The following is a 47,456-nucleotide window of genomic DNA, read 5'->3' as shown; positions in this document are numbered from 1 at the left end:
GAAGCCTCGCATCGCGGCTGGGGCAAGTCGGTGGTCATCGGCGTTGCCGGCGCCGGCCAGGAGATCTCGACGCGGCCGTTCCAGCTGGTCACCGGCCGCACCTGGATGGGCACCGCCTTCGGCGGCGCGCGCGGCCGCACCGATGTGCCGAAGATCGTCGACTGGTACATGGACGGCAAGATCCAGATCGACCCTATGATCACCCANACGCTCAAGCTCGAGGACATCAACAAGGGTTTCGATCTCATGCATGCCGGGGAGAGCATTCGCAGCGTCGTGGTTTACTGACCGGCTCACACGACACGCCCGCGTCGAAGGCTCTGTGTTCCCAAAATACCGTGCCTCCCCGACATCGGGCGTTAGGCCGGCGGCGCGACTGACATTCCGGATGTCCGCGCCGCCGGTCGGTTCGACCCCACCTGATCCGCCCGGGTTGCCGCGATCAATGTCGATGCCGTAGACACCGGCCCATTGGTGTTTGAAATCCGTGGAGAGGGAATATGCCGGAACCCATGAAGACCATCTCCCAGGCAAAATCCCATGGCGGAGTGCAGGGCATCTATTCGCACCTGTCGACGAGTTGCTGCTGCGACATGACATTTGCCGTTTTCGTGCCTCCACAGGCCCGGGAAACGCCTTGCCCCGTGGTGTGGTATTTGTCGGGACTGACCTGCACCCATCAAAATGTCATGGACAAAGGCGAATACAGGCGCATGGCCGCCGAACTTGGCCTGATCGTCGTCTGTCCAGACACCAGTCCGCGCGGCGCCGACATCCCTGATGACAAGGACAATTGGCAGTTTGGCGGCGGCGCCGGCTTTTATCTTGATGCAACGCAGGAGCCTTATGCGAAGAACTACCGGATGTATTCCTACCTCGTCGAGGAACTACCCACGCTGATCGCCGCTAATTTTCCGGCAGACATGTCGCGCCAAGCCATAACGGGCCATTCGATGGGCGGACACGGCGCGCTGACGATTGCTTTGAAAAACCCGCAGCGGTTCAGGAGTTGCTCGGCATTTGCGCCGATCGTGCAGCCAAGCGCTGCCGGCTGGTCAAGTCCGGCTTTCGAAAAATATCTCGGCACGGATGAGGCCTCGTGGCGGGCCTACGACGCTACTTCGCTTGTTGAAGACGGGCGCCGCTTCCCGGAATTTCTCGTCGATCAGGGAACATCGGACGGGTTCCTGAATGACGGGCTGAGACCCTGGCTTTTGGAGGCGGCCTGCGCCAAAGCCGGCATTCCGCTGACGTTGCGCATGCAAGACGGATACGACCATTCGTATTTCTTCATTTCGACATTCATGGACGACCATTTGAGATGGCATGCGGAACGGCTTGCTTAGGTCGAGGTCCGAGCGATGCAATCGGATTAATCCTCGTCCAAGCGAGGAACGCGTTACTCTTTCTCGTGTCTACCGGGGCGAGGAACACGATGGCGCCGCATTGAAATTGTTGAACAATTTCAACCGGAAGCGCTACCAACGCGTATAAATTTTTAGCCATTTCAATGGTTTAACTGGATTTTGGTAGCGGGAGAGGGACTTGAACCCCCGACCCCAGGATTATGATTCCCGTGCTCTAACCAACTGAGCTACCCCGCCAGGGCGGCGAAAGGCCCGAAATCCGCCTCAAATCGAAAGGCATGTCGGGGGCGTTCGCCAAGGTCGCGCGGATATAAGGTTGGGAGGGCGAGCCTGTCAAGCTTCGAAGCAACCGGCTTGCCGGCTTATCGTCATTATCGAAAAGCTTTGCCGCGGCGACATTTGGTTGTCGCCGCCGGGGTTGAGTTCGAAGGGGCACGTCGCTATGTCTCGGCCACGAGTTTTTAGAGTTTGAAACAGATGAAGCCGCGCATAGCAGTCCTCGGTTGCGGATACTGGGGCAGCAACCACATCCGCACTCTCAAGGCGCTCGGCGCGCTGCACGCGGTCTCCGATACCAACCGGGCCCGCGCGGAAGGCTTTGCCAGCGAGCAGGACTGCCTGGCGATCGAGCCGGACCAGCTGTTCGTCCGCGACGATATCGACGCCATCGTCATGGCGCTGCCGCCGCAGTTCCATGCCGACCTTGCGGTACGTGCCGTCGAGAACGGCAAGGACGTGCTGGTGGAAAAGCCGATCGCGCTGACGGTGGCGGATGCCGAGCGTGCGGTGCAGGCGGCCAAGGACAATGGCCGCGTCTTCATGGTCGGCCATGTCCTGCGGTTCCACCCCGCCTTCGAGACGCTGAAGGGGCTGATCGACAAGGGCGAGCTTGGCGAAGTCCGCTACATCCACTCTCACCGGCTCGGCCTCGGCAAGTTCCACACAGAGAACGACGCGCTGTGGGACCTGGCGCCGCACGATCTGTCGATGATCCTGGCGATCACCGGCACAGAGCCGATCGAGGTGCGCGGCGAGGGGGCCGCCCTGCTCGACAATCTCAGCGACTTCGCGCATCTGCACATGCGCTTCCCCAACGGCCTGCGCAGCCATCTCTTCACCTCGCGTCTCAATCCCTATCGCGAGCGGCGGCTGACCGTGGTCGGCACCAAGGCAATGGCGGTGTTCGACGACGTCGAGCCATGGGAACGCAAGCTGGCCGTCTACCGCCACGCGGTGTGGCAGGACAGCGGCCAATGGGCCTTCACCACCAATGAGCCGTCCTATGTCGCGGTTGCCCAGGGCATGCCGCTGACGCGCGAGCTGGAGCATTTCATCCAGTGCATCGAGACGCGTGCCGAACCGCGTACCAGCGGCGAGGAAGCGATCCGGGTGCTGCGCATCCTGACCGCCGGCACGGTCACCCACACCAAGTCGAATTCCTGAAGCGCGGATTATTCGGCAGGAAACTTATTCGGCAAGAATCTTATTCCGCGGGAATCTTATTCCGCGGGAATCTGGGCCGGCCGGGCGGCAAGCCGGGTCAGCATGGCCTCGGCCTCGGCGCCACGCTCCGATCGCTCGATGAAGCCGCCGCCGAACACGCGGGCTTCGTTGCCGTCATCGGAGTAGAGCACGCAGGCCTGGCCCGGCGCGATGCCGGACTCGCCGTCTACCAGTTCCACCCATGTGGCACCGGCACGATGATGCAGCACGGCCGGGCGCGGCGGCCGCGTCGAGCGGACCTTGGCGAACAGTTCCAGGCCGCCGGCAGGGACGTCTGTGAGCGGTCCGTCGCCCAGCCAGTTCATATTGCGCAGATAGATCTTGTGCGTCTCCAGCGCCTCGCGCGGGCCAACCACGACGCGAGCCCGGTCGGCATCGAGATGGACGACGTAAAGCGGCTCGCCGGAAGCGATGCCGATGCCACGGCGCTGGCCGATCGTGTAGCGCAGGATGCCCTCATGGCGGCCGAGCACGCGGCCGTCGATGTGGACGATGTCGCCCGGATTGGCCGCAGTTGGCTTCAGCTTGGCGATGATGTCGGAATACTTGCCCTGCGGCACGAAGCAGATGTCCTGGCTGTCCTGCTTGGCGGCAACCGCCAGCCCCATCTCCTCGGCGATGGCGCGAACCTGAGGCTTCGACAGGCCGCCGAGGGGAAAGCGCAGATAATCGATCTGCGCCTGCGTGGTGGCGAACAGGAAGTAGCTCTGGTCACGGTCGGCGTCGACCGGACGGTAGAGCGCGCGCTGGGCGCCATTGGCGCCGGAACGGATGTAGTGGCCGGTGGCCAGCGCGTCGGCGCCGAGCTCCTTGGCGGTGGCCAGGAGGTCGGCGAACTTCACCGTCTGGTTGCAGGAAACGCACGGGATCGGCGTCTCGCCGGCGACGTAGCTTTCGGCGAAGGGATCGATGACCGCCTTGCGGAAGCGTTCCTCGTAGTCGAGCACATAATGGGGGATGCCGAGCGTCTCGGAGACACGGCGGGCATCGTCGATGTCCTGCCCCGCGCAGCATGAGCCGGCCCGGTGCGTCGCCGCGCCGTGGTCGTAGAGCTGCAAGGTGACGCCGACGACGTCGTAGCCCTCGCGTTTCAGCAGGCCGGCGACGACCGATGAATCGACACCGCCCGACATGGCGACGACGATGCGGGTGTTTTCGGGACGTCCGGGAAGATCGAGACTGTTCATGATGCTTTCGTTCTGCGCGGCGCCTCAATGCCAATGTCGAGAATATAGGTCAAGCTTTACCGGCGCGCCAGCGTGCAGGGCGATTCACCGTTTGTGGCCGATCTTCGCCAAGGGATGCATTTTCCCCCGGCAAATCAGGGTTTGCGGGCAGATGTTTCAAATGCCGGCGAAAAGACTAACGCGGCGTTCATGATCCTTACCTAGTCATTAGGGTCTGCTTAGGCAATTTTTAAAGCTGTGGCGGTAACGTGGCGGGGATTGGGTCTTTGAGTTTTTTGTAGAGAGTACGATGACCGATCTGGTTAGACCGAGAGTCAAATATGTTATCGGGCCTGACGGCAGCCCTCTTACGATTGCCGATCTGCCGCCGACCAATACACGTCGCTGGGTTATCCGGCGTAAGGCGGAAGTGGTTGCGGCCGTGCGCGGCGGGCTTTTGAGCCTGGACGAGGCATGCCAACGCTACAAGCTCACCACCGAGGAATTCCTGTCCTGGCAGGCGTCGATCGACGAATACGGCCTTGCCGGGCTGCGCACGACACGCATCCAGCAATACCGGCACTGACCATTGCGAATTTAGATGAAGGGCGCGGCTAACCCCGCGCCCTTCTGTTTTTCACGGTCACCGTTCCGCTCAGAGCGACAGCACAACCTTGCCGATCGGCTTGGTGGCAAGGAAGGCGTGAGCGGCCCCCGCCTGGTCCAGTGGGAAGCTCTTCGCCACATGGACGGTGAGCTTGTGGGCATCGATCAACCGAGCCAGTTCCAGCAGGCCCTCCCTGTCGGGCACGACCGACATACGCTCGACCCGAATATTGCGCGCACTGGCCTGCGCCCTGGTGTCGTTGCTGACATCGAGCAATGATACCAGCACGCCGCCACGTTTGAGCACCTTCAGTGAGCGTTGGGCGTGGTCGCCGCCCATTGGATCCAGCACCAGATCGATGTCGCGAACCTGGTCGGTGAAATCGCCCTTGGTGTAGTCGATGACCTCGTCGGCGCCGAGGTTGCGGACGAAATCGAGCTTGGCCGGACTGGCCGTGGCGACGACGTGGGCCCCGTGCGCCTTGGCGATCTGCACCGCCAGATGACCGACGCCGCCGGCTCCCGCATGCACCAATACGCGCTGCCCCGATTTCAGCCCGCCGTGGCGAACAAGCCCTTGCCAGGCGGTGAGGCCGGCCAGCGGCAAGGCGCCTGCCTCGAGGTGGCCCGCGCCCTTCGGCTTCAGTGTGATTTGATCGGCAGGTACGGCAACCAACTCGGCATAGGCGGCGGCCTGCTTGGGAAAGCGCGGCATCCCGAACACCTCGTCGCCGATCTTGAAGCCGGTGACGCCGGCGCCGAGTGCTTCGACAGTTCCCGAGATATCCCACCCCAGGATGAAGGGCGGCTCGCCGAGCAAGGGGTAGTAGCCGGCACGGACGGCGCCATCGACCGGATTGATGCCCGCGGCCTTGACACCGACCAGCACTTCGCCGGCCTCTGGCGTGGGATCGGGCTGATCGGCGATGACAAGGACGTCGGGTCCGCCGACGGAATTCTGGATAGCGGCACGCATTGAGATATCTCCTGCTCGGTTGATGCCACTATCATTTGGATAGTAATAGTCCCTTGTCTAGTATGTACCTTTCTGATACATACGCACCTCATGGATAGTGAAGATGATTGCGGTTTCGGCTATGACGCGTTCCGGCGAACGTGTCCTTCGCACACGGTGCTGGAGATGCTGGCCAGCAAATGGGTCTATCTGGTGGTTTGTGCGCTGCGCAAAGGCCGGCTGCGCAATGGCGAGCTTGCCCGGAAGCTTGACGGCATCACGCCGAAGATGCTGACCCAGACGCTGCGCGTGCTCGAGCGCGACGGATTGGTACGGCGCGAGATCTTTCCGGTCATTCCGCCGCGCGTCGAATATGAATTGACCGAGCTCGGTCAGAACCTGGCGGGACTGCTTACCCTGATCAGGTCATGGGCGGAGCAGCATGCGCCGGATATCAAGGATGCCCGTGCAAGGGCAATTGCCGAGAATGAAGGGGATTGGGCCGCGTAGGGCGGTTTTCATTCTTCTGGGCGTATTCCCGCCGGGCCGCAAGCCGCGACAATGCGCCAGCCCGATGGCGAGCGTTGACGTCGCCAGGGGCAGGGTTTTAGCCGATCATGGCGCTGCGGCCACCGACTTCGGCTTCGCGGATCTTCGTGTCGCGCGATTCCAGCATTTCCGCTTTGGAAAGCTCCGCTTCAGCTTCGCCGAGTAATGATTCGGCGGCACTTCGCTGCTGGGCGAGGTCGCTTTGGGAATTCCTGAGATTGTCGCGGCGCAGGCGAGCCGCCTTGGCGAAGGTCGGATAGGCGAAATGGTTGATGTCGGTGATGCCGGCCTTCTTTTCCTCGGCGGTAATCTGAAGCTCCAGCTCGACGGCCATGCGTTCGAACTCGGCGATCATCATGTCGAGCTGCAGCAGCTGCCGCCGCTTCTCATTCACCTGAAACTGTTTCAGCCGAACGAGGTTTTCACGTGACTTCATGATTCGGTACTCCCGGAAACGCACACCCGCACTTATCGTCCAAACCACCTGGAAACGCCCAGGCCGCACCCGTGTCCACCGGCTTTCCCCCAACTATGGGAAACAAAACCCTAAAGTTTTTTGCCGGCGGTAACCATTCGTTTACGGGCATTGTTAATCATACGGGTCAGGACTTAAGGCCGGGTAAAAATTCCGGCCACCGATGCGGAAGCGACGTCGATGAGTCCCTGGAGTCGCTTAGTCCAGGTTGTTAATGTGTTGCATTAGGAATTTGGTTCTGAGATTCGTTATTAGATTCAAGAGGGTGTAGAAAGAGGTTAAAAAATCTGGTACCGTCATGGACGGGAAATTAGGATTTGTTAACCATTCAATGGCAGCCTCTGCACAAGGCAACCACTGCTCCGGGTCCGGACGGGTCGTGAAATGGTCCGGCAGCAGAAAAGGGGAATAAAATGCGTGTTCTGCTGATAGAAGATGACAGTGCAACCGCACAAAGCATCGAACTGATGCTGAAATCGGAAAGTTTCAACGTCTACACGACCGATCTCGGTGAAGAGGGTGTCGATCTAGGCAAGCTCTACGACTACGATATCATTCTTCTCGACCTCAACCTGCCTGACATGTCAGGCTACGAGGTCTTGAGAACGCTTCGCCTTTCCAAGGTCAAAACACCTATTCTCATCCTCTCCGGCATGGCCGGCATCGAGGACAAGGTGCGCGGCCTCGGCTTCGGCGCAGACGACTACATGACCAAGCCATTCCACAAGGACGAGCTGGTTGCCCGCATTCATGCCATCGTGCGGCGTTCCAAGGGCCACGCCCAGTCGGTCATCACCACCGGCGACCTGGTGGTCAACCTCGATGCCAAGACAGTCGAAGTGGGCGGCCAGCGCGTGCACCTGACCGGCAAGGAATACCAGATGCTGGAGTTGCTCTCGCTACGCAAGGGCACCACGTTGACCAAGGAAATGTTCCTCAACCACCTCTATGGCGGCATGGACGAGCCTGAGCTGAAAATCATCGACGTCTTCATCTGCAAGCTGCGCAAAAAGCTCGACGCGGCATCGGGCGGTCAGAACTACATCGAAACGGTCTGGGGTCGCGGCTATGTGCTGCGCGAACCGGAAGACATTCGCGTCAGCGCCTGAGCGACGAATCGTTCGAATCTTTTCAATAAAAAACCCGGCTTCGGCCGGGTTTTTGCATGATGGGCTGGTAACGGTCTGCTTTTGGGCTTCCGAGCAGAAGACCGTCACGCACTTTTTCTGGAGTTGCTCAAGGATGCCGAATCAGGTGCGCTCTTCAAGGTGCGAAAGCGCTCGAGCAGCTGCGGGCGGTTGAACGGCTTCAAGAGATAGCCCTGGGCGCCGGCTCGCTTGGCCCGCATGATCGAAGCAATATCGAGCTCGACCAGGGAAATCAGGATCTGCGGCCTTATCGGGCTCTCCATGGCGCGGACGCGACGGATGAGATCGACCGCCGGTACGTCGGGCAAGGCGCCATCGACGACGATGATGTCGGGCATGTCGGCGGCGCACATCTCCAGCGCGTCAAGTCCGCTGGCGGCCTCGATGACAATCATTTCGGAGCCGCCCAGGATGCGTTTTGCAACCTTCCTGATAACGCTTGAATCGTCGACGAACATGCAGCGTTTCATTTCCGGGTCCTCTTTGCCTTCTGGCGGTCCGGTAGCGTCGGGGGCATCCAGGACGCACCATAGGCCAATCTGGTAAAGAAGCCGAAAAGGCGTTAGGTAAAATTTTTACAAAGATGGGCAGGTGCCTGCTTTTATTCACGAATGCTTTGGCACCGCCTGAACGACCAGACGCATCTCAAGTCGATGAGCTGGAATTACAGCGTTAAATGAAAAAATACTTCGCTTTATCGGCTGCGCATCAGGCCGCCGAAAGCACGATTTCTTCCGGCGTCGCGTGGATCGATATCGTCATGCCGGCTTCGCGCGCCAGAAGCAGCGTGTAATAGGGCTGCACGGAATGCGCGTCGATCGGCTCCTCCGGCTTGTGGCCGGAATGCAGTTCGAGGAATTTCGGCGGCACCCGCAGCATCGGGCCAGCCGACGTAAGCGCGAAACGCGGTTCGGTCTCAAGGTTTTCCAGCGTCACGGAAAGCTTGCCGCCGCGCGGAATGGCGGCATTGGCGACGAGGATCAGGTTGAGCAGCAGCTTGACCTTGTTCTTGGGCAGCAACGCGCGGGGCCCGTTCCAGGTCAGTTCCGGCTTTTCGTTCTTGAGGAAGGCGATGGCGACCGCTTCGGCATCGCCGGTATCGATCAACATGCCGGCCGAACCGGCGGCACCGAAGGCGATGCGGGCGAACTGAAGGCGGGCCGAAGCGTTGCGGGCGCTCTGGCGGATCAGCTTCATGGCGTCCTCATCGGCGCCGCCTTCATCAAGCAATTCGAGCCCGTTGTTGATCGCGCCGACCGGCGAGATGATATCGTGGCAGACCCGGCTGCACAAAAGCGCTGCCAGATCGGGTGCGGAAAGGGTGAACAGATCGGCCATCGGCGAAAAATCCCTGCAAAATCTCACAACTCATGGCCGGGCGATCGATCGTCGCCTGCCACACGAATCACGCACTCTCTCCTCAGGCTTTCTGAATACACAGCGCCCGTGCGTGCAGCAACAAATCCAAATTGTGGTTGTGGCAAATGGCGTGTGCACGCAGGCTGCCGACCCCAATTGAGCGACCCCAAACAGCCTTCGAACCGCCATGTTCATGTGGGAGCTTAATGGTTGAAAAAGGATTACGGCATAATTTGCCCCTAACAGTTACCCTTAACGGCCGGCTAAAAGAGCCGTACGGGGTGCGAGGCGTCGGCGAAGGTGCTCCCTGACGGAGATTGGAAGCATGTTTTCCCGATACTACGACCGGAGCTTTCTCCGTGTCTTCTCAATGGCGGTCACGCTCCTGGGCGTTCTCGTCTTCTCGACTTCAGCCCTGCGGGCCCAGGAATACACCGCTCAGGAGATTGTCGATTCCGGTCACAAATTTTTTGGCGCCACATCGGGCGGACTCGCCACGGTGATCGAGAAGATTTTTGCCTCCTACGGCCTGCCCAACGGCTATCTGCTGGGCGAAGAGGGCTCCGGTGCGCTGATCGGTGGCCTGACCTATGGCGAAGGCACGCTCTACACCAAGAATGCCGGCGACCACAAAGTGTTCTGGCAAGGCCCGTCGCTCGGCTGGGATTTCGGCGGCGAGGGGTCGCGGGTGATGATGCTGGTCTACAATCTCGATGATGTGGGCAGCCTCTACAACCGCTATGGCGGCGTTGCCGGTTCAGCCTATGTGGTGGCGGGCGTCGGCTTCAACGTACTGAAGAACAACAATGTTCTCCTGGTGCCGATCCGCACCGGCGTCGGTGCTCGGCTCGGCGTCAATCTCGGCTATCTGAAGCTTACCGAGCGGGCCACCTGGAATCCGTTCTAGGCTGAAGTCCTTGACTGTCGTTGTCCAAATCCGGGACCGCTTTTGGGTCGACATGCATTAAACTCGTAGCGTTGCGGCAAACCCTTGCCGCAACGCTGGATTTCCGCCATGTCAACGTGGCACAGTCAAAGCGCTCTATGCGCTTTTGATGCTTGCCGGCCACAACGGGTAGTCACTTGGTCCAGTCGGTCCTGTTCTTCGTCCTCGGCTTTCTCTGCGCTGGCTTTCTGGCGCTCATGGTGGCTCCGGCCATATGGCGTCGTGCGGTCGCGCTTACACGCAAACGCATCGAATCCTCGATCCCTCTGACGCAGACCGAGATCCAGGCGGACAAGGATCGCATCCGCGCCGAATACGCCATGACGACGCGCCGCCTGGAAATCAGCGTCAAGGCGTTGCGTGAGAAGGCGGCCGAACAACTGGTCGAGATCAATCGCGGTCGCGAGGCCATGAAGGGCCTGGCGGTCGAGCGGACTGACAAGAACCAGGCGCTGACCGAGCTGGGCGCGAAGAACGAAGCGCTGCGTCAGCGAGAGGGCGAGTTGCAGCAGCTTTCGGAGCGTCTGAAGGAAACCGAACGCAAGCTGGAAAAGCGCGCCCTTGAGCTGGAAAAGCTGGAGTGCATGTATGACGACGCCAGTTTTTCCTCGAGCAGCCGGCAGATCGAGCTCGTGGCGCGAGAGTCCGAAATGCAGAAACTCGCCAGTGACATTGCGATGCTGCGCGGCCAGCGCAAGGAAGCCGACAGGCGCGGCCAGGAAATCGCGGCCGAAAGCAAGGCCGCGCGGGACGCCCTGAAAGCCGAGAAGAAAAAGACCGCCGAGCTCGACAAGAAGGTCGAACGGCTGCTGGCCACACTTGCCGATCGAGAAGACAAACTCGATCGCCGCGAAAAGGAACTGGCACGCATGCGCGAAAGATCGAAATCCGAGGACAGCGCGCCAGCCTTGCGGCTGGTCGGCAAGGGCGGCGATGTCGCGAGGAGCGATGATTTCGACAAGGCAATCGCCAAGCTCGACAGCGACCGTGAGCAGCTCGAGGCGAGGCTGACGGCGCTGGCGCGCGAGAACAAACGGCTGAAGGCGGATCTCACCGCACTGGCCGCCTCCAAGGCCACTGACAGCAGCTCCGCCTTGCGCGAGCAGATGAACGAGCTGGCGGCGGAGGTCGTCCATCTGACGGCCAAGCTCGAGGGGCCTGGTTCGCCGATCGCCATGGCATTGGCGGTACCGTCGGACGCACGCTCCGGCAACGGTGACCGCAGTCTTGCCGACCGCGTGCGCGCGCTGCAGAAGGCTGACGCGACAAGCTGAGATCAGGTCTCCTTAGAGCATTTCACCGTTTCACGGAAACGGCGAAATGCCCTAACTCTTTGCTTTGAGGCAATTCTGGACGGAAAACCGCTTCACACTTTTCCTAGAATTGCTCTAGCCGAAAAATGATGCAGCGCGATGGCTGAAGCCGCGGCGACATTCAGGCTGTCGAAGCCTTCCGCCATGGTGATCCGCACGTCGTGCAGGCTTGCGAGCAGGTCGTCCGGCAAGCCTTCGCCCTCGGTGCCGAGATAGAGCGCCAGGCGCTCGCTGCGCTGCGCATCGCGGATGTCGGTCTTCCCGCGTGGCGAGAGCGCGAATTGTTCGAAGCCACGTCGGGCGAGCGTCGTTGTGAAGCCGGCGGTATCGGTGAACGATGCGAACGGGATCTTGAGCGCGGCGCCGACCGAAACGCGGATCGCCTTGCGATAGAGCGGGTCGCAGCACGTCGCATCCAGCAAAACCGCGTCAGCGCCAAAGGCGGCGGCGTTGCGGAAGATCGAGCCCACATTGTCATGATTGGCGATGCCGACGAGCACCACGACCAGCGCACGAGGCGGCAAGCCATCGAGCAGGGCTTCAGCCGGCTGCGGCGCTCCCTTGCGGCCCATGGCCAGGATGCCGCGATGCATGTGAAATCCGGCGATTGCGTCCATCACCGCGCTGGTGGCCACATAGACCGGGAGGTCGGCGGGCGCCTTGCTCAGGATCTTGTCGAGACCCGCCAGCCGGTTTTCCAGGACGAGGGCCGATTCGGCGGCAAAGCGTCCAGTTGTGAGCAGCAGGTCGAGCACCACCTTGCCTTCGGCGACGAAGCGGCCTTGCCGGCCGGCGAGGTCACGCTCGCGAATGTCGAGATAGGCAGCGACGCGCGGATCTTGCGGGTCGTCGATGCGAATGGGATCCATGCATTCCTCGCGACCGTCGCATCGGCCCCGAAAATCCGGACCGCTTCCCGGCGCTCACCTTGTTTGGAAAGCACGATGCGACAATTCGGGACAATCAGCCAGCTTTTGCGCCCCAAATGGGCGCATGTCGCTCTGAATCGCCGGCGAGATCGGCGGCTGTGTGGTCAGGTTCCAGCACGGCGCAAGCGGTGCGCCATCTGGGACAGGTCATCCTTGCCGCTGCCGAAAATGCCGTCCAGCATGACAAGCAGTTCTCGCACGGCGTCGGATTTGCAGGAGTAGTAAATCATCTGGCGGTCGCGGCGGGTGTCGACAAGGTCGAGCGCCCGCAACTTGGCGAGATGCTGGGACAGGGCGGATTGGCTGAGCATCACCTTCTCGGCTATGGCTCCCACCGACATTTCACCTTCGGCGAGGTAGCTCATGATCAACAGTCGCTTCTCATTGCCCATCAGCATGAGAAACTCTGCCGCCGATTCGGCGTTCACGATTAGCTTTGTCGAGACCATCGATCCCCCATGCTTCCTGTTCATCCCGACGCCATGGGGGCAATGGCGTCTGATTCCATAAATTCACTTGCCGATCGGCGCTGGCGATTCAGCGTCACTAAAAGGTAGAGCATTTCACCTAAATCTCAAGTGTTGCTTTTGATCCAGCATAATTAAGTCTCAGTCCCGGCGTCGACAATGGCTCGGCCCGCCCTCGCCATATCGACCAGAACGTGCCGCAATTCACCTGCTGCGCCCAGAGGTTGCGGGTAAAAGACCCGGCAAGCATCGTCGCCCGACACCAGATCCATGCCATCGGCATCGAATCCGGCAATACGCCAGCCGTTGCCGGATACTTTGGCGAAATGCTGTGCGTAAACGGCGATCGCGTCGAGATGGTCGGCGTTCATGTGGTCGATGGCCGATTGTTCGCGCGCCGCGAGTTCCTCGACGACCGGTCCGCTGGCGAGCAGATCCGATCGATCGAGCTGATAGGCCTTGCCGAAGCCGCCGTTGAGGCTGGCGCGTTGCGGATCGAGGCGAAAGATCGAAAAGTCACCGAGACCGGCGTAAAGTTTCGCCCTGGCATTGTGATTGAGGTAACGGCGCTCGGTGCGGGCGTGTTCGGCCGATCCGCGCTCGATCCGTGCCGCCTGGCAGACCAGTGTCAGGCGCGGGTGCGCCAGCGGGTCGCCCCTGCCTGGTTCGCCGAGCAACAGGGAACAGCGCGGGTCGGCAAGCAGCGCGCCGGTGTGCGCCGAAAGCATCGACACCAGGATCAGCGGCGCGCCGTCGATGTCGGTGGCCACGCCAACCCTGCTGGCCAGCGGCGAGCCGGCTTGCGGTTCGATCACCGCCAGGGCGCCAAAGCGGGCGCTGCGCAGAAGCGTCTTCGCCAGCCGGATCGCTTCGGCGTCCGTCTCACGGATCACGTCCTTCTTCGGCTCGTCCAAGGCAGCACCGCAGTAAGTTGATCTTTGTTCTCTAGTTATCGGTCAGCAAGCCGGATTTGACAAGGTCGTCGATCTCGGCTTTCGCAAAGCCGAAACGTGCCAGCGTTGTCGACGGCAACAAATCCTCATCGCCGGGCATAGTGGCCAATGTCGGTTGCGAACTCGAGAAACGCGGGGCCGGGGCCGGGCGCTCAAATGCACCTGCCGTCACAGAGGCGTTGCGTGCCCGATTGTGCGGGTGGTGCTTTGCCTCTTGCAGCGACAGAACGGGTGCAACGCAGGCATCGGTTTGCGCGAACAACCGGTCCCAGTCGTCGCGTGGTTTCTGCCGGATCCGATCGGCAATGGCGGCGCGCATCGGCGGCCACAGGGCCTTGTCGTACTGGCCGGATGCAAAGCGCTCGTCGAGCGGCAGCAGCCTGGCGAATTCGGCGAAGAATTGCGGCTCGAGACAGCCGATGGCGATATGACGTCCGTCCGACGTCTCGTAGGTGTCGTAGAACGGGGCGCCGGAATCGAGCAGGTTCGCGCCGCGCTTGTCGCTCCACAAGCCGGCCGCCATCAAGGCGTGCAGGGGCACCGCCAGCATCGAGGCGCCGTCGACCATCGCGGCGTCGATAACTTCACCCTTGCCCGTGCGCGAACGTTGGAACAGGGCGGCCAGCACGCCGGCAATCAGCATCATGGCGCCACCGCCATAGTCTGCAACGAGGTTGAGCGGCGGGACGGGACGACCGCCGGCATGGCCGATGGCGTGCAGCACGCCGCTATAGGCGAGGTAGGTTATGTCGTGGCCGGCGCGGCCGGCGAGCGGGCCGTCCTGGCCGAAGCCGGTCATACGGCCGTAGATCAGCGCCGGGTTACGCGCCAGCACCGTTTCCGGGCCGAGGCCGAGCCGCTCCATGACGCCCGGGCGAAAGCCTTCGAGCAACATGTCCGCCTTTTCGGCAAGGCGCAGCAACAGATCGGTGCCTTCACGGCGCTTCAGGTCGAGGCGCAGCACGGCGCGGCCATGGCGGTCGATGTTATACTCATCCGGCAGCGGCAGGAGCTGGCTCGTCCCCGCCCGTTCGATGCGCAACACTTGCGCGCCCATCTCCGACAGCATCAGGCCGGCCAGCGGCACGGCGCCGAGCCCGGCCATCTCGATCACCTTCAGCCCGGTCAGCGGACCGGTTTTAGCGGCAGCGGACAGGCCGGCGCTCATGACCGGTTTATTTCGGCGCCATGCGAATGGCGCCGTCGAGGCGAATGGTCTCGCCGTTCAGCATCTGGTTCTCGATGATGTGCAGGGCGAGAGCGGCATATTCGGACGGTTCGCCCAGGCGCGACGGGAACGGCACGGCGGCGCCCAGTGAATCCTGCACCTCTTGCGGCATGCCGGCCATCATCGGCGTCTTGAAGATGCCGGGAGCGATGGTGCAGACGCGGATGCCGGAACGGGCAAGGTCGCGCGCCACCGGCAGCGTCATGCCGACGACGCCGCCCTTGGACGCCGCATAGGCGGCCTGGCCGATCTGGCCATCATAGGCGGCAACCGAAGCGGTGTTGACAATGACGCCGCGCTCGCCGCCCGGCAGCGGCTCGAGCTTCGACGCGCGTTCGGCGACGAGGCGGATCATGTTGAACGTGCCGATCAGATTGACCTCGATCACCTTGCGGTACTGATCAAGCGGATGGGGACCATCCTTGCCGATCGTCTTCACGCCGATGGCGATGCCGGCGCAATTGATCAGGATACGCGGCTCGCCAAGCTTGGCGGCGACGTCGGCGAGGGCAGCAGTCCCACTGTCGGCGCTGCTGACGTCGCATTGGACGGCAATACCGCCGATCTCGGCCGCGACCTTGACCGCGCGGTCAATACCGACATCGAAGATGGCGACGCGGGCTCCCTTGGTGGCCAGCGCGCGCGCCGTTGCCTCGCCAAGGCCGGAGCCGCCGCCGGTGACGATCGCGATCTGGCCGTTCGGGTTCATGACGTCATCCTTTGATCTCAGGAACAGTGGACGGATCAGGCGCCAGATCGATGGGAAAGGTCAAGCCATCGCCGCGGTAGGATCGGTCACCCTGGCCTGATCGGCGTGGCAGACCTCGCCCAAGAGCCTGGCGACCGCGCCCGGCGCGATCTCGTGCGACAGCAGCCGGTCGAGGTCGACGGGGCGCGGCATCGAAATCTGGCCGCGCGGAATCCGCTTGAAACCGAGCGGCCCGTAATAGGGCTCGTCACCGACCAGCATGACGGCAGGTGCGCCGGCCCGGGCAGCGGCCTTCAGCGCGATCGCCACCAGCCGGCGGCCGATGCCGAGATTCTTGAAGGCCGGCCGCACGGCGAGCGGCCCGAGCATCAATGCGCGGCCGGCACCGGCGGCGATGCGGGTCATGCGCACCGAGGCGACGACGATGTCGCCATTGACGGCGACAAAGGACAGCGAGCGCTCGTGCCCTCCGGCCTCACGAATCTTGTAGGCGGCCAGCACAAAGCGGCCGGGCCCGAAGGCTTCGTCGTTGATGGCTTCGATCTCGGGGTCGTGCGCCGGGGTTTCCGGCAGGTATCTCACGTCGGCAAGGCTCATGGTCTTTGCGGTCCGGTACAAGGAGGAAAGGTTGCTGCAACGGCAGCATTCGCCAGTCAGCGCTTCGTCAAGCGCGGGCGCCCTTTCGTCGTCGGTCAAACCGGATCAAAGCAAAGTCGAACATGCGGATTGTCCGCTAGCATCAATTTCCCGCCGCTGCAATCGGCCGTTTCTGTCCGTCATTTCTGCCAAGTGACGGTCTGTTCAGCACCTGACGTCTTCGACAGGGCAGCCTTGCGCCTACATCAACCAACAGGACGCAAGGAGATTCGCATGGGATTGCTGGTCGAAGGAAGATGGCAGGACCGCTGGTACGATACGGCGGACAATGGTGGCAGGTTCGTGCGGGCGCAGTCGCAATGGCGCGACTGGATCACCGTTGACGGGGCGCCCGCCGAAGGCCGGACGCGCGGTTTCAAGGCCGAGCCCGGCCGCTATCACCTCTATGTCTCGCTTGCCTGTCCGTGGGCCCACCGGACGTTGATCTTTCGCGCGCTGAAGAAGCTGGAGGGCATCATATCGGTGTCCGTGGTGCATCATTTCATGGGCGCCAACGGCTGGACGTTCGTAGCTGAGGACGGCGCCACGGGCGACACGCTCTACGGCCTCGACTTCCTGCACCAGATCTATGCCAAGGCCGATCCCGCCTATTCGGGCAGGGTGACTGTGCCGGTGCTGTGGGACAAAAAGGAGCAGACCATCGTCTCCAACGAGTCTTCCGAAATCATCCGCATGCTGAATTCAGCCTTCGATGAATGGGGCGACGCCAGCTTGGATTTCTATCCGAAGGCGTTGCGCGGCGAGATCGACCGCATCAATGCGCTGGTCTATCCAGCCATCAACAACGGCGTCTATCGCGCCGGCTTCGCCACCACGCAACGCGCCTATGAAGAGGCTTTCGGCGAGCTGTTCTCGGCGCTGGATACGTTGGAGGAGCGGCTGGCAAAACAGCGCTATCTCGTCGGCGGTCGTATCACCGAGGCCGACTGGCGGCTGTTCACCACGCTGGTGCGCTTCGATCCGGTTTATGTCGGCCATTTCAAATGCAATCTGCGCCGCATCGCCGACTACCCGAACCTGTCCAACTATCTGCGCGATCTCTATCAGGTCCCTGGCGTGGCCGGGACGGTGAACATGCATCACATCAAGGCTCATTATTACGGCAGCCACCAGACGATCAATCCGACGCGGATCGTGCCTGTCGGACCGGATCTCGATTATGGCGCACGGCATGACCGGGCGCGCTTCGAGAAAGCGGCGGCCTGATCTACCAGTAGGGCGAGGGCTGCTCGCCGTCAAAAACCTCGGCGATCCGGCGCAGCGTCGCCGGCGTCGTGCCCTGCGGCAAGCGGTCGAGCGGGAAGAAGCCGGCTTCGGCGATCTCGTGGTCCGGCAGCTTCGGCGCCGTCTGGCTGAAATGCTCGAGCAGATAAAAGCCGACATGGTCGCGGTGGCTGGAGCGGCGGTTGAAATGCATCGATTTGAGCACCGGCGGGGCGGTCAGAGCGATGTTGCCTTCCTCGGCCAGTTCACGGGCCAGCGCCTCGTTCATCGTCTCGCCGACTTCGACGCCGCCGCCGGGAAGCTGCCAGCCCGGTACATAGGTATGTCGAATAAGGAAGACGGATCTGGACGCTGTGTCGTGGATCAGGCCGCGCACGCCAAGCGTCATCGGCCTCCGCAGCACGAAATAGAGATGGAACAGCCTGGCCCTCAACCCTGGCCAGCCGGTCTGGCGGAAGGTATCTTCAGGGCTCGTCATTGATAGCGAAACCGTGGGTGGAAAGCCGCGCGCGGGTCGCCTATGAAGGTTGTATGTTCAGGCTCGCGCATATTTCCGATGTCCATCTGGGGCCGCTCCCCGATGTATCCTATCGCGATCTCGCCTCCAAGCGCGTGCTCGGCTATGTCAACTGGCAGCGCAACCGCCGCCGCCATATGCATGATGCGGTCATTGACACGATCGTCGCCGACATCAAGGCGAACACGCCTGATCACCTCGCCGTCACCGGCGATCTGGTCAATCTGGCGCTCGACGGCGAGATCGAGATGGCCAGGCACTGGCTGGAGACGCTGGGGCCGCCGCATGATGTTTCGGTCGTTCCGGGCAATCACGACGCCTATGTGCCAGGCGCCTTCGACAAGGTCTGCCGGTCCTGGGCGGCGTGGATGAGCGGCGACGGCGTCAACACGCCGGTCGACCGCAACGCCTTCCCCTATCTGCGTGTACGCGGCAATGTCGCGCTGATCGGCGTCTCGACGGCGCGCGCCACGGCACCCTTCATGGCCAATGGGTTTTTCATGGAAGGCCAGGGGGATAGGCTCGGCAAAATCCTCCAGGACACTGCCGGACAGGGGCTGTTCCGCGTCATCATGATCCATCATCCGCCGGTGCGCGGCGCGGTCCCGCAGCACAAGCGGCTGTTCGGCATCGCCCGCTTCAACAAGATCATTCGCCGCCATGGCGCCGACCTTGTGCTGCACGGCCATTCGCATCTGCCGTCGCTGTTCTTCATCGGCGGTCGAGGCGTCAGGATCCCGGCGGTCGGTGTCGCTGCCGCCGGCCAGGCGCCGGGTGGCAAGCACCCGGCGGCGCAGTATAATCTGTTCGACATCGACGGTGAAAAGGGAAACTGGCGGATCCGGCTGACACGGCGCGGCCTGACCGGGCCGTCCATACCGCCATCCGATCTGCAGACGGTGGAGCTTGGCGCCGAGGCCGCTATGGCCGTAAATTGACAACCATGGCCACGATGCGGTCCCAGAACAGGACGACCGACACCACAAGGCCGACCAGTGCGCCGGCAGCGACCAGGCCAAGCCCGGACAGAAGGGCCGACCAGCGTTTGCCGCGCTCCGTCGCGCGCAGCGGCGGTTCGGCTTCTGGCACATACGCACGTTTCAGGCCGGCGACGGCGGGTTCGACGCCGCCTTCCAGCATCCTCTGACGCTCGACGATGCGCTCGGCGACATAGCGCGTCACGGAATCGGCAACCGATTTCATCTCAGTGGATTCGGCAAGCACCACCCGGCCGATGCGGGTGTCCTTGAGGAAGCGATAGGTGCGGCGGTCGCGCCCCATGGCGACATGGCTGATGGCGTCGATCCACAGGCGCGGCTGCAAGCCCGACGAGACGACAAAGTCGAAATTGTCCATGTCGGCCGGAACATCGGCAAAAACCGGCGCCAGCTCGGCGGCAAGCAGATCGAGACGCATGCGATGCGCCTCGCGCATGTCGACGACGACATCGTCGCGGTCGGCGAAGGCATTTTTGACATCACGGATGGCATCGGACAGTTTCTTCGACTGGTCGATGGTCTTCTCGCCTGCTTCCTTCATCGGCGTCTGCCTCGTGGGTTTGGTTAACACTGGGTTAACACAGCCGCCGGCAAAATGCACTGGCGAGATCGACGGCGTCGGGATGCTCAGGAGGGTCGTCGTGCGCGAAAAAGTCAGCTTGCTGCGGCGGCGAATTTCTGGCGGTGCGGCCTGGCGCGGCGGCTGGTGTTGCGGCGAATGATCTCGGCAACGAGGTCGGGTGCTTCCTCGGCCAGCATATGGCCCGCCTCCAGCACGTGGTGCACGTGAAAATGCGCCGGCAGGTCATCCGCCTGGGTAAAGGGCAGCACCGCATCGCTGGTTCCCCATGCCACCATTACCGGCATGTTCAGCCGATCGAGTCGATCGTGCGGGATGACGCCTTGCCGATCGTCCACGGTCATGGCGGCCGCGATCCCGACCAGCTTTTCGAGTTGGCCGGGTCGCCTGCGCATTTCCCAAAGGATGTCCACCGTATGTTCGAGCGGCAGGGCAGACGGTCCCGACATCACGGAGAGGCAGGAGCGGATCTCGGACCGATCCGCGGCTTCGGCATAGCGGCGCAACAGCGGTCCGTTGATTTCGGGGCCAAGGCCGCCCGGCGCCAGAAGCGTCAGCGAGGCTATCTTTTCGGGCTCGGCCAGCGCCATCAGCGCCGCCACGGCACCACCCATCGAGTGGCCCACGAGATGAACGCGCTTCAGCCGACGCTCCGAGAGGTCGGTCAGCACGGCCTTGGCCGCCACCCTGGCCGGACCGGCGGCGGGAAAGTCGAGCGACATCCCATGCCCAGGCAGATCATAGGCCAGCGTATGCGTGGAAGGCGTTAGGGCGGAAATCACCTCGCGCCATACATCGTGGCAGCCGCCGAAACCATGCAGCAGGACGATGGCCTTCGAGCCAACACCCTCTTCGGCGGCAAAAAGTGATGCGGTCATGAAAGCTGATTTTTTGTTATTGCAGAATGCGCGACACCAATCGTGGCTGAATTGCTCCTAGTCCGACATGATGACCAGTAAAATTTTCGCGATTTGTACGGTTGTGTACAGAACTTGGGGATCAACCGGCATTCGGCGATCGGAGCGCAGTAAATCCATCGGGACACGGCGCAGCCAGCGCGGACGTCGATGGTGTCAGCTCGGGCTGCCGAGCCCGGCAGCACGCAGTGCCTGAACCAGCCGGTCGGTCAGGTCGGCCGGATATTTCCGCTCGACGAAAGTCGCCCGCGGATCGGCGGCAAATTTGGGGAACTCGGTGGTCAACTGTTTCAGCAGCGTGCTCACCAGATGGTCCTGTCCGGCAGCCTTGGCGCCGATCAGCCGTGCCGCCAGATAGTGTGATTTCGTTGCCGTCGTTCTCAGTGCCATGCTGGCCGCGACTGCCTTGTTCGTGTCGCCGAGCATGAGCTCACCGACGAACAGCCCATAGTCCCACCATGTCGGGTGTCCGCTGAAGGTCTCCGCCGCATGATCGAGGATCGGCGTTCCCTCGGCGTATCGTCCGGCGAAGATCAGCCCGTAGCCGTAAGCGGCGGCCATGCCGAGATCGTAGGGGTTGAGTTCATAGGCCTTGCGCATCCAGCGGATTGATTCGTCCGTATTGCCGAGGCGCGAACTGACATAGCCGTAGGCGCGATGCGCATAAGGGCTGGTCGGACCCATCTGCACGCCGCGATGGGCGAACTCGACGGCTGTTTCAATCGTCGCGTTGGGCGGATAGGCGTAATGATCGGACACCGCCTCGAGATGCAGGGAAGCAAGTTCCGAATAGACGAGCGAGGACTTGGTTCCACCATTGGCCAGCTTCTCGAGGCAACGATAGGCCGCCTCATGGGTCCTGGCGTTCTGGTCGAGGTAATATTTGCCGTTGAGCAGCAGGCACTGCGTCAGACCGTTTGGCGTGCCGGTCTGCTCGATATAGTTGTAGATGGTGCCGGAGGCGGGGAGTGCCGAGCTCAGCATGTCGGCAATACGGTCTTCGACCGCCGCAGGTGCGCTGTCGGCAGGGGTGAGATTGCGCGATAGAAGCACCCGTCCGGACGCCATGCTTTGCAGTTCTATCGTGATATCGCCCGCGTCCGGTCCGGGCAGGATGTCGAATATGAAGCTCGCAGCGTCGTCGGCTGGATCGTTGACGGTGTCGCGACCGATGAAGTCGATCGTATCGAAGCCACTCAGGCCGGCGCGCAGCGATGCGGCGACACGGCTGGCGTCGGGGCCGTCAGCCTTGAGTCCGATATAGACTTGCGGCAGGGCGTCAGCCCTTGCCGACGATGTGATGCTTGCGGTTGCGCCAGCGGTCTCCGGCGTTGCCGAGATGTCGCCGCCTGCCAGCAAGGCAGTGCTGCCCTGGCGAAGGATCAGTACGCCCAGCATGGCGATGACCAGGGCGATCGCCATCCAGAAAAAGCGGAGATGGCGCGCCACCGAGGGGGCAGGCGAAGTCGGTACGGAAGTCAGAGACATCGCCTCCGGCGTGCCCGTGCCGGCTTCGTTTGACCGATCGGCGGATGCGGCGCCGTCCAGCCTGAGTTCGGGAACAGCCTCGGCAATATCCGGCAGGCGGATCGCATTCGATTCATAGGCAGGAACATAGCCGCCGCGCGGAATGGCGATGCGGACCGGTTCGGCAATTCCCTCATTGGCGAAATAGTGCTGCAGAAGCTCGCGCAGCCTGCCTGCCTGCACCCGCACCACGGCATCGGTGGACGGGTCGAAATCGCCGTCCTTGCCGAAAACATCCATGGCAATGGAAAAGCCCTTGAGCCTGTCGGCTTCGCCGGCCTGTTCACGTTCGACAAGATAACGTAGCAGCTTGCGCGCGCGTTCGGATCGGCCGAACGTTTGGCTGGCAAGCAGTCGCTCCAGTGTCTCGCGCACTGCGGGGGCGGCAGGCGTGGCATGCTGCAAGTGTCGATCCTCTCGAAGTCGGCACAGGTTGAGGCGCGATCATATAGGTCCCGCACCACCACACAAGTATACACCCCATTATGCGATCACGTACCCACCGGATAATTCCGCGGTGGTTAACGGCCCGAAAGGTCGGAACCGATCACCAGATTGGGACGGTTCCGATCTTTGTTCCCGTTGGGCGTCAGCCGGCTTTTTTGCCGACGGTACGGTTGGCGGCGGACATCACTGCTTCCAGCGAGGCGGCGACGATGTTGGTGTTGATGCCGGCGCCGAACAGCTTGCCACCGGGATATTCCATCTCGACATAGGAAATGGCCGACGCGTTCGAGCCGCGCTGCATCGAGTGCTCGGAATAGTCGAGCACCGACATCTCGACACCGAGATGACGCGACAGCGCATCGACGAAGCCGTCGATCGGGCCGGTGCCTGTGCCCGATATCGTCAGTTCCTTGCCGTTGTCGAGGATGACCGCCTCGACGACGCGCCGGCCCTTGATCTCGGTGCTGGGATAGGTGTGGTGATCGAGGAATTTCAGCCGCGCGCCGGGCTGGTCGACATAGGTCTCGAGAAAGCGCTCGTAGATGCGCCTGGCCGGCACTTCCTTGCCCTCGGCATCGGTGATCGCCTGGATTTCCTGGCTGAACTCGATCTGCAGGTTGCGCGGCAAATTGAGGCCGTAATCGGCCTGCAGCACATAGGCGATGCCGCCCTTGCCGGACTGCGAATTGATGCGGATGATGGCTTCGTAGCTGCGTCCGACATCGGCCGGGTCGATCGGCAGATAGGGCACTTCCCACAGGCTCGTATTGGCCTTCTTCAGCGCCTTCATGCCCTTGTTGATGGCATCCTGGTGCGAACCGGAAAAGGCGGTGTAGACGAGTTCGCCGACATAGGGGTGGCGCTCGGGGATCTTCAACTGGTTCGAATATTCATAGACGTCCTTCATCCGGTTGATGTCGGAGCAGTCGATCAACGGATCGACACCTTGCGTGTACATGTTCAGCGCCAGCGTGACGATGTCGACATTGCCGGTGCGCTCGCCATTGCCGAACAGCGTGCCTTCGACACGGTCGGCGCCGGCCATCAGGCCGAGCTCGGTGGTGGCGATGCCGGTGCCGCGGTCATTGTGCGGATGCAGCGAGACCAGCAGGTTCTCCCGGTTGTCGAGGTTGCGGCACATCCACTCGATGCGATCGGCATAGATGTTGGGTGTCGACATCTCGACCGTCGAGGGCAGGTTGATGATCAGCTTGTTGTCAGCGGTCGGCCTGACGATCTCGGTGACGGCGTTGCAGATCTCCAGCGCCACTTCCAGCTCGGTGCCGGTAAAGCTTTCCGGCGAATACTCGAAACGAAAGCCTCCGCCGGCCTTGGCCGCCATGTCGGTGATCATCTTGGCCGCGTCGGTGGCGATCCGCTTGATGCCGCCGACGTCCTTCTCGAAGACGACGCGACGCTGCAATTCGCTGGTCGAATTGTAGAAATGGACGATCGGGTTGGTGGCGCCCTTCAGCGCCTCGAAGGTGCGGGTGATCAGCTCCGGCCGGCACTGCACCAGCACCTGCAGCGAGACATCGGCGGGTACGTTGCCTTCCTCGATGCACCAGCGGGCAAAGTCGAAATCGGTCTGGGAGGCCGACGGGAAGCCGATCTCGATCTCCTTGAAGCCCATGTCGAGCAGCAGGCCGAACATGCGTGCCTTGCGCTCATGGCCCATAGGATCGATCAGCGCCTGGTTTCCGTCGCGCAGGTCGACCGAGCACCAGATCGGCGCCTTGTCGATAACCTTCGAGGGCCAGGTGCGATCGGTGAGACCGACGGTCGGATAGGGCTGATATTTGCGAGCCGCGTCGGGCATGCCTTTGGCCGAATCCGTGTCGGCTACCGCGGCATCGGAGCGGATCTCTTCTCGTGCGTTCATCGTCGTTTCTCCCGGCGGCTCATGGATCCACCTTCAGGTGGATTGATGGCGAGCGGCGCCTTTACCAGAATTTCGTTCGCTTGATGTGATTGCCAAGGAGCATGCGCTTGCGCGGCGGTTCGACCGCCGGGCGCTCCTTCAGCGAACCCGGCGATCGCCGATAAGGCCGAGAAGAAGCAGGGTCGAAGCCAGCGCGCGCACGGTCTCGCCGGAAAAACCGGTCGGACGGGAAGCGTTGCTGGCGCGCGTGTTCATGGCGGTTCTCTTACAGGAGCGGCTTGTGGGAGGCAAGTGGGCCGCGGGCCGTGTCGTAAGCACATGAGTTGTCCGGATTAGCACGTGAGTTGTCCGGTTTTATCGCCAGCGAATGGAGGCTGGGGATGAAGCGGGCCGCAGGCCGTGCAGGACAACGAATCCGGGTTAACGGGCTTCGGAGCCTTTGCCGGCGCGTTGGCCGACGAAGCGTCAAACGAAAAACCCGCCTGTTCGGCGGGTCACTGGCGCAAATCAGCACCATGGATGAAAATGTACCTTAGCTGAGGGCAGGGAGTCAAGAAAAAATTCCTATCATTAAAAAACTTTCGGCACAAAAGCTGCCAACACCGCCGAACTGACTGCCGCCGCCAGGCCTTTGTTCAGCTGAGTTCGGCAGGCCGTGTCGTAAGCAGTCGTCCGGATTAGGCAGCAGATGAGTTGTCCGATTTGTCTGCCGGCTGGTTGAGACGGGCGGCACCCCGACGCGCGTGCTCTTCCCCAGGCGCGGCAAATGCGCCAGACTTGGGCGACGGGTTGCGATGTCCAGTCGCCGGGAGGGGTCGTCCATGAATTTCGTGTTCTTCTCGCCGCATTTTCCCGCCAATGGCGCGGATTTCTGCGACCGTTTGAAGAAGGCCGGGGCCAGGGTGCTCGGTATCGGCGACGCGCCCTATGACGCGCTCGACGCCAAGCTGAAGGCGGCGCTCAGCGAGTACTACCGTGTCGCCGACATGGAGGACTATGATCCGGTGTTCCGGGCAATGGGGCATTTCATCCACAAGTGGGGCCGCATCGACCGCTTTGAATCGCTCAACGAACACTGGCTGGAGCTGGAAGCCAACATCCGCACCGATTTCAACATCTACGGCACCAAGCTCGATTTCGTGAAGAACCTGAAGCGCAAGAGCCGCATGCGTGCCTTCTTCCGCAAGAGCGGCGTCGACACCATCGCGCAGCGCAAATGTTCCGACCGCGCCGGGGCCATGACCTTCATCCGGCGCGTTGGCTATCCGGTGGTGGTCAAGCCCGACAGCGGTTCCGGCGCATCGAACACCTTCAAGATCTCCAACGCCAAGGAGCTCGACCAGTTCTTCCGGGACAAGCCCGAGGACGTGACCTTCGTCATGGAGCAGTTCATCGAGGGGCTGGTGGTGACCTATGACGGGCTGGTCAACCGCGACGGCGAGGTGGTGCTGGCGGCCAGCCACCGCTACGACCAGAGCGTCATGGAGGTGGTCAACAAGGACCGCCACATGAGCTATACCTGCTTTCCCAGGATCAATCCGGCGGTCGAGGAGGCCGGTCGAAAGATCCTGAAAGCATTCGACGTGCGGGAACGCTTCTTCCACATCGAGCTGTTCGAGACCAAGGACGACCGTGTCATCGCGCTGGAGGTCAACATGCGCCCGCCCGGCGCGTGGATGACCGATGCGATCAACTATACGTTCGACATCGATGTCTATGCGGCGTGGGCCGACATGGTGGTCAGGGATGCCGCCGGCGGCCCTTACGAGGGCAAATATTTCACCGCCTATGCCAGCCGCAAGCGACGCCTCCACTATTTGCACAGCCATGAGGACGTGCTAGCCGCGCACCGCGACAAGATCGTCCACCATCAGGCCATCGAAGAGGTTTTCAGCCGCGCCATGGGAAATTACGCCTACCAGATGCGCTCGAAAGACGAAGCAGGGCTGCGCGAAGCGGTCGCGTACATCCACGCGGAAAAGGCGTGAGGCGATGGACATTTCCTATCACAAGAATTTCTCGAGCCAGCTCGGCCGCGACATGGAATACAAGCGCTACGGCCATGCCGGCCGGCCGGTGGTGGTGTTTCCGACCTCGCAGGGCCGGTTCTACCAGTTCGAGGATTCCGGCGGGGTGGGCGCACTGGCCGAATTCATCGACACCGGCCGCATCCAGCTGTTCACGGTCGACGGCGTCGATTCGGAATCCTTCTTCGACAAGCATGCCGACGCGGCCCATCGCATTGCCCGCCACGAGGCCTATTTCCGCTATGTGCGCGAGGAAGCGCTGCCGGACTTCCTGACCACGGCCGAGCAGGCCAATGGCGGGCGCAAGCTGAAGCCGCTGTTCTCGGGCTGTTCGATGGGCGGCTATCACTCCTCGAACTTCGTCTTCCGCTTTCCCGAACTCGCCAGCGGCGTCATCGCGCTGTCGGGCGTCTATTCGGCCCGCGATTTTTTCGGCAGGGCGCTCGAGGGCGACATTTTCTACAACTCGCCGCTCGACTATCTGCCCGGCATCGTCGATCCCAAACTGCTGGCCCGGCTGAAGACGCTCAGGCTGATCTTCTGCTGCGGGCAGGGCGCGTGGGAAGAGCGGATGCTGGTCGAGACGCGCAGGTTGGAACAGATCCTGCGCGACAAATCCATTCCCGCCTGGGTCGATTACTGGGGCGGCGATGTCAGCCACGACTGGCCGTGGTGGCACAAGCAACTGGTCTATTTCTTCGGCCGTTGGCTGGATGAGGACCTGATGCACAGGCTGGATTGATAGCGAGGCCCGTTCGCTGACGGCTACCCTTCCTGGCATGCCGGCAGGGCGGCGGTTTCTCGCTCCGAAGCCGATACGCGACGCAGGCCAAGGAAGACGACAAGGGCGGTGACGACGGTGATCGCCGCCAACACGATCAGCAGCCTGTCGAACGCCGTCTCGTAGGCCTGGACCAGAACAATGGCTCCGGCTTGGGGCAAATGTTGTGCTGCTTCGCCGAGATTGCCGGTCACCAGCAACTGGGCTGCCGCCGCTGCGTCCGTCGAAGATGCCATTCCTTGTGCGGCGAGCTGCGCGGCGGCAAAGCCGGAAAGCGTCGCCATGACGATCGCCAGCGCCACACCCTCGCAGGCGACGCGGGTGGTGTTGAAGATGCCGACCGCCATGCCGGCGCGCTCCCTTGGCACGACGCTGACCGCAAGCCCGTCCATCAATCCCCAGGGCAGAGCGACGCCGACGCCGATCAGCATCAGCGGCGCCATCAGCGCACTATCGACCGGTGGTGTCAGGCTCAGCCAGACAAGCCCGGCGGCAGCGACGAGCAGGCCGACGCCGCAGATGGTGGCCGGTGCGATCCAGCGCGCCAGCTGGCCGGCGAGCATCGGCAGGATCAGCAGCGGACCTGAGAGGCAGATCATCAATTGCCCGGCCTTGATCTCGTTCATCCCTTCGATGCCGATGAAACGGATCGGCAACAGGACGAGCAGGACGACGAAGGCGTAAGCGGGTGCCGCAGCCAGGAACTGGACGCCGACGAAGCGGGGGTAGGCAAACAGCGTGAGATCGAGCATCGGCCGTTGTGCTTGCCGCTCGACAACGACGAAGGCGACAAAACAGATGATAGAAGCGGCCAGAAGCGTGACGACGAGGGGATCAGCCCAGCCGCTCTGCGGCGCCTGGAGCACGCCATAGGTCAGCGACGCCAGCGCGATCGTGAAGGTGCCGGCTCCCGCCCAGTCGAGGCCCGTCGCATCCGGGTCGCGCGATTCCCTGATGGTGCGCAGGCCGAGCATGGCGGCGGCAATCGCGAGTGCCGCAACCAGAAGAAAGATCGACCGCCAGCCGAATGCGGAGATAAGCAGGCCCGACGCGATCGGGCCGAAGGCGAGGCCGATGCCGAAACTGGTGCCGAGGAAGCTGAAGGCGCGCAGCCGCAATGGCCCTTCGAATTCCTGGGCGAGTGCCGAGGCGCCGCCAGCGAAGGCGGCCGCACTGCCGATCCCCTGCACGGCCCGGAAGATGTCGAACCAGATGATGTCCGGCGCCAGCATCGCGCCCAGTGATGCCAGGATATAGAGGGAGAGGCCGACGAGGAAGAGGCGCTTGCGGCCGTGGTTGTCGGCCAGGGCGCCCGACGCCATCAGGGTGGCGCCGAAGGTCAGCATGAAGGCGTTGGTCACCCAGTTGAGCTCGATGGGACTGCCGCCGAGATCGGCCGCGATGCGCGACAGAGCGACGGCCGGACCGGTGAAGGTCAATGGCATCGTCATGGCGGCAAGGCACACGGACAAGAGCACGAGCCATCTCTCGGCAGAGCCGGTTGTGGTCCTGGAAGTCATGGATTTTCCTATCTGAAACAGCACTCGCCGGTGGGCCGCGCGATTGCGGAGCCGGTCGTGATGACAAGATAGGTCGTCGGCATTTCAGGAAGAATAGTGTTATATCTCCTGGTATATCGGACTGAAACGCTCGAATGGAATGACACGATGGATCGTCTCAACGGGCTCCTGGCCTTTGCCCGCACCGCCGAATTCGGCAATTTCGTCGCTGCCGGACGGGCGCTTGGCATCTCGGCTTCCGCTGTCGGCAAAAGTGTCGCCCGGCTCGAGCAGGAACTCGGCGTGCGGCTCCTGCAGCGCAGCACGCGGCGCATTGGCCTGACGGAAGAGGGCAAGCTGTTCAACGAGCGGGTGCGCCGCATCCTCGACGACATCGACGATGCCGAGGCGATGCTGTCGCGGACACGGGAAACACCGCGTGGGCGGCTGCGCATATCCACCCCGATCGTCACCTATCATCTGTTGCTGCCGGTGTTGTCGGAGTTCATGGCCCGCTATCCCGAGATCGAACTCGACATCGATTTCAACGACCGGATCGTCGACGTCATCGACGAGGGCATCGATGTCGCGATCCGCAGCGGCGAGCTGCCTGATTCGCGCCTCGTGTCGAGACCCGTTGTGCCCTTCCGCATGCTGCTGTGCGCGGCGCCCTCCTACCTCGAGCGCCATGGCATACCCGGCGAGCCGGCGGATCTCATCAGGCATTTCGGCATAAACTTCCGCTTCCTCAACAGCGGCAGGCTGCTGGAGTGGCCGTTCATAACCGGAAGCGCTGAACCGCAGATCCGGTCGATGCTGACCTGCAACAACATGGAAGCATTGAAGGGTGCCACGATCGCCGGCCTCGGCATCGCCTGCATGCCGGATTTCCTGGTGCGTGAGGCGCTGTACGAAGACAGGCTGCGTACCGTTCTCGACGGTCATGTCGACGGCCGTGGCCAGTTCCGGATGCTGTGGCCTTCCAACCGCCATTTGTCGCCGAAGGTGCGCGTGTTCGTCGATTTCCTTCCCGATCGCCTTGCGGCGCGCTAGGCGTTCATCGCATAATATGACTGTGATAGTCATGTTTGTGTGGAAGCGCTTGAGCGGCTGTGGCATGCCGCTGACCGCGGTGGCGCTGCGGCGCTTGCCCCGAACTGTTGCAAAGGACTTGAATGATGGACCAATTGAGCGCGCAAACCCGGATCAGCGACGCGGCGATCAGGTCGGTGATGGACCGGCTGCGCGCCGAGCACAGCGAATTCGAGATCGACACCGGCGTCGCCGACCAATGGGAGCTTCGCCTCTATTATGGTTCGTTGAGCGCCACGCTCGATGATGAAAGCGTACTGATCCGCGTCGCGGCGTCCGACGAAACCTGCCTGTCCTACATGAAGATGACGGTTGCCGGCCATGTCGCCGAACATCTCGGCACGACTAGGGGCATCCATTGGCAAGGCGACGGCATTGACGCCGGCATGCCGGTCTTCTTCCGCGAGATCACGGTGATGTCGTCGACGCGGATCTCGGCGCATATGCAGCGTCTGCGCTTCGCCGGTAAGGATCTCGGCCGGTTCAGCCATGGCGGCCTGCACATACGGCTGCTGCTGCCGCCGGCTGGCCGCCAGCCGCTCTGGCCGTCGATGGGTGCCGATGGCTTGATTGTCTGGCCTTCGGGCGACGATGCGCTTGCCGTGCGGGTCTACACGATCCGGGCGCTGGATGCCGCAAGCGGCTGGCTCGATGTCGATTTCGTGCTGCACCCCGGCCAGGAGACGCCCGCCGCCAGCTTCGCGCAAAATGCACAGGCGGGAGATGTCATCGGCATGATCGGACCCGGTGGCGGCGACGCTCCGGTGGCGCAGACCTTGCTTCTGCTCGGCGACGACACAGCACTTCCCGCCATAGGCAGGATTCTGGAAGATCTGCCGCCGTCAACACGCGCTGAGGCGCTGATCGAGATCGATGGGCCGGATGACCGGATGGCGCTGGCGCAAGGGGATAATATCGACATTACCTGGTTTTACCGGCGCGGTCTCAAGGCCGGCACCGCGGGCCTGTTGTCCGCCGCCTTGCGCGAGCGCAAGCACATGGCGCTTGCCGACGGCCTGTACGTCTGGGCCGGTTGCGAATTTGGCGATTTCCGGGAGATCCGCAAGATCGTGCGTAAACAGTGGGGCCTGCCGCGCGACCGCCACCTGGTTACGGCCTACTGGCGCCGGGACGCGCACAGCGTGGGCGAGGGCGGCGAGGACTAGTCGCTGCCTATTGCCTGACGCTTCTCGCCACCAGCCGCGCGACGCTCGGGCCGATCAGCAGCACGATCAGGAAGCGTGCTGATTGCAGGGCCATGACGAAAGAGATGTCGACGTTCTGCGCTGCTGCAGCGATGATGGCGATGCTGTCCATGCCGCCGGGGCTGGTCGCCAGATAGGCGGTCAGCGGATCGATGCCCAGGAGATGGCTGATCATGAAGGCAAGGCCGCCGCAAAAGGCGATCAAGGCCACGATCGAGGCGATGATCTGCGGCAAGGCGCGCGCCGCATGGCGCAGGATCGCCCTTGTGAAGTTCAGGCCGATCGACCAGCCGACCATGGCGTAGCTGACGGCTAGCAGCCATTGCGGCAATTGCATTTCCACGCCCAAGCCGAGATGGACGACGGTGCCGAAGATGAAGGTGCCGAGGAAGAAGGGCGAGGGCAGTCGGCACAACTTTCCCCCCAGGCCGCCTACGACCGCGATGCCGATGGTGGCGGCGAAGGCTTGGGCATCGATCGGCGGAAACCAGACGATGGCGGGGATCTCGACATCAGACGTGTCGACCCACATCTTGGCAACGAGTGCCGCCGTCATCGAGACGAAGATGACGCGCAGATATTGCATGAAAGCGACGAGGCGCTGGTCGGCGCCGAAGGCACCCGCCATCAGCACCATGGCGGTGGCCGCACCCGGCGACGAGCCCCAGACGGCGGTGGTGCCGGGCAGGATGCGCCAGCGGCTGATCAGCCAGCCGAGCAGGCTGGAGGCTGTGACGGTGGCCACCACGACGCCGAGAAACAGCGGCCATTCCTGGGTGAAGACCGGAAAGATGTCGGCCGAGATCGACGCCGCGACGAGGCAGCCGACGATCGCCTGGGCGGCGCCGAACAGAAGACGCGGCACGCGTACCGTGGCGCCATTGGTGCCGGCGACGATGGCCGCCAGCATCGGCCCGATCAGCAGCGCCGCCGGCAGGGCGGCGAGTTCCAGCGCGCCGGCAAACAGCAAGGAAACAACCAGCAGGGCAAGCCACTGCCAGAGCTTGCGCATCCGCGCCATGCGCTCGAGTGTGGGCAGGTCCGGGGAGGGCTGCTCGGCCGAGGAATCCATGTTTCGCTCTTAGACCCGCAGGGCGAAAAATGCGAACCGCGATTCACAGAAAAATGATTGTCTCACCCGCCCAGGTGTCGAGTAACAGGTCTCACAAGCCGGCGTTGAACCGTTGCTCGATCTCATTGCGACCCATGCGGTCGAAATCGTCGGGGACGGAAAACTGGCCGGCCATAAAACCGACCCGTCGCGCCTGCAGCGCCGGCTGTTCGATCGGCACGATTCTGGCCAACGGCTTGCCGGCTTTGGCAATAACAAACGACTCGCCTTGGGCTGCACGTCTCACAAGGCGCGACAGATGAGCTTTCGCATCGCGAATGTTTACTGTCTGCGTCAAAGATTGCTCCTCAAAATTGGCATCGAACTCACCCCGTCTTGCTGTCGGCTAGGCCGAAGCCGCCGACGGGGTGGGTCTCGACTTGGAATTCAAAGCCGGCGATGAACGGCCGCGCCTTGGCGATCGCCGCCTGGACTTCGGGAAGCTGCAGCGAGGCCTTGTGGCTTTCGGCGTCGGTCCACACTTCGGTGACCCAGATCGCGTCGGCATCGGCGGGGTCGCGGGCAATGATATAGCTCAGGCAGCCCGGCAGGGCGCCGGTGCTGGCGCGCAGGAGATCCATGACCGCGTCGCGGTGGCCGCGCGACGCCCGCATCTTGCCGATCAGTCCGTACATTCCGTTGTCTCCCTTTGAAGTTTTCGACAAGAGCGTGCAGATCGCCAGTATGCCGATAGCCGTTCAAGGCATCAACTGGCCGCCATTCACCTCGATCACCTGGCCGGTGATGTAGCCGCTGAGAAGGTCGGAAGAGAGGAACAGATAGGCGCCGACGCAATCCTGCGCCGTGCCGGCGCGTCCCTGCGGAATGGTGGCGACCATGCCCTTGATCTGCTCGTCGGTCGAATAGCGCTCGTGGAACGGGGTGAGAATGGTGCCGGGCGCCACCGCGTTGACGCGGATGCCGAAGCCGATCAGCTCCTTTGCCATGCCGCGCGTCACATTGGAGACGAAAGCCTTGGCCGAGCCGTAAAGCCCGGCGCCGCCGCCGGCACCATTGCGGGCGGCGATCGAGGAGGTGTTGACGATGAAGCCGCCCTGTTTCTTCAGCCACGGGATCGCCTTGCGCGAAGCAGTCAGCACCGAACGGGCGTTGAGGTCCATCACCGCATCGTAATGCGCCTCGGTCTGCTCGGCATAGGGGATGCGGCCGAGCATGCCGCCGGCATTGTTGACCAGCCCGTCGAGGCGGCCGAAATATTGCGCACTGTCCTCGACGACGCGCTCGACATCGGCGGCGACGGAGAAATCGCCCTGGACGAGAAACACCTCGCCGCCCTTGTCGGCAATCGTCAGGCCGAGCTTCTCGGCGGCGTCGCGGCTCGAGTTATAATGCAGCGCCACCTTGCATTTCTGCGCTGCATAGGCCAGCGCGAGCGCCGCCCCGATGCCGGTCGATGCACCGGTAACCAGCACTGCCTTGCCGGCAAGATCGGGTATGCTGAGTGTGGTGGCTGGCACGGTTCTTCCTCCGGGATGTCTGCCTGCCCTTCGTAGGCCCTTGCCACCCCGGTGTTCAAGCCTTGGAGCAATTCAAGGAAAAGTGTGAGCGCTTTCCCCGGGGGATTTGCGTCAAACAAACCGCTCTACGGACGCAGATAGGCGTAACCCTGGCCTTGCAGTTCGGCGAGTTTGACGACGCCGCCCTTGTCGGCGGCATGAAATCCGGCGAGCAGGTCGGGGAGTGTAATGTCCATGCCGTGCATGGTGTTGGCGCAGGCGTGGGGTTCCAGTCCCTGCTGCACCAGGCCGGCGAAGCGCCCGGAAATCGCGGCCGATATGCCTTTCGACTTGAAGGCCGCGAGCGCGGGACCATGCACGACCAGCACGATGTCGACCTTGCCGCCGGTGCCTTCATAATGGTTCTTGATGTTGCCGAGCACGAAATTGACCTTGTCGGTGTCGCTCAAGTGGTAGGCGACTTTTTGCCTTGTGGGCTCGGTGGCGGCTGCCTGTGCTGCCCGTAGACCGAGAAGCGTTCCGGTTCCGGCAAGAACCGTGCGGAACATATCGCGCCGGCGCATGGCATCCTCCTCCGCTTGGCGGCTGACCGCGAATTGCGTGACTCCAGCCGCAATACTAGCATAAATTGCCGTTGCGTCCTTTCGATGCGGAGGAGAGGTCACATGGCGTTGAAGGAATGGGCGTTTGGGTTGGGGGAATGGAAGACGGTTGCCGGCGCCGGGTTTTGCGCCGTGCTGCTCGGCGCGCTTGCCGGATCGGCCTCCGCCGACGATGCGCTGAAGCTTACCGAACTCAGTCCGAACGGCGCTGATGCCTGTTTCGGCCGCGTCTATGATGCGGGGCATCTCAAGGCGCACCCGAAGCAGAAGGTGGGGCGGATCTTCTTCTACTACGGCCATGATCCGGTCAGCCGGCCGAACGAGGAACCGACCGGGAATTCCGACACGTCCTACAATGCCTTCATCGCCACCACCGTGCGCGGCGCCAAGTCGCCTGAATGGGCCGGCGGCTGGTGCAATCATGCTTCCGAGGACGGCAAGACGGGCCCGGTCCATTGCGGCATGGAATGCGACCGGACGCTTGCGTCGCTGAAGGTCGATGACAAGGGTCGGCTGTTCCTCTCGGATCTGCAGCCCGACATCTATCTCGATGCCGGATCAGAAGAGGAGCTTGGCGCAGCGGAATATGACAGGCGGGCGCTCGGCTCGGAGGATGACAATTTCCGCCTCGACCCGATGCCGGCAGCGACCTGCCAGGCGGAGTTCGCGCGCATCGACCCAGTCGCCGCTGCGCTCGGAGCTCCGCTACGCGAGCGGCTGAAGCCGGACCAGGCGTTCTGCTATGGGCGCGACTACGATGCAGCGCATCTCGGCTCGCACCCCGATCAACTCACCCAGTCGATCCGGGTTTTCCGCGGCAAGGTAGAACTGGCGTCCTTCGCCTCGGGCGGTGACACTGCCAATTGGCCAGACGGCGCCGACATTGCCGTTACCGTCACCACACGGCAGAAATTGGCCAAGGTGACGCAGACCTATTCCTGCCAGGGCGAAGCCGACCAGTGGCGCTGCGCGGCCAGCACGAAGATGAGCAATTTCTCCTGCGACATCGCGCAGAAGGAGATTTTCCTCAAGCGTGGCGCCAACGGCACGATGATGCTGGCCAACCCAAACAGCGCGCTTGCAATCGTCGACCTGTGTTCGAAGGCGGACGCCGGAAAGACGAAATCCGACGACAAGGTCTATCGGCTGCAGCCGATGCCGCAATCGGCCTGCTCGCCTTGAGCTTCAATGGAGGGCGCGAATGGATAAGGCAAAAGTCTTTTGGTCTGGCGGATCGCAAGCAGTACGCATGCCGAAGAAATACCGTTTCGATACCGGCGAGATTTCAATCCGTCGCGAGGGCCGAGCGGTCGTTCTCGAACCGCTTGCGCAGGATTGGGTCTGGCTCGACAGTTTGACCGGGCCACTTGACGACGATTTTGTTGAGGCAGCTTTGGAAGGCCGATAGAGACTGGCGGCGCAGACCATAGGATCCATGCGTGACATCTGAGCGCTGCTGCGGTGCAGAATTCTGTTCCGCTGCACTCTACGGACAAGGTCGCGGCATGGATCTTCGGGTCTCCGCGACGGAGCTTCGCTCCTGCTTCGCCCGTGGATGACGAAGTCGAGAAGCTTCGGTTAATTTTCCCAAGTCGCTACAGGAAATCGCCTCAGGCAAACGGCACGGCGGTTGTGCCCTTCGGCAGCTTGGCCTCGTCGTCGGGCTCGACGTGGATGGTGACGCGCACCGAGGGGATTTCGGCCTTCAGCGCGTCCTCGATGCGGTCGCAGATGACATGGCTGGCGCCGACCGACATGTCTGCGTCGACGACCAGATGAAACTCGATGAAGGTGGCGCGGCCGGCGATGCGCGTCTTGAGGTCGTGCACCTCGAGCGCGCCCTTGCAATTGGCCGAGATGACGTCACGGATGCGCATGTGTTCCTGGGTGTCGACGGCGCGGTCCATCAGGCCGTTCATCGACGAGCCTATGACATGCCAGCCCTGCCACAGGATGTTCAAAGCCACGAGGACGGCAAGTGCGGGGTCAAGGATCTGCCAACCGGTCAGGATCGCCCCGACCAGGCCGCCGAAGACCCCGATCGAGGTCACCACGTCGGTCATGATGTGGTTGCCGTCGGCGACCAGTGCCGGTGATTTCTCCGCCCTGCCGGCGCGGATCAGCGTCCAGGCCCAGAAGGCGTTGATAATCGTGGCAACGCCGTTGACCGCAAGACCTTCCCAAGGCTGTTCCAAGGGTGACGGAGTCTGCCAGGAGCGCCAGACCTCGTTGAGGATCAATAGCGCGGCAAGCACGATCAACACGCCTTCCAGCACTGCCGAGAAATACTCGGCCTTGTGATGGCCGAAGGGATGATCCTGGTCGGCCGGCTTGTGGCTGATCTGGATCGCCCAGAAGGCGGCGACCGAGGCGATGACGTTGACGATCGATTCCAGTGCGTCCGAATAGAGTGCGACTGAGCCGGTGACGTACCAGGCGGCAGCTTTCAGCGCGAGCACGACAAAGGCGACGATAATCGACCAGAAGGCGAGGTTCGCGACCTTGCGCTTCGCGGCCGCCTTGGCCGCGATCGCCATCGTGTTCTCGGCTTCGGCCATGATCGTCAGGCGGCCTTTTCCTTGGCCTTGCGCGGCAGGTGGGCGACGATGTTCTCGATGATGCGCATGCCGGCATTGTGCCCGAGCGTCATGATCGATTCCGGGTGGAATTGCACTGCGGCGATCGGCTCCTTGCGGTGCTCGAAGGCCATGATGACGCCGTCCTCGGTCTCGGCCGTGACGATGAAATCGTCGGGCAGCCGCACCGGATCGGCAAAGATCGAGTGGTAGCGGCCGACGGTGACTTCCTTGGGCAGGCCGGAGAAGATGATGCCGGGCTTGGAGACGCGGATGCGCGACGGCTTGCCGTGCATCGGTATGTGCAGCTGCCGCAGTTCGCCGCCATAGGCCTCGGCCAATGCCTGCAGGCCAAGGCAGACGCCGAAGATCGGCAGTTCGCGGGCGCGCGCCTTCTTGATGGTTGCGGCGCAATCGAAGTCCTTCGGCGTGCCGGGGCCGGGCGACAGCACGACGAGGTCGGGTTTCAGCCGGTCGAAGACTTCCTCAGGCACCGGCGAGCGAACGGTCGAGACGTTGGCGCCGGTCTGGCGAAAATAATTGGCCAGCGTGTGGACGAAACTGTCCTCGTGGTCGACCAGCAGGATGTTGACGCCGTCGCCGACGCGCGCGGTGGTGCGCTCGGTGCTGGCGGAATTGCCTGTCTTGGCGTCGCGGATGGCGGAGAGCATGGCGGATGCCTTCAGTTCGGTTTCGGCTTCTTCTTCCTCGGGAATGCTGTCGAACAGCAATGTGGCGCCGGCGCGCACTTCGGCAATGCCGTCCTTGATACGGATGGTGCGGAGCGTCAGGCCGGTGTTCATGTCGCCGTTGAAATTGACCATGCCGATCGCGCCGCCATACCAGGCGCGCGGGCTCTTCTCGTTCTGCTCGATAAAGCGCATGGCCCATAGCTTCGGCGCGCCGGTGACGGTGACCGCCCAGGCATGCGACAGGAAGGCATCGAAGGCATCCATGCCTTCGCGCAGCCTGCCTTCGATGTGGTCGACCGTATGGATCAGGCGCGAATACATCTCGATCTGGCGCCGGCCGATGACGCGCACCGAACCCGGCTCGCAGACCCGCGACTTGTCGTTGCGGTCGACATCCGAGCACATGGTCAGCTCGGATTCATCTTTCTTCGAGTTGAGCAGTTTCAGGATCTGCTCTGAGTCGGAAATTGCGTCGTCGCCGCGCTTGATGGTGCCCGAGATCGGGCAGGTCTCGACGCGGCGGCCGTTGACGCGCACGAACATTTCCGGCGAGGCGCCGATCAGATATTCACCTTCGCCCAGATTGATGAAGAAGGAATAGGGCGACGGATTGATGGCCTTCAGCTTGCGCGAAATCTCGGACGGCTGCGTCTCGCAGCGCTCGTAGAACATCTGGCCCGGCACGACCTCGAACAGGTCGCCGCGCTTGAACGAATCCATCGCCTTGCGCACCAGGTCGGCATACTCGCCGGGTTCATGGTCGCCGCGCGGCGGGATGCGGTCGGGGCTCTTGAACGGCTCGGAGATTTCGTCGCGCGGCAGCCCTTCGGTCGAAAAACCCTCGCCGGCATAGTCGTAGCGGTCGGTCCATGCCTTGGCCGAATAATGGTCGACGACCAGGATCTCGTCAGGCAGGAACAGCACCAGGTCGCGCTGGCTTGGCTTGCGTTCGAGCTTGTAGTCGACCGGGTCGAACTGGAAGGCGAGGTCGTAGCCGAAAGCGCCGTAGAGACCAAGATTGGCGTCTTCCTCGGTCTTGAACAGAGCGGTGATGGCGCGCAGTACGGTGAACACCGAAGGAACACGGCTGCGCTCTTCTTCCGTGAAGACACGGCCGGGCTTGGCGACGTCGAGACGGATGAGCCTTTTCGATGTCTCGGCGATGGTGATATCGGCCAGGCTATCCAGCGCCTTGCCGATGACCGGCAACAACACCTCGCCACGGCCGTTGAGCGCCTCGACACGCATGGCGCGGCCGCGCGCGGAGACAACCAGAGGCGGGTCGATGATGGCGGTGTCCCAGCGCGTGTAGCGGCCGGGATATTCATAGTTGGAGGAAAACACCGCGCCGCGGCGCGAATTCAGGCCGTCGACGTAAGCGTCGATCGCGCCCGCATACGGCCGGTCGTGGCGCGCGCGGGTGATGGTGATGCCACCCGCGGTCACGAAACTTTCCGCGCCGTTTTCCAGAACCTTCATCGTCATTGCCGTCTCCATCAGCTTCTTGGGGCAACGGACCCGGGAATGGCTTGGAAAAAACAAATGGCCGCCCGGACTTTCCGTTGCGGCCACCCTCTCTATTCACGCGCACGTGTTCGAACAGGCCGCTGTCAGCAGGCCCACCACCAAATGGTCTTGATCGAACGCATATTCATGGCGAAATCCATAGCTGCGAAAAGAAGGATGCGCAACAGGTTTGAAAGTCTGTTCGTTGGCCGCCGCTTCTCAGGCTCATGGCACATCGCCAGAGCCGACGGTGCCGCTTAGAGTGCTCATCCAACAGCAGGAAGACGGGAAAATAACCATGACCGAGCAGATCGAGCGCGCGCGGACGTTTCATTCCCTCCACGTCAAGGGCAACCCGGTCGTCCTCTACAATGCCTGGGATCCGGGTTCGGCCAAGATCATCGAGAAAGCGGGTGCCAAGGCGATCGCCACCGGAAGCTGGCCGGTCGCGGCCGCGTTCGGCTACGCCGATGGCGAGAAAATCCCGCTGGAACTGGCGCTCGACAACATCAAGCGCATCGTCGGGTCGGTCGACCTGCCGGTGACCATGGACCTCGAGGGCGGCTACGGCGTTGACCCGGAAATCGTCGCTCGCACGGTGACGTTGGCGCTGCGGGCCGGCGCTATCGGTTTCAATTTCGAGGATCAGATTGTCGGTGGCAGCGGCCTGCATGACATTTCCGTGCAGGCAAAGCGCATCGAAGCCGCGGCGGCGGCCGTCAAGGCTTCCGGCATACCGGCGTTCATCAACGCTCGAACCGACATCTTCCTCAAGGCGAAACCGGATGCGCATGATGACGTTCTGCTCGACCAGGCCATTGAGCGCGCACAGGCCTTCGAAAAAGCCGGCGCGCACGGCTTCTTTGCGCCGGGCCTTGGCGACGAAGGCCTGATCGAGACGCTCTGCAAGGCAATTGCGTTGCCGGTCAACATCATTGCGCTGGCGCATGTGCCGCCGCGCCAGCGGCTGGCGGAACTGGGTGTCGCCCGCATCAGTCACGGCCCGGTGCCTTACCGGCAGATGGCGGAATGGCTGGAGGCGAAGGCGCGACTGGCTATTTCGGGCTAAGTCAGTCCTCCAGCGTTCCCGACCGGGCATCAGTGCTCTTCCTGTCGCCGACCAGCTTCAGAAGATCTTCGCCGGCGCGGATGATGCGGCGCGAGCGGCGGGTCAGGATGATGCCGTCCTGCGGTGCGAACACTTCGGTGCGGCCATCGGCTTCACCCGGTGCATGGACGATGGTGGCGAGGCGCGCGCCCTTGGCGACGCGGTCGCCGGGCTTCACGTCGTAGAGCACGGCACCGGCCCGTGGCGCCGGCATCATGTCGATGTTTTCCAATGGCGCCACGAAGCCGGTGAAAGGACCCGGCGCGGGCAGGGCGCTGTCGGCGATCACGCCGCGCGCCACCAGCAGCCGGTAGAGGCCGTCGGCGTCGGCGGCGGCCAAGGCACCGTCGACATCGAGGATGCCGCGATATTCGACGGTGGTGGCGACGCGACGGTCGAGCTTGGCCACATCGGCGGGGACGTTCTGATAGGGCATGATCGAGGCGCCCTCGAAGGTGCCGTCAGTGTCTTCACTCCACAGCACGACCGCGTCGACGCCCATGGCCGCGGCGCAATCGGCCATACCAGGCCACAGGCTGGTGTGGACGTAGAGATAGGCGAGGCCCTCGTCATCGCAGTGCAGGTCGAGCATGATGTCGTGGCCGAGCGACAGCTGCACCAGCCGCGTCTTCAGCCGCTGGTCGACGCTGCCAAGGGTGGTGTCGGGCAAGAGCGCTGTGTCGGGCGCCGTTAGCAGCGGAAAGCCGCGGTTGAAATTGGTGCGCGTGCCGAGATGAAAGCGGCCCTGATGCTCGCCGAAATGATATTGCGCCCGGCCGATCGGGTTGGCCCAGGGCACGATGGTGAGGTTGCCCTCGATGCGGCCTTCGGCCTCCGCCCTGGCAAGCATCGGCATCAGCGCGTCGATGGCGACGACACCCGGCAATTCGCCGGCATGGAGTGCCGCCTGCAGATAGGCCGAAGGAGCAGCCTTGTCGGAACCAGTGAAGCGGAACAGCGGGAATTCGTAGGAAACCCCTTCGCTTTCGCCGGCGATGCGTTCGATCGATTTCTGCATGACTTCCTCCATCAGGAGCGAGAGACATGCGATTTGAAGGCGCCGATGTCGATTGGTCCAGCCTGCCGCGCTATGGGCGCAAGAGACTATTCAGCCGGAAGCGGGATGACCGGCGCGCGCCGGTCCAGCGCCTGCGACAGCACAGCGACGGTGACCGCCAAAACAGCGAGTGCTGCGCCGACCAGCGGCAAATTGGCATAGGAAACACCGGCGGACAGGGCCACGCCGCCTATCCAGGCGCCGCTGGCATTGCCGATATTGAAGGCGCCCTGGTTCAGCGTGGCGGCGAGGTTCGGTCCCTCGGAGGCCGCCTCGACGACCCGGATCTGCAACGGCGGCACGACGACGAAGATGAGCAGGCCCCACAGGAAGACGATGCCGATGGCAACGCTGGCGATTGCGCCGAACTGCCTGAATCCAACGAAAAGCAGGGCCATCAGCAGCAGGGTGCCGATCACTGTCGGCATCAGTTTCCAGTCGGCCAGTCTGCCGCCGATGATGTTGCCGATGGTCATGCCCGCGCCGAACAGCAGCAGAACCCACGTGACTGCCGAGGTCGACAAGCCCGATACCTCGGTGAGGTAGGGTTTGATGTAGGTGAAGACGGTGAACAGGCTTGCGGAGGTCAGCGCCGCGATCAGCATGGCCAGCCAGACCTGCAGCTTGCCCAGCACGCGCAGCTCGCCGCGCAGGCCGCCACCGCTTGGCTCGGCGACATCGGACGGCACCAACCAGGCGATCGCTGCCACCGAGATCAGGCCGATACCGACCACGGCAACGAAGGTGGAGCGCCAGCCGAACGCTTCGCCAAGTGCGGTTCCGGCGGGAACACCCATGATGTTGGACAGCGTCAGCCCGGCGAACATCAGCGCGATAGCGCTGGCGCGCTTGTTGCGCGGCACCAGGCTGGCGGCAACGACCGAGCCAATGCCGAAGAAGGCGCCGTGGCCGAAAGCGGTGAAGACGCGCGCGGCCATCAGCGTCCAGTAGTTGGGCGAGATGGCGCAAAACAGATTGCCGACGACGAACAGCACGGCCAGCCCGACCAGCACCGGCTTGCGCGGCAAATGCGCAGTGGCCATGGCGACGATCGGGGCGCCGAAGACGACGCCCAGCGCATATCCGGTAACCAGCAGGCCCGCCGCGGGGATCGACACGCCGAGGTCGGCGGCGACCTCAGGCAGCAAGCCCATGATGACGAATTCGGTGGTGCCGATGCAGAAGGACGCAATGGCAAGCGCAAGGATCGGCAAGGGCATGGTGCGTCCAGACTGAATCGGTTCAATTCCAGACTGCGCGAAGCACGCCACCGTGCGCAAGCTGCATTGCTGCATTGCAGCGATGCAGAAAAGGAAGAGCTTTAAAATGGGTCTTCAACGGGCTGTCACGCCAGCGGCTTCAGCTCCTGGGCAATGGTGGGCAGCAACTCCGAAACATTGGGATGGATGTGCACGGCACGCGCCAGCGTGTCGACGGGCGCCTTGGCGTACATCAGGTCGAGCACACAATGGATAGCCTCGTCGCCGCCGGGGCCGAGCACCGAGCAGCCGAGGATCTCCCTGGTGTCGGCATCGACCAGGATTTTCATGAAACCCTGCGTCTCGCCCTTTTCGATAGCGCGGCCGACGCGGGTCATCGGCCGCTGGCCGACCAGCGCGCGACGGCCGGATTTCTTCACTGCGGCCTCGGTCATGCCGCAGCGGCCAAGCGGCGGGTCGATGTAGAGCGCATAGGCTTCGATCCGGTCGCTGACCCTCCGCGGATCGTTGTCGAGCAAATTGGCGGCGACGATCTCGTAGTCGTTGTAGGAGGTGTGGGTGAAGGCGCCCCTGCCGTTGCAGTCGCCCATCGCCCAGATGCCGGGCACGCTGGTGCGCAGCTGGTCGTCGACGGTGACAAAACCGCGCTTGTCGACCTCGACGCCGGCCCTTTCCAGGCCGAGATCGTCGGTGTTGGGCGTGCGCCCCAGCGCCAGCAGCACATGCGAGCCGACCGCCGGTGGCTTGCCGGCGGAGAAGGTCACGGCGATGTCGTCACCCTGTCTGGCGAAGGCAATGTCGTCGGCGCCGACATGGACCGCGATGCCTTCGTTTTCGAGGATCGACAGGATGGCGGCGGAGACATCCTCGTCCTCGCGGCCGGTCAGGCGCGGGCTCTTCTCGACGACGGTGACTTCCGCGCCGAAGCGGCGGAACATCTGAGCGAATTCGAGCGAGATGTAGCTGCCGCCGACGACGACGAGATGGCGCGGCAGCACATCGAGATCCATCATCGACGAGTTGGTCAGATAGTCGATGTCGTGGATGCCGGGAAGGTCGGGCACCGAGGCGCGGCCGCCGGTGTTGAGGAAGATCTTTTCGGCGGTCAAAAGATCGTCGCCGACGCGCACCGTGTTGGCGGATTCGAAACGCGCATGGCCGCGATAGAGGGTGCACTTGTCCATGCCGGCAATCCAGGTCTCAAGATTGGTGCGGGCGTCGATCGTCACCTTGTCCTTGCGCGCCTTGATCCTGGCATAGTCGACGCCGACGGGGCCACTGAGCGTCACGCCGTAGTCGGCGGCGCGGCGCGCCAGATGCGCGGCATAGGCGCTGGCGACCATGGTCTTGGTCGGCATGCAGCCGGTGTTGACGCAGGTGCCGCCGACCAGCTTGCGCTCGATCAGCGCGACGCTCATGCCGGCGGCCGTCAGCCGCCCGGCCAGCGGAGGGCCAGCCTGTCCGGCACCGATGATGATGGCGTCGAAGGTTTTCGTCGTCATGCCACCGCCGCTACGATCAGCAGGCCGCCGATGATCGCCACCGCGTCCTCGATAAAGGCGGCGGGCGGATCCTTGCCGAAGGCGGCCGCGAGCCGGCCGCGAGCTTCGGCGCCGCCCAGCGTGCCGATGACAGCGCCGATGGCGCCCGCGATCAGGCCGCCGATGGTGGCGCCGCCTGTCGCGCCGATCACCGCGCCTGTGAAGGCGCCCATGACGATGCGGGCGCCGAATTGCTGGGGTACTTTACGGCTCGGCGTCGACGGCAACTGGTCGGTGACCAACTCGACAATGGCCAGGATGGTGAAGATGCCGACAGCCGCCCAGTGGCTCATGAAGCTCGCCCAGGTGCCGGCAACCGTCAGCCAGCCGAGATAAGCGCCCCAGGCAATGGCGGCCGGCGCCGTCATGGCGCGAAGACCGGCAATGACGCCGATCAGAAGTGCCAGAATGTAGAGCATGGTCGATCCCCCTCGATCACGGGCCAAGACGGCCTTGAGTCACAGGCTACCATAGGTCCAATATTTGACCAGTACTGGCATCGGCGCTTTTGGCTGCACTTGTGCTTTGCAAGGACGTGAACTGGAGACCGCATCATGGCTGAAAGCGAGCGCGTGAAGATGGTGGCCGGCGAATGGTATACCTGCCTCGATGACGAACTGGAGTCGTTGCGGATGATAGCGCGCGATGCGGTGTTCGAGCACAACTTGCTGCCGCCTCGTCAACGCGGCAATCTCGGGCCGGGTCTGAAGGCACTGCTGGGAAGAGCCGGCGAGGGCGCCCGTATCGAGGCGCCGTTCCACTGCGCCTATGGCTTCAACATCTTTCTCGGCGACGGCGTCTTCCTCAATGCCGGCTGCACCATCCTCGACACGGCGAGCGTGCGCATCGGCAAGGCAACGCTGCTCGGCCCGAACGTGCAGATCTACTGCGCCGAGCACCACAAGGAGGCCAGTGGGCGGCAGGCCGGACTGGAGATCGCCCGACCGATCGAGATCGGCGCCAATGCCTGGATCGGCGGCTCAGCCGTCATCCTTGGCGGCGTCAGCATCGGTGAAGGCGCCATCGTCGGCGCCGGTGCGGTGGTGACGCGCGACGTGGCGGCGAACGCCACGGTGATCGGCAATCCGGCGCGGCCGGTCAAGCGGGGCTGAACAGGTCAGGACGACAGGACATACGTCATGCGCTCTTCCTGATCGCCTCGCCTGGAAAACTCGCGCCGGTATTGCGCCGGCGATGTCTTGAGCCGTGCCGAAAAATGCTGGCGCAGCGAGGTGGCGCTGCCGAAGCCGGCTTCGAAGGCGATCATGTCCATGGATTTCTCCGTCGCTTCCAGCAAACGCTGCGCCAGTTCGATCCGCTGGCTGGTCAGCCAATCGCCAAAGCTGACACCGATCGATTTCTGAAAGCGACGGGTAAAGGTGCGGCGGGTCAGGCCGGCGGCCTCGGCCACGCGGTCCAGGCTATGCGCTTCGCCAAGCGTCGCGCGGACCGCGTCGAGGGCCTGGGTGAAGCGGTCGGCGTCCGCGCTTCTTGCCACCGGATGCTCGATGAATTGCGCCTGGCCGCCCTGGCGATGCGGGGAAAGCACGATCTGGCGAGCAAGCCGCAGTGCTGCTTCCGCACCGTAGCGGGCGCGCACGATGTGGAGACAGCAGTCGAGGCCGGCGGCGACGCCGGCCGAGGTCACGACATCGCCATTGTCGACGTAGAGCACCGCGGCATCGACAGCGATGTCGGGATGGAGTGTTTGCAATTGTTCGCAATAGGCCCAATGCGTCGCGGCACGTCGGCCCGAAAGCAGCCCGGCCGCTGCAATGGCGAAGGTGCCGAGGCACAGGCCGACAATCAAGGCGCCGCGTTGGTGCGCATGGCGCAGCGCTTCCATCAGCAGCGGCGATACCGGTTCGCTCAGATGATGCCAGCTCGGGATGATGACGATATCGGCGCCGTCCAGCCCTTCGAGCCCATGCGGCGCGGCAATTGTCAGCCCGGCTTCGGTATGGATCGGGCCGGCCTTGACCGCGCAGATGCGGAAGTCGAAGCGCGGCAGGCCAAGCGCCGTCCTGTCCTCGCCGAAGACCAGGCACGGTACGGAAAGATGGAACGGGCTGATGCCGTCGAAGGCGAGGACGGCAATGATCGGGTCGTTCATGGGTGCTTCCAGCGGTTGAATGCGGATTGTCCCAATTCTTTCGAATGATGTCAATCGGGCCACTTTCGGCTGTCTGGCAGCCCGCCTATCTTCCATCCATCGAATTCAAGCCGGAAAGGAAACACCATGTCTGACCCAGCCAACACCACGCCGCGCCGGGCGCTGATCGTCATCGATGTGCAGAACGATTATGACGGCGGCAATCTCGCCATCCAGCATCCGCCGTTCCGCGACAGCGTCGTCAATGTGGCACGCGCCATGGATGCAGCGACTGCTGCCGGCATCAAGGTGGTGGTCGTCAAGCAGATGGCGCCCGAGACCTCGCCGATCTTCGCCAAGGGCAGTCACGGCGGCGAACTGCATCCCGAAATCGCCAGGCGCGAGCGCGACCATTATATCGAAAAGAACCTGCCCTCCGCCTTCACCGGCACTGATCTGGAAGACTGGCTTCGCGCCAATGCCATCGATACGATCACGGTGGTCGGCTACATGACGCATAATTGTGACCTGTCGACCATTATCCACGCCGTGCATATGGGCTTTGCCGTCGAGTTCCTGTCGGATGCGACCGGCTCGGTGCCTTACGCCAACAGCGCCGGCTACGCCTCGGCCGAGGAGATCCATCGCGTGGTCACGATCATCCTGCAGTCGCGCTTCGCCGCCGTGCTCAAGACCGCCGAATGGGTGGAGTGCCTGCAGACCGGCGCGCTGCCGGAGCGCGACACGATCTTCGGCTCCAACCAGCGGGCCCTGTCGCGCAGCGCTGCTTAGGGCTATCCGAAAAAACAGAAAGGGCGCCGCATCGCTGCGGCGCCCTTTCTGTTTGAATTGAAGGATTTTAGAACAGGCCTTCGATATTGCCGGCCTCATTGAGGAAGATCTTTTCCGAGGATGGCGCCCTCGGCAGGCCCGGCATGGTCATGACCTCGCCGCAGATGATGACGACGAAGCCGGCACCGGCCGAAAGCCTGACCTCGCGCACCGGCACGGTGTGGCCGGTCGGCGCGCCGCGCAGGTTCGGGTCGGTCGAGAAGGAATACTGGGTCTTGGCCATGCACACCGGCAAATGGCCGTAGCCGGCGTCTTCCCACGCCTTGAGCTGGTCGCGCACCGACTTGTCGGCGATCGCTTCCGAGCCGCGATAGATGCGCTGGACGATGGTGTTGATCTTCTCGAACAGCGGCATGGCGTCGGGATAGAGCGGGGCGAACTGCGAGGCGCCGGATTCGGCCAGTGCCACCACCTTGTTGGCGAGATCCTCGATCCCGGCCGAGCCGTGCGCCCAGTGCTTGCACAGGATCGCTTCTTCGCCCATCGAGGCGACATAGTCCTTCATCGCCTGGATCTCGGCGTCGGTGTCGGAATAGAAATGGTTGATGGCAACCACCGCCGGCACGCCGAACTGCCTGATGTTCTCGATGTGGCG

At 62.9% G+C, this 47,456-nt stretch carries 48 protein-coding genes, 1 tRNA gene and 1 pseudogene (1 of these 50 cut by a window edge); 19 read left to right on the top strand and 31 right to left on the bottom strand.

Annotated elements, in window-relative coordinates; all coding sequences use genetic code 11:
• A pseudogene (locus M729_RS0116345) lies at positions 1-288 on the top strand (S-(hydroxymethyl)glutathione dehydrogenase); the annotation flags it as partial.
• 212 nt (positions 289-500) lie between these two features.
• On the top strand, positions 501-1,346 hold the full coding sequence (gene fghA, locus M729_RS0116340; RefSeq protein ID WP_027162208.1) for an S-formylglutathione hydrolase: 846 nt from the start codon (positions 501-503) through the stop codon (positions 1,344-1,346).
• Positions 1,347-1,527: 181 nt separating this feature from the next.
• Here fghA and M729_RS0116335 read toward each other — a convergent pair.
• Positions 1,528-1,604: transfer RNA gene (locus M729_RS0116335), tRNA-Met, on the bottom strand.
• Positions 1,605-1,844: 240 nt separating this feature from the next.
• On the opposite strand from M729_RS0116335, the gene M729_RS0116330 reads away from it, so the two are divergent.
• Positions 1,845-2,810, top strand: a complete 966-nt coding sequence (locus M729_RS0116330; protein ID WP_013529902.1) for a Gfo/Idh/MocA family oxidoreductase — start codon at positions 1,845-1,847, stop codon at positions 2,808-2,810.
• A 56-nt stretch (positions 2,811-2,866) separates the two neighbouring features.
• Here M729_RS0116330 and mnmA read toward each other — a convergent pair whose 3' ends face one another.
• Entirely contained in the window at positions 2,867-4,057 is a 1,191-nt protein-coding gene (gene mnmA, locus M729_RS0116325; protein ID WP_013529903.1) for a tRNA 2-thiouridine(34) synthase MnmA, read from the bottom strand.
• A 289-nt stretch (positions 4,058-4,346) separates the two neighbouring features.
• On the opposite strand from mnmA, the gene M729_RS0116320 reads away from it, so the two are divergent.
• Complete coding sequence (locus M729_RS0116320) at positions 4,347-4,622, top strand: DUF1153 domain-containing protein (protein ID WP_013529904.1); 276 nt, start codon at positions 4,347-4,349, stop codon at positions 4,620-4,622.
• Positions 4,623-4,691: 69 nt separating this feature from the next.
• Here M729_RS0116320 and M729_RS0116315 read toward each other — a convergent pair whose 3' ends face one another.
• Positions 4,692-5,618: an NADP-dependent oxidoreductase gene (locus M729_RS0116315; protein ID WP_027162207.1), complete on the bottom strand. Its 927-nt coding sequence runs from the start codon at positions 5,616-5,618 to the stop codon at positions 4,692-4,694.
• Between the two features lie 90 nt (positions 5,619-5,708).
• On the opposite strand from M729_RS0116315, the gene M729_RS0116310 reads away from it, so the two are divergent.
• The gene (locus M729_RS0116310; protein WP_027162206.1) at positions 5,709-6,107 is read left to right on the top strand and encodes a helix-turn-helix domain-containing protein; all 399 of its coding nucleotides are present in this window, start codon (positions 5,709-5,711) and stop codon (positions 6,105-6,107) included.
• A gap of 97 nt (positions 6,108-6,204) precedes the next feature.
• Here M729_RS0116310 and M729_RS0116305 read toward each other — a convergent pair whose 3' ends face one another.
• Positions 6,205-6,582 (bottom strand): flagellar export protein FliJ, encoded by a 378-nt coding sequence (locus tag M729_RS0116305; protein WP_013529907.1) that lies wholly within the window; start codon positions 6,580-6,582, stop codon positions 6,205-6,207.
• 452 nt (positions 6,583-7,034) lie between these two features.
• On the opposite strand from M729_RS0116305, the gene ctrA reads away from it, so the two are divergent.
• A complete protein-coding gene (gene ctrA, locus M729_RS0116300; protein WP_006203583.1) occupies positions 7,035-7,730 on the top strand; it encodes a cell cycle two-component system response regulator CtrA in 696 nt (231 codons plus the stop codon).
• 104 nt (positions 7,731-7,834) lie between these two features.
• Here the strand turns inward: ctrA and M729_RS01000000135265 are convergent, their stop codons facing one another.
• Both M729_RS01000000135265 and M729_RS0116290 read right to left on the bottom strand, forming a co-directional pair.
• Complete coding sequence (locus M729_RS01000000135265; protein WP_024504503.1) at positions 7,835-8,239, bottom strand: response regulator; 405 nt, start codon at positions 8,237-8,239, stop codon at positions 7,835-7,837.
• A gap of 238 nt (positions 8,240-8,477) precedes the next feature.
• Entirely contained in the window at positions 8,478-9,107 is a 630-nt protein-coding gene (locus M729_RS0116290; RefSeq protein WP_027162205.1) for a histidine phosphotransferase family protein, read from the bottom strand.
• 391 nt (positions 9,108-9,498) lie between these two features.
• Here M729_RS0116290 and M729_RS0116285 point away from each other — a divergent pair, with 391 nt between their 5' ends.
• Positions 9,499-10,035 (top strand): EipA family protein, encoded by a 537-nt coding sequence (locus M729_RS0116285; protein ID WP_224621527.1) that lies wholly within the window; start codon positions 9,499-9,501, stop codon positions 10,033-10,035.
• Between the two features lie 176 nt (positions 10,036-10,211).
• A complete protein-coding gene (locus M729_RS0116280) occupies positions 10,212-11,348 on the top strand; it encodes a hypothetical protein (protein WP_027162204.1) in 1,137 nt (378 codons plus the stop codon).
• A gap of 92 nt (positions 11,349-11,440) precedes the next feature.
• On the opposite strand, the gene M729_RS0116275 is transcribed toward M729_RS0116280, so the two are convergent.
• The 6 genes from M729_RS0116275 to M729_RS0116250 form a co-directional block, all read right to left on the bottom strand.
• Positions 11,441-12,256, bottom strand: coding sequence for an RNA methyltransferase (locus M729_RS0116275; protein WP_027162203.1), 816 nt, complete (start codon positions 12,254-12,256; stop codon positions 11,441-11,443).
• A 164-nt stretch (positions 12,257-12,420) separates the two neighbouring features.
• A complete protein-coding gene (locus M729_RS0116270; protein ID WP_013529913.1) occupies positions 12,421-12,765 on the bottom strand; it encodes a metalloregulator ArsR/SmtB family transcription factor in 345 nt (114 codons plus the stop codon).
• A gap of 152 nt (positions 12,766-12,917) precedes the next feature.
• Positions 12,918-13,697: a HugZ family protein gene (locus M729_RS0116265; protein ID WP_027162202.1), complete on the bottom strand. Its 780-nt coding sequence runs from the start codon at positions 13,695-13,697 to the stop codon at positions 12,918-12,920.
• Between the two features lie 31 nt (positions 13,698-13,728).
• Positions 13,729-14,904 (bottom strand): CaiB/BaiF CoA-transferase family protein, encoded by a 1,176-nt coding sequence (locus tag M729_RS0116260; protein ID WP_027162201.1) that lies wholly within the window; start codon positions 14,902-14,904, stop codon positions 13,729-13,731.
• 7 nt (positions 14,905-14,911) lie between these two features.
• Positions 14,912-15,673: a 3-hydroxyacyl-CoA dehydrogenase gene (locus tag M729_RS0116255; RefSeq protein ID WP_027162200.1), complete on the bottom strand. Its 762-nt coding sequence runs from the start codon at positions 15,671-15,673 to the stop codon at positions 14,912-14,914.
• A gap of 60 nt (positions 15,674-15,733) precedes the next feature.
• Positions 15,734-16,270, bottom strand: coding sequence for an N-acetyltransferase (locus M729_RS0116250; protein WP_027162199.1), 537 nt, complete (start codon positions 16,268-16,270; stop codon positions 15,734-15,736).
• Positions 16,271-16,543: 273 nt separating this feature from the next.
• On the opposite strand from M729_RS0116250, the gene M729_RS0116245 reads away from it, so the two are divergent.
• A complete protein-coding gene (locus tag M729_RS0116245; RefSeq protein WP_027162198.1) occupies positions 16,544-17,536 on the top strand; it encodes a glutathione S-transferase family protein in 993 nt (330 codons plus the stop codon).
• Position 17,537: 1 nt separating this feature from the next.
• Here M729_RS0116245 and M729_RS0116240 read toward each other — a convergent pair whose 3' ends face one another.
• Positions 17,538-18,032 carry an NUDIX domain-containing protein gene (locus tag M729_RS0116240; RefSeq protein WP_027162197.1) on the bottom strand — a complete coding sequence of 165 codons (495 nt, stop codon included), beginning with the start codon at positions 18,030-18,032 and terminating at the stop codon, positions 17,538-17,540.
• Between the two features lie 53 nt (positions 18,033-18,085).
• Here M729_RS0116240 and M729_RS0116235 point away from each other — a divergent pair, with 53 nt between their 5' ends.
• On the top strand, positions 18,086-19,009 hold the full coding sequence (locus M729_RS0116235) for a metallophosphoesterase (RefSeq protein WP_027162196.1): 924 nt from the start codon (positions 18,086-18,088) through the stop codon (positions 19,007-19,009).
• On the opposite strand, the gene M729_RS0116230 is transcribed toward M729_RS0116235, so the two are convergent.
• The 4 genes from M729_RS0116230 to leuA all read right to left on the bottom strand — a co-directional run bounded on the left by M729_RS0116230 (position 18,993) and on the right by leuA (position 24,422).
• Positions 18,993-19,610: a hypothetical protein gene (locus tag M729_RS0116230; RefSeq protein ID WP_013529921.1), complete on the bottom strand. Its 618-nt coding sequence runs from the start codon at positions 19,608-19,610 to the stop codon at positions 18,993-18,995. The two genes, M729_RS0116235 and M729_RS0116230, sit on opposite strands and share 17 nt — an antisense overlap.
• Before the next feature lie 113 nt (positions 19,611-19,723).
• Complete coding sequence (locus tag M729_RS0116225) at positions 19,724-20,527, bottom strand: alpha/beta fold hydrolase (protein WP_027162195.1); 804 nt, start codon at positions 20,525-20,527, stop codon at positions 19,724-19,726.
• Positions 20,528-20,722: 195 nt separating this feature from the next.
• The gene (locus M729_RS0116220; protein ID WP_027162194.1) at positions 20,723-22,498 is read right to left on the bottom strand and encodes a hypothetical protein; all 1,776 of its coding nucleotides are present in this window, start codon (positions 22,496-22,498) and stop codon (positions 20,723-20,725) included.
• Positions 22,499-22,682: 184 nt separating this feature from the next.
• Positions 22,683-24,422, bottom strand: a complete 1,740-nt coding sequence (gene leuA / locus M729_RS0116215; RefSeq protein WP_027162193.1) for a 2-isopropylmalate synthase — start codon at positions 24,420-24,422, stop codon at positions 22,683-22,685.
• Positions 24,423-25,243: 821 nt separating this feature from the next.
• On the opposite strand from leuA, the gene M729_RS0116205 reads away from it, so the two are divergent.
• Together M729_RS0116205 and M729_RS0116200 are read left to right on the top strand one after the other, a co-directional pair.
• Positions 25,244-26,410, top strand: coding sequence for an ATP-grasp domain-containing protein (locus tag M729_RS0116205; RefSeq protein WP_027162192.1), 1,167 nt, complete (start codon positions 25,244-25,246; stop codon positions 26,408-26,410).
• 4 nt (positions 26,411-26,414) lie between these two features.
• A complete protein-coding gene (locus M729_RS0116200; protein WP_024504515.1) occupies positions 26,415-27,191 on the top strand; it encodes an esterase family protein in 777 nt (258 codons plus the stop codon).
• A 23-nt stretch (positions 27,192-27,214) separates the two neighbouring features.
• Here M729_RS0116200 and M729_RS0116195 read toward each other — a convergent pair whose 3' ends face one another.
• Positions 27,215-28,750 (bottom strand): MFS transporter, encoded by a 1,536-nt coding sequence (locus M729_RS0116195; protein ID WP_024504516.1) that lies wholly within the window; start codon positions 28,748-28,750, stop codon positions 27,215-27,217.
• Positions 28,751-28,897: 147 nt separating this feature from the next.
• Between M729_RS0116195 and M729_RS0116190 the strand changes: the two genes are divergently transcribed.
• Both M729_RS0116190 and M729_RS0116185 read left to right on the top strand, forming a co-directional pair.
• Positions 28,898-29,782 carry a LysR family transcriptional regulator gene (locus M729_RS0116190; protein ID WP_027162190.1) on the top strand — a complete coding sequence of 295 codons (885 nt, stop codon included), beginning with the start codon at positions 28,898-28,900 and terminating at the stop codon, positions 29,780-29,782.
• 125 nt (positions 29,783-29,907) lie between these two features.
• Positions 29,908-30,987: a siderophore-interacting protein gene (locus tag M729_RS0116185; RefSeq protein WP_032808652.1), complete on the top strand. Its 1,080-nt coding sequence runs from the start codon at positions 29,908-29,910 to the stop codon at positions 30,985-30,987.
• Between the two features lie 7 nt (positions 30,988-30,994).
• Here the strand turns inward: M729_RS0116185 and M729_RS0116180 are convergent, their stop codons facing one another.
• From M729_RS0116180 to M729_RS0116160, 5 genes are all read right to left on the bottom strand, one after another.
• The gene (locus M729_RS0116180; protein WP_027162188.1) at positions 30,995-32,098 is read right to left on the bottom strand and encodes an AbrB family transcriptional regulator; all 1,104 of its coding nucleotides are present in this window, start codon (positions 32,096-32,098) and stop codon (positions 30,995-30,997) included.
• A 91-nt stretch (positions 32,099-32,189) separates the two neighbouring features.
• Positions 32,190-32,435 (bottom strand): type II toxin-antitoxin system Phd/YefM family antitoxin, encoded by a 246-nt coding sequence (locus M729_RS0116175; protein WP_024504519.1) that lies wholly within the window; start codon positions 32,433-32,435, stop codon positions 32,190-32,192.
• A 28-nt stretch (positions 32,436-32,463) separates the two neighbouring features.
• Positions 32,464-32,772 carry a putative quinol monooxygenase gene (locus tag M729_RS0116170; RefSeq protein ID WP_024504520.1) on the bottom strand — a complete coding sequence of 103 codons (309 nt, stop codon included), beginning with the start codon at positions 32,770-32,772 and terminating at the stop codon, positions 32,464-32,466.
• 63 nt (positions 32,773-32,835) lie between these two features.
• Complete coding sequence (locus M729_RS0116165; RefSeq protein ID WP_013529934.1) at positions 32,836-33,615, bottom strand: SDR family oxidoreductase; 780 nt, start codon at positions 33,613-33,615, stop codon at positions 32,836-32,838.
• 125 nt (positions 33,616-33,740) lie between these two features.
• Entirely contained in the window at positions 33,741-34,178 is a 438-nt protein-coding gene (locus tag M729_RS0116160) for a DsrE family protein (protein ID WP_013529935.1), read from the bottom strand.
• A 102-nt stretch (positions 34,179-34,280) separates the two neighbouring features.
• Here M729_RS0116160 and M729_RS0116155 point away from each other — a divergent pair, with 102 nt between their 5' ends.
• Positions 34,281-35,399, top strand: a complete 1,119-nt coding sequence (locus M729_RS0116155) for a hypothetical protein (RefSeq protein ID WP_027162187.1) — start codon at positions 34,281-34,283, stop codon at positions 35,397-35,399.
• A 19-nt stretch (positions 35,400-35,418) separates the two neighbouring features.
• A complete protein-coding gene (locus M729_RS01000000135260; protein WP_032808618.1) occupies positions 35,419-35,625 on the top strand; it encodes an AbrB/MazE/SpoVT family DNA-binding domain-containing protein in 207 nt (68 codons plus the stop codon).
• 202 nt (positions 35,626-35,827) lie between these two features.
• On the opposite strand, the gene M729_RS0116145 is transcribed toward M729_RS01000000135260, so the two are convergent.
• Together M729_RS0116145 and M729_RS0116140 are read right to left on the bottom strand one after the other, a co-directional pair.
• Positions 35,828-36,775 (bottom strand): cation diffusion facilitator family transporter, encoded by a 948-nt coding sequence (locus M729_RS0116145; protein ID WP_013529938.1) that lies wholly within the window; start codon positions 36,773-36,775, stop codon positions 35,828-35,830.
• A 5-nt stretch (positions 36,776-36,780) separates the two neighbouring features.
• Positions 36,781-38,970 (bottom strand): anthranilate synthase, encoded by a 2,190-nt coding sequence (locus M729_RS0116140; RefSeq protein ID WP_027162185.1) that lies wholly within the window; start codon positions 38,968-38,970, stop codon positions 36,781-36,783.
• Positions 38,971-39,289: 319 nt separating this feature from the next.
• Between M729_RS0116140 and M729_RS0116135 the strand changes: the two genes are divergently transcribed.
• Positions 39,290-40,060, top strand: coding sequence for an isocitrate lyase/phosphoenolpyruvate mutase family protein (locus M729_RS0116135; protein ID WP_024504525.1), 771 nt, complete (start codon positions 39,290-39,292; stop codon positions 40,058-40,060).
• Between the two features lies 1 nt (position 40,061).
• Here M729_RS0116135 and M729_RS0116130 read toward each other — a convergent pair whose 3' ends face one another.
• From M729_RS0116130 to M729_RS0116115, 4 genes are all read right to left on the bottom strand, one after another.
• The gene (locus M729_RS0116130; protein ID WP_027162184.1) at positions 40,062-41,117 is read right to left on the bottom strand and encodes a succinylglutamate desuccinylase/aspartoacylase family protein; all 1,056 of its coding nucleotides are present in this window, start codon (positions 41,115-41,117) and stop codon (positions 40,062-40,064) included.
• A gap of 86 nt (positions 41,118-41,203) precedes the next feature.
• Positions 41,204-42,376: an MFS transporter gene (locus M729_RS0116125; protein WP_027162183.1), complete on the bottom strand. Its 1,173-nt coding sequence runs from the start codon at positions 42,374-42,376 to the stop codon at positions 41,204-41,206.
• Between the two features lie 125 nt (positions 42,377-42,501).
• Positions 42,502-43,878 (bottom strand): FAD-containing oxidoreductase, encoded by a 1,377-nt coding sequence (locus M729_RS0116120; protein WP_027162182.1) that lies wholly within the window; start codon positions 43,876-43,878, stop codon positions 42,502-42,504.
• A complete protein-coding gene (locus M729_RS0116115) occupies positions 43,875-44,336 on the bottom strand; it encodes a membrane protein (protein WP_027162181.1) in 462 nt (153 codons plus the stop codon). The genes M729_RS0116120 and M729_RS0116115 overlap by 4 nt, the downstream gene beginning before the upstream one ends.
• 135 nt (positions 44,337-44,471) lie before the next feature.
• On the opposite strand from M729_RS0116115, the gene M729_RS0116110 reads away from it, so the two are divergent.
• Positions 44,472-45,029, top strand: a complete 558-nt coding sequence (locus tag M729_RS0116110; protein WP_027162180.1) for a sugar O-acetyltransferase — start codon at positions 44,472-44,474, stop codon at positions 45,027-45,029.
• A 5-nt stretch (positions 45,030-45,034) separates the two neighbouring features.
• Here the strand turns inward: M729_RS0116110 and M729_RS0116105 are convergent, their stop codons facing one another.
• Positions 45,035-46,030: a helix-turn-helix domain-containing protein gene (locus tag M729_RS0116105; RefSeq protein WP_027162179.1), complete on the bottom strand. Its 996-nt coding sequence runs from the start codon at positions 46,028-46,030 to the stop codon at positions 45,035-45,037.
• Positions 46,031-46,156: 126 nt separating this feature from the next.
• On the opposite strand from M729_RS0116105, the gene M729_RS0116100 reads away from it, so the two are divergent.
• Positions 46,157-46,801 (top strand): cysteine hydrolase family protein, encoded by a 645-nt coding sequence (locus M729_RS0116100; protein ID WP_027162178.1) that lies wholly within the window; start codon positions 46,157-46,159, stop codon positions 46,799-46,801.
• Positions 46,802-46,868: 67 nt separating this feature from the next.
• Here M729_RS0116100 and M729_RS0116095 read toward each other — a convergent pair whose 3' ends face one another.
• Positions 46,869-47,456 carry the 3' end of a formate--tetrahydrofolate ligase gene (locus M729_RS0116095; protein ID WP_013529948.1) on the bottom strand. The gene runs 1,092 nt beyond the window's last position, so the window shows 588 of its 1,680 coding nt (coding positions 1,093-1,680); the start codon falls outside the window, past its right edge — the gene reads right to left on this strand; it ends in the stop codon at positions 46,869-46,871.

The sequence above is a fragment of the Mesorhizobium sp. WSM1293 genome, from assembly GCF_000513875.1.
In the GTDB taxonomy this organism is placed as follows: domain Bacteria; phylum Pseudomonadota; class Alphaproteobacteria; order Rhizobiales; family Rhizobiaceae; genus Mesorhizobium; species Mesorhizobium ciceri.
The sequence above is the reverse complement of the archived record's forward strand: the minus strand, read 5'-3'. Positions and strand labels throughout refer to the sequence as shown.

Bases quoted from the DNA above. Each gene is read 5' to 3' on its own strand.
- fghA (WP_027162208.1), top strand. From the start codon at position 501: ATGCCGGAACCCATGAAGACCATCTCCCAGGCAAAATCCCATGGCGGA.
- M729_RS0116330 (WP_013529902.1), top strand. From the start codon at position 1,845: ATGAAGCCGCGCATAGCAGTCCTCGGTTGCGGATACTGGGGCAGCAAC.
- mnmA (WP_013529903.1), bottom strand. From the start codon at position 4,057: ATGAACAGTCTCGATCTTCCCGGACGTCCCGAAAACACCCGCATCGTC.
- M729_RS0116320 (WP_013529904.1), top strand. From the start codon at position 4,347: ATGACCGATCTGGTTAGACCGAGAGTCAAATATGTTATCGGGCCTGAC.
- M729_RS0116315 (WP_027162207.1), bottom strand. From the start codon at position 5,618: ATGCGTGCCGCTATCCAGAATTCCGTCGGCGGACCCGACGTCCTTGTC.
- M729_RS0116310 (WP_027162206.1), top strand. From the start codon at position 5,709: ATGGATAGTGAAGATGATTGCGGTTTCGGCTATGACGCGTTCCGGCGA.
- M729_RS0116305 (WP_013529907.1), bottom strand. From the start codon at position 6,582: ATGAAGTCACGTGAAAACCTCGTTCGGCTGAAACAGTTTCAGGTGAAT.
- ctrA (WP_006203583.1), top strand. From the start codon at position 7,035: ATGCGTGTTCTGCTGATAGAAGATGACAGTGCAACCGCACAAAGCATC.
- M729_RS01000000135265 (WP_024504503.1), bottom strand. From the start codon at position 8,239: ATGAAACGCTGCATGTTCGTCGACGATTCAAGCGTTATCAGGAAGGTT.
- M729_RS0116290 (WP_027162205.1), bottom strand. From the start codon at position 9,107: ATGGCCGATCTGTTCACCCTTTCCGCACCCGATCTGGCAGCGCTTTTG.
- M729_RS0116285 (WP_224621527.1), top strand. From the start codon at position 9,499: ATGGCGGTCACGCTCCTGGGCGTTCTCGTCTTCTCGACTTCAGCCCTG.
- M729_RS0116275 (WP_027162203.1), bottom strand. From the start codon at position 12,256: ATGGATCCCATTCGCATCGACGACCCGCAAGATCCGCGCGTCGCTGCC.
- M729_RS0116270 (WP_013529913.1), bottom strand. From the start codon at position 12,765: ATGGTCTCGACAAAGCTAATCGTGAACGCCGAATCGGCGGCAGAGTTT.
- M729_RS0116260 (WP_027162201.1), bottom strand. From the start codon at position 14,904: ATGAGCGCCGGCCTGTCCGCTGCCGCTAAAACCGGTCCGCTGACCGGG.
- M729_RS0116255 (WP_027162200.1), bottom strand. From the start codon at position 15,673: ATGAACCCGAACGGCCAGATCGCGATCGTCACCGGCGGCGGCTCCGGC.
- M729_RS0116250 (WP_027162199.1), bottom strand. From the start codon at position 16,270: ATGAGCCTTGCCGACGTGAGATACCTGCCGGAAACCCCGGCGCACGAC.
- M729_RS0116245 (WP_027162198.1), top strand. From the start codon at position 16,544: ATGGGATTGCTGGTCGAAGGAAGATGGCAGGACCGCTGGTACGATACG.
- M729_RS0116240 (WP_027162197.1), bottom strand. From the start codon at position 18,032: ATGACGAGCCCTGAAGATACCTTCCGCCAGACCGGCTGGCCAGGGTTG.
- M729_RS0116235 (WP_027162196.1), top strand. From the start codon at position 18,086: ATGTTCAGGCTCGCGCATATTTCCGATGTCCATCTGGGGCCGCTCCCC.
- M729_RS0116230 (WP_013529921.1), bottom strand. From the start codon at position 19,610: ATGAAGGAAGCAGGCGAGAAGACCATCGACCAGTCGAAGAAACTGTCC.
- M729_RS0116225 (WP_027162195.1), bottom strand. From the start codon at position 20,527: ATGACCGCATCACTTTTTGCCGCCGAAGAGGGTGTTGGCTCGAAGGCC.
- leuA (WP_027162193.1), bottom strand. From the start codon at position 24,422: ATGAACGCACGAGAAGAGATCCGCTCCGATGCCGCGGTAGCCGACACG.
- M729_RS0116205 (WP_027162192.1), top strand. From the start codon at position 25,244: ATGAATTTCGTGTTCTTCTCGCCGCATTTTCCCGCCAATGGCGCGGAT.
- M729_RS0116200 (WP_024504515.1), top strand. From the start codon at position 26,415: ATGGACATTTCCTATCACAAGAATTTCTCGAGCCAGCTCGGCCGCGAC.
- M729_RS0116195 (WP_024504516.1), bottom strand. From the start codon at position 28,750: ATGACTTCCAGGACCACAACCGGCTCTGCCGAGAGATGGCTCGTGCTC.
- M729_RS0116190 (WP_027162190.1), top strand. From the start codon at position 28,898: ATGGATCGTCTCAACGGGCTCCTGGCCTTTGCCCGCACCGCCGAATTC.
- M729_RS0116185 (WP_032808652.1), top strand. From the start codon at position 29,908: ATGGACCAATTGAGCGCGCAAACCCGGATCAGCGACGCGGCGATCAGG.
- M729_RS0116180 (WP_027162188.1), bottom strand. From the start codon at position 32,098: ATGGATTCCTCGGCCGAGCAGCCCTCCCCGGACCTGCCCACACTCGAG.
- M729_RS0116170 (WP_024504520.1), bottom strand. From the start codon at position 32,772: ATGTACGGACTGATCGGCAAGATGCGGGCGTCGCGCGGCCACCGCGAC.
- M729_RS0116160 (WP_013529935.1), bottom strand. From the start codon at position 34,178: ATGCGCCGGCGCGATATGTTCCGCACGGTTCTTGCCGGAACCGGAACG.
- M729_RS0116155 (WP_027162187.1), top strand. From the start codon at position 34,281: ATGGCGTTGAAGGAATGGGCGTTTGGGTTGGGGGAATGGAAGACGGTT.
- M729_RS01000000135260 (WP_032808618.1), top strand. From the start codon at position 35,419: ATGGATAAGGCAAAAGTCTTTTGGTCTGGCGGATCGCAAGCAGTACGC.
- M729_RS0116145 (WP_013529938.1), bottom strand. From the start codon at position 36,775: ATGGCCGAAGCCGAGAACACGATGGCGATCGCGGCCAAGGCGGCCGCG.
- M729_RS0116140 (WP_027162185.1), bottom strand. From the start codon at position 38,970: ATGACGATGAAGGTTCTGGAAAACGGCGCGGAAAGTTTCGTGACCGCG.
- M729_RS0116135 (WP_024504525.1), top strand. From the start codon at position 39,290: ATGACCGAGCAGATCGAGCGCGCGCGGACGTTTCATTCCCTCCACGTC.
- M729_RS0116130 (WP_027162184.1), bottom strand. From the start codon at position 41,117: ATGCAGAAATCGATCGAACGCATCGCCGGCGAAAGCGAAGGGGTTTCC.
- M729_RS0116125 (WP_027162183.1), bottom strand. From the start codon at position 42,376: ATGCCCTTGCCGATCCTTGCGCTTGCCATTGCGTCCTTCTGCATCGGC.
- M729_RS0116120 (WP_027162182.1), bottom strand. From the start codon at position 43,878: ATGACGACGAAAACCTTCGACGCCATCATCATCGGTGCCGGACAGGCT.
- M729_RS0116115 (WP_027162181.1), bottom strand. From the start codon at position 44,336: ATGCTCTACATTCTGGCACTTCTGATCGGCGTCATTGCCGGTCTTCGC.
- M729_RS0116110 (WP_027162180.1), top strand. From the start codon at position 44,472: ATGGCTGAAAGCGAGCGCGTGAAGATGGTGGCCGGCGAATGGTATACC.
- M729_RS0116105 (WP_027162179.1), bottom strand. From the start codon at position 46,030: ATGAACGACCCGATCATTGCCGTCCTCGCCTTCGACGGCATCAGCCCG.
- M729_RS0116100 (WP_027162178.1), top strand. From the start codon at position 46,157: ATGTCTGACCCAGCCAACACCACGCCGCGCCGGGCGCTGATCGTCATC.